This is a genomic window from Burkholderia sp. 9777_1386 (genome assembly GCF_015712265.1).
In the GTDB taxonomy this organism is placed as follows: Bacteria; Pseudomonadota; Gammaproteobacteria; order Burkholderiales; family Burkholderiaceae; genus Burkholderia; species Burkholderia cenocepacia.
In genome coordinates this window covers 286,171-343,539 of record NZ_JACCQB010000002.1, presented here as the reverse complement: position 1 = coordinate 343,539, position 57,369 = coordinate 286,171, and the positions used below count along the sequence as shown (strand labels likewise).

The 57,369-nt window shown below is 68.1% G+C and carries 50 protein-coding genes, 1 pseudogene and 1 riboswitch (2 of these 52 cut by a window edge); of the genes and pseudogenes, 39 read left to right on the top strand and 12 right to left on the bottom strand.

The annotated features are described in order from the left end of the window. Positions 1-1,086, top strand: partial view of an anthranilate 1,2-dioxygenase system ferredoxin--NAD(+) reductase gene (gene andAa, locus H0X91_RS03580; protein ID WP_058902845.1) — the 3' portion only. 135 nt of this gene lie to the left of the window's left edge; only the last 1,086 of its 1,221 coding nucleotides appear in the window; its start codon lies beyond the left edge, outside the window; the stop codon is at positions 1,084-1,086. Between the two features lie 96 nt (positions 1,087-1,182). After that, positions 1,183-2,469, top strand: a complete 1,287-nt coding sequence (locus tag H0X91_RS03575; RefSeq protein ID WP_006490986.1) for a DUF445 domain-containing protein — start codon at positions 1,183-1,185, stop codon at positions 2,467-2,469. A gap of 48 nt (positions 2,470-2,517) precedes the next feature. Here H0X91_RS03575 and H0X91_RS03570 read toward each other — a convergent pair whose 3' ends face one another. After that, positions 2,518-2,817, bottom strand: coding sequence for an addiction module antidote protein (locus H0X91_RS03570; RefSeq protein ID WP_006490972.1), 300 nt, complete (start codon positions 2,815-2,817; stop codon positions 2,518-2,520). A gap of 3 nt (positions 2,818-2,820) precedes the next feature. Continuing rightward, positions 2,821-3,137 (bottom strand): annotated as a pseudogene (locus H0X91_RS03565) (type II toxin-antitoxin system RelE/ParE family toxin). 388 nt (positions 3,138-3,525) lie between these two features. Between H0X91_RS03565 and H0X91_RS03560 the strand changes: the two are divergent. From H0X91_RS03560 to H0X91_RS03505, 12 genes are all read left to right on the top strand, one after another. Beyond that, the gene (locus tag H0X91_RS03560; RefSeq protein WP_006490980.1) at positions 3,526-5,166 is read left to right on the top strand and encodes an acetolactate synthase large subunit; all 1,641 of its coding nucleotides are present in this window, start codon (positions 3,526-3,528) and stop codon (positions 5,164-5,166) included. A 28-nt stretch (positions 5,167-5,194) separates the two neighbouring features. Beyond that, positions 5,195-6,628, top strand: coding sequence for an aldehyde dehydrogenase family protein (locus H0X91_RS03555; RefSeq protein ID WP_006490987.1), 1,434 nt, complete (start codon positions 5,195-5,197; stop codon positions 6,626-6,628). 242 nt (positions 6,629-6,870) lie between these two features. Then, positions 6,871-8,454: a Na+/H+ antiporter gene (locus H0X91_RS03550; RefSeq protein WP_058902848.1), complete on the top strand. Its 1,584-nt coding sequence runs from the start codon at positions 6,871-6,873 to the stop codon at positions 8,452-8,454. Between the two features lie 475 nt (positions 8,455-8,929). Further along, on the top strand, positions 8,930-10,063 hold the full coding sequence (locus H0X91_RS03545) for a hybrid sensor histidine kinase/response regulator (protein ID WP_006490975.1): 1,134 nt from the start codon (positions 8,930-8,932) through the stop codon (positions 10,061-10,063). Between the two features lie 124 nt (positions 10,064-10,187). Continuing rightward, positions 10,188-11,864 (top strand): methyl-accepting chemotaxis protein, encoded by a 1,677-nt coding sequence (locus H0X91_RS03540; protein ID WP_012493173.1) that lies wholly within the window; start codon positions 10,188-10,190, stop codon positions 11,862-11,864. Then, positions 11,861-12,382: a chemotaxis protein CheW gene (locus H0X91_RS03535; protein WP_006490979.1), complete on the top strand. Its 522-nt coding sequence runs from the start codon at positions 11,861-11,863 to the stop codon at positions 12,380-12,382. Before H0X91_RS03540 ends, H0X91_RS03535 begins: the two co-directional genes overlap by 4 nt. Beyond that, positions 12,379-13,800 (top strand): CheR family methyltransferase, encoded by a 1,422-nt coding sequence (locus H0X91_RS03530; protein ID WP_196432806.1) that lies wholly within the window; start codon positions 12,379-12,381, stop codon positions 13,798-13,800. The genes H0X91_RS03535 and H0X91_RS03530 overlap by 4 nt, the downstream gene beginning before the upstream one ends. 46 nt (positions 13,801-13,846) lie before the next feature. After that, a complete protein-coding gene (locus H0X91_RS03525) occupies positions 13,847-14,551 on the top strand; it encodes a chemotaxis protein CheW (protein ID WP_059722549.1) in 705 nt (234 codons plus the stop codon). Then, complete coding sequence (locus H0X91_RS03520; protein ID WP_006497326.1) at positions 14,548-16,857, top strand: hybrid sensor histidine kinase/response regulator; 2,310 nt, start codon at positions 14,548-14,550, stop codon at positions 16,855-16,857. The genes H0X91_RS03525 and H0X91_RS03520 overlap by 4 nt, the downstream gene beginning before the upstream one ends. Then, positions 16,854-17,873, top strand: coding sequence for a chemotaxis response regulator protein-glutamate methylesterase (locus H0X91_RS03515; protein WP_006497325.1), 1,020 nt, complete (start codon positions 16,854-16,856; stop codon positions 17,871-17,873). Before H0X91_RS03520 ends, H0X91_RS03515 begins: the two co-directional genes overlap by 4 nt. Before the next feature lie 79 nt (positions 17,874-17,952). Next, a riboswitch (Fluoride riboswitch) is annotated at positions 17,953-18,056 on the top strand. Between the two features lie 79 nt (positions 18,057-18,135). Beyond that, entirely contained in the window at positions 18,136-19,377 is a 1,242-nt protein-coding gene (locus H0X91_RS03510; protein WP_059722551.1) for a voltage-gated chloride channel family protein, read from the top strand. Positions 19,378-19,465: 88 nt separating this feature from the next. Next, entirely contained in the window at positions 19,466-20,050 is a 585-nt protein-coding gene (locus H0X91_RS03505; protein WP_006497323.1) for a hypothetical protein, read from the top strand. Between the two features lie 18 nt (positions 20,051-20,068). On the opposite strand, the gene H0X91_RS03500 is transcribed toward H0X91_RS03505, so the two are convergent. The 3 genes from H0X91_RS03500 to H0X91_RS03490 all read right to left on the bottom strand — a co-directional run bounded on the left by H0X91_RS03500 (position 20,069) and on the right by H0X91_RS03490 (position 23,437). After that, positions 20,069-20,782, bottom strand: a complete 714-nt coding sequence (locus H0X91_RS03500) for a riboflavin synthase (RefSeq protein ID WP_062909986.1) — start codon at positions 20,780-20,782, stop codon at positions 20,069-20,071. Between the two features lie 124 nt (positions 20,783-20,906). Next, the gene (locus H0X91_RS03495) at positions 20,907-21,479 is read right to left on the bottom strand and encodes a GNAT family N-acetyltransferase (protein ID WP_006487806.1); all 573 of its coding nucleotides are present in this window, start codon (positions 21,477-21,479) and stop codon (positions 20,907-20,909) included. A gap of 95 nt (positions 21,480-21,574) precedes the next feature. Next, positions 21,575-23,437 (bottom strand): ABC transporter ATP-binding protein, encoded by a 1,863-nt coding sequence (locus H0X91_RS03490; RefSeq protein WP_006487793.1) that lies wholly within the window; start codon positions 23,435-23,437, stop codon positions 21,575-21,577. A 482-nt stretch (positions 23,438-23,919) separates the two neighbouring features. Between H0X91_RS03490 and H0X91_RS03485 the strand changes: the two genes are divergently transcribed. Further along, positions 23,920-24,801 carry a Dyp-type peroxidase gene (locus tag H0X91_RS03485; RefSeq protein ID WP_012493176.1) on the top strand — a complete coding sequence of 294 codons (882 nt, stop codon included), beginning with the start codon at positions 23,920-23,922 and terminating at the stop codon, positions 24,799-24,801. Positions 24,802-24,898: 97 nt separating this feature from the next. Here the strand turns inward: H0X91_RS03485 and H0X91_RS03480 are convergent, their stop codons facing one another. After that, positions 24,899-25,300 (bottom strand): OsmC family protein, encoded by a 402-nt coding sequence (locus H0X91_RS03480; protein ID WP_006487795.1) that lies wholly within the window; start codon positions 25,298-25,300, stop codon positions 24,899-24,901. Positions 25,301-25,398: 98 nt separating this feature from the next. Next, the gene (locus tag H0X91_RS03475) at positions 25,399-26,322 is read right to left on the bottom strand and encodes a LysR family transcriptional regulator (RefSeq protein WP_006487817.1); all 924 of its coding nucleotides are present in this window, start codon (positions 26,320-26,322) and stop codon (positions 25,399-25,401) included. A gap of 496 nt (positions 26,323-26,818) precedes the next feature. On the opposite strand from H0X91_RS03475, the gene H0X91_RS03470 reads away from it, so the two are divergent. The 7 genes from H0X91_RS03470 to H0X91_RS03440 all read left to right on the top strand — a co-directional run bounded on the left by H0X91_RS03470 (position 26,819) and on the right by H0X91_RS03440 (position 32,857). Further along, positions 26,819-27,889, top strand: a complete 1,071-nt coding sequence (locus H0X91_RS03470; protein WP_112750708.1) for a helix-turn-helix domain-containing protein — start codon at positions 26,819-26,821, stop codon at positions 27,887-27,889. Continuing rightward, positions 27,838-29,154: an Nramp family divalent metal transporter gene (locus H0X91_RS03465; RefSeq protein ID WP_043205679.1), complete on the top strand. Its 1,317-nt coding sequence runs from the start codon at positions 27,838-27,840 to the stop codon at positions 29,152-29,154. The genes H0X91_RS03470 and H0X91_RS03465 overlap by 52 nt, the downstream gene beginning before the upstream one ends. A gap of 80 nt (positions 29,155-29,234) precedes the next feature. Further along, a complete protein-coding gene (locus H0X91_RS03460) occupies positions 29,235-29,825 on the top strand; it encodes a phosphatase PAP2 family protein (RefSeq protein WP_059722558.1) in 591 nt (196 codons plus the stop codon). 9 nt (positions 29,826-29,834) lie between these two features. Beyond that, on the top strand, positions 29,835-30,071 hold the full coding sequence (locus H0X91_RS03455; protein WP_080331785.1) for a hypothetical protein: 237 nt from the start codon (positions 29,835-29,837) through the stop codon (positions 30,069-30,071). 234 nt (positions 30,072-30,305) lie between these two features. After that, entirely contained in the window at positions 30,306-31,094 is a 789-nt protein-coding gene (locus H0X91_RS03450; RefSeq protein ID WP_006487835.1) for an SDR family oxidoreductase, read from the top strand. A gap of 37 nt (positions 31,095-31,131) precedes the next feature. After that, positions 31,132-32,148 carry an NADP-dependent oxidoreductase gene (locus H0X91_RS03445; protein ID WP_006487809.1) on the top strand — a complete coding sequence of 339 codons (1,017 nt, stop codon included), beginning with the start codon at positions 31,132-31,134 and terminating at the stop codon, positions 32,146-32,148. A gap of 196 nt (positions 32,149-32,344) precedes the next feature. Next, entirely contained in the window at positions 32,345-32,857 is a 513-nt protein-coding gene (locus tag H0X91_RS03440; RefSeq protein WP_058902852.1) for a hypothetical protein, read from the top strand. 46 nt (positions 32,858-32,903) lie between these two features. Here H0X91_RS03440 and H0X91_RS03435 read toward each other — a convergent pair whose 3' ends face one another. The 4 genes from H0X91_RS03435 to H0X91_RS03420 form a co-directional block, all read right to left on the bottom strand. Continuing rightward, positions 32,904-33,956 carry an AI-2E family transporter gene (locus tag H0X91_RS03435; RefSeq protein WP_058902853.1) on the bottom strand — a complete coding sequence of 351 codons (1,053 nt, stop codon included), beginning with the start codon at positions 33,954-33,956 and terminating at the stop codon, positions 32,904-32,906. Positions 33,957-34,191: 235 nt separating this feature from the next. Continuing rightward, entirely contained in the window at positions 34,192-34,776 is a 585-nt protein-coding gene (locus H0X91_RS03430; protein WP_006479499.1) for a BPSL1445 family SYLF domain-containing lipoprotein, read from the bottom strand. Between the two features lie 64 nt (positions 34,777-34,840). Further along, positions 34,841-35,227: a DUF883 family protein gene (locus H0X91_RS03425; RefSeq protein WP_006487804.1), complete on the bottom strand. Its 387-nt coding sequence runs from the start codon at positions 35,225-35,227 to the stop codon at positions 34,841-34,843. Between the two features lie 297 nt (positions 35,228-35,524). Beyond that, positions 35,525-37,381, bottom strand: coding sequence for an ExeM/NucH family extracellular endonuclease (locus H0X91_RS03420; protein ID WP_196432805.1), 1,857 nt, complete (start codon positions 37,379-37,381; stop codon positions 35,525-35,527). 206 nt (positions 37,382-37,587) lie between these two features. Between H0X91_RS03420 and H0X91_RS03415 the strand changes: the two genes are divergently transcribed. The 8 genes from H0X91_RS03415 (at position 37,588) to H0X91_RS03380 (ending at position 44,616) form a co-directional block, all read left to right on the top strand. Continuing rightward, the gene (locus tag H0X91_RS03415; protein WP_006482933.1) at positions 37,588-37,941 is read left to right on the top strand and encodes a YciI family protein; all 354 of its coding nucleotides are present in this window, start codon (positions 37,588-37,590) and stop codon (positions 37,939-37,941) included. 125 nt (positions 37,942-38,066) lie between these two features. Continuing rightward, positions 38,067-38,486 (top strand): YciI family protein, encoded by a 420-nt coding sequence (locus H0X91_RS03410; protein ID WP_006482945.1) that lies wholly within the window; start codon positions 38,067-38,069, stop codon positions 38,484-38,486. A gap of 25 nt (positions 38,487-38,511) precedes the next feature. Next, entirely contained in the window at positions 38,512-38,928 is a 417-nt protein-coding gene (locus H0X91_RS03405; RefSeq protein ID WP_125332125.1) for a VOC family protein, read from the top strand. Continuing rightward, positions 38,925-40,193 carry an RNA polymerase sigma factor gene (locus H0X91_RS03400; protein ID WP_006482940.1) on the top strand — a complete coding sequence of 423 codons (1,269 nt, stop codon included), beginning with the start codon at positions 38,925-38,927 and terminating at the stop codon, positions 40,191-40,193. The genes H0X91_RS03405 and H0X91_RS03400 overlap by 4 nt, the downstream gene beginning before the upstream one ends. A 251-nt stretch (positions 40,194-40,444) precedes the next feature. Then, on the top strand, positions 40,445-40,867 hold the full coding sequence (locus H0X91_RS03395) for a rubrerythrin family protein (protein WP_006497294.1): 423 nt from the start codon (positions 40,445-40,447) through the stop codon (positions 40,865-40,867). A gap of 123 nt (positions 40,868-40,990) precedes the next feature. Continuing rightward, positions 40,991-42,328, top strand: coding sequence for a heterodisulfide reductase-related iron-sulfur binding cluster (locus H0X91_RS03390; RefSeq protein WP_084751378.1), 1,338 nt, complete (start codon positions 40,991-40,993; stop codon positions 42,326-42,328). 29 nt (positions 42,329-42,357) lie between these two features. Continuing rightward, on the top strand, positions 42,358-42,939 hold the full coding sequence (locus H0X91_RS03385) for a DUF3501 family protein (RefSeq protein ID WP_196432804.1): 582 nt from the start codon (positions 42,358-42,360) through the stop codon (positions 42,937-42,939). A 735-nt stretch (positions 42,940-43,674) separates the two neighbouring features. Then, positions 43,675-44,616, top strand: a complete 942-nt coding sequence (locus H0X91_RS03380) for a DUF6566 family protein (protein ID WP_006482942.1) — start codon at positions 43,675-43,677, stop codon at positions 44,614-44,616. A gap of 130 nt (positions 44,617-44,746) precedes the next feature. Here H0X91_RS03380 and H0X91_RS03375 read toward each other — a convergent pair whose 3' ends face one another. Further along, complete coding sequence (locus H0X91_RS03375) at positions 44,747-46,303, bottom strand: mannose-1-phosphate guanylyltransferase/mannose-6-phosphate isomerase (protein WP_077020937.1); 1,557 nt, start codon at positions 46,301-46,303, stop codon at positions 44,747-44,749. 431 nt (positions 46,304-46,734) lie between these two features. Between H0X91_RS03375 and H0X91_RS03370 the strand changes: the two genes are divergently transcribed. The 9 genes from H0X91_RS03370 to H0X91_RS03330 all read left to right on the top strand — a co-directional run. Beyond that, the gene (locus H0X91_RS03370) at positions 46,735-48,108 is read left to right on the top strand and encodes an undecaprenyl-phosphate glucose phosphotransferase (RefSeq protein WP_034203384.1); all 1,374 of its coding nucleotides are present in this window, start codon (positions 46,735-46,737) and stop codon (positions 48,106-48,108) included. Positions 48,109-48,182: 74 nt separating this feature from the next. Then, positions 48,183-49,595 carry a UDP-glucose dehydrogenase family protein gene (locus tag H0X91_RS03365; RefSeq protein ID WP_196432803.1) on the top strand — a complete coding sequence of 471 codons (1,413 nt, stop codon included), beginning with the start codon at positions 48,183-48,185 and terminating at the stop codon, positions 49,593-49,595. A gap of 30 nt (positions 49,596-49,625) precedes the next feature. Further along, positions 49,626-50,069: a low molecular weight protein-tyrosine-phosphatase gene (locus H0X91_RS03360; RefSeq protein ID WP_006482944.1), complete on the top strand. Its 444-nt coding sequence runs from the start codon at positions 49,626-49,628 to the stop codon at positions 50,067-50,069. Then, the gene (locus H0X91_RS03355; RefSeq protein WP_006482941.1) at positions 50,063-51,241 is read left to right on the top strand and encodes a polysaccharide biosynthesis/export family protein; all 1,179 of its coding nucleotides are present in this window, start codon (positions 50,063-50,065) and stop codon (positions 51,239-51,241) included. Before H0X91_RS03360 ends, H0X91_RS03355 begins: the two co-directional genes overlap by 7 nt. 51 nt (positions 51,242-51,292) lie before the next feature. After that, entirely contained in the window at positions 51,293-53,563 is a 2,271-nt protein-coding gene (locus H0X91_RS03350) for a polysaccharide biosynthesis tyrosine autokinase (protein WP_196432802.1), read from the top strand. A gap of 62 nt (positions 53,564-53,625) precedes the next feature. Continuing rightward, the gene (locus H0X91_RS03345; RefSeq protein ID WP_196432801.1) at positions 53,626-54,585 is read left to right on the top strand and encodes a glycosyltransferase family 2 protein; all 960 of its coding nucleotides are present in this window, start codon (positions 53,626-53,628) and stop codon (positions 54,583-54,585) included. A 43-nt stretch (positions 54,586-54,628) separates the two neighbouring features. Then, positions 54,629-55,774, top strand: coding sequence for a glycosyltransferase family 4 protein (locus H0X91_RS03340; protein ID WP_006492002.1), 1,146 nt, complete (start codon positions 54,629-54,631; stop codon positions 55,772-55,774). 10 nt (positions 55,775-55,784) lie between these two features. After that, complete coding sequence (locus H0X91_RS03335) at positions 55,785-57,251, top strand: O-antigen ligase family protein (protein ID WP_006482820.1); 1,467 nt, start codon at positions 55,785-55,787, stop codon at positions 57,249-57,251. Next, a protein-coding gene (locus H0X91_RS03330; RefSeq protein WP_058902862.1) for a glycosyltransferase family 4 protein crosses the window boundary here: on the top strand, positions 57,248-57,369 show its 5' portion. It continues 1,063 nt past the right edge of the window; 122 of the gene's 1,185 nt are visible here — the first part of the coding sequence; the start codon lies at positions 57,248-57,250; its stop codon lies beyond the right edge, outside the window. The genes H0X91_RS03335 and H0X91_RS03330 overlap by 4 nt, the downstream gene beginning before the upstream one ends.

Below are 57,369 nucleotides of genomic sequence, written 5' to 3'. Positions count from 1 at the left end.
GCGCTGTCGAAGGATGCGCTGCTGACGGACGGCGGCGAACAGCGCGCGTTCATCCGTGATGCCGCGTGGTACGACACGCAGCGCATCGCGTTGCGGCTCGGCACCCGCGTCGACGCGATCGAGCGCGATGTGCAGCGCGTGCGGCTCGACGACGGGGCGACGTTGCCGTACGGCAAGCTCGTGCTCGCGACGGGTTCGCGTGTGCGCACGTTCGGCGGGGCGATCGACGAAGGTGTCGCGGTGCATTACGTGCGCACGGTCGACGATGCGCGTGCGTTGCGTGCGCAACTGGCGCCCGGGCGCCGCGTGGCGGTGCTCGGCGGCGGCTTCATCGGCCTCGAGGTCGCGGCGGCCGCGCGCCAGCTCGGCTGCGACGTGACGGTGATCGATCCGGCGCCGCGGTTGCTGCAGCGCGCGCTGCCGGAAGTCGTCGGCGCATATGCGCGGCAATTGCACGATGCGCGCGGCGTGCTGTTCCGGATGGCGACGCTGCCGCGCGCGATCCGGCGCGCGCCGGGCGGCGGCGCGGTCGTCGAGACCGATCAGGGCGACGTGCCGGCCGACGTCGTCGTGGTCGGCATCGGCGTGGTGCCGAATGTCGAGCTGGCGCAGGCGGCCGGGCTCGACGTCGACAACGGGATACGCGTCGACGCGGGCTGCCGCACGGCCGATGCCGCGATCTTCGCGGCGGGCGAGGTGACGATGCACTTCAACCCGCTGCTCGGGCGGCATGTGCGGATCGAATCGTGGCAGGTGGCCGAAAACCAGCCGGCCGTCGCGGCCGCGAACCTGCTCGGTGCCGACGAGACCTATGCCGAGCTGCCGTGGCTGTGGTCGGATCAGTACGACTGCAACCTGCAGATGCTCGGGCTGTTCGGCAGCGAGCGCACGATCGTCGTGCGCGGCGAGCCGGCGAGCGGGCCGTTCACGGTGTTCGCGCTCGGCGACGACGGCAGGATCGTCGCGGTGGCCGCGGCGAACCTCGGACGCGACATCGGCGCGTCGCGCCGGCTGATCGCGGCAGGGGCGGTGCCCGATCCGGTGAAGCTGGCCGATCCGGCCGTCAACCTGAAGACGTTCATGTAGCAGCGGTGCGCGCGGTGCGTGCCCGCGCGGGCCGCGGGTTTGTCGGCTGCGGCGAAATCGGGGATATTAGCGGCATCGCCGATCCGCTCGTCCTCCATGACGCCAGACAAAGCCCTCGAACTGAAACGAAGCAAGCGCCGTGCGCTGTGGCTGCTGCTCGCGGCCGTCGCGGTGTTCGTCACCACCATCGTGCTGCCGCGCGGCCCGTGGGTCGACGGTTTCAAGGCCGTCGCGGAAGCCGCGATGGTCGGCGCGCTCGCCGACTGGTTCGCGGTCGTCGCGCTGTTCCGCCGCGTGCCGATCCCGTTCGTGTCGCGCCACACCGAGATCATCCCGAAGAACAAGGACAAGATCGCCGACAACCTCGCGGTGTTCGTGCGCGAGAAATTCCTCGGCCCCGACGCGCTCGCCGCGCAGATCCGCCAGCACGATCCCGCGCAGAAGCTCGGCGCATGGCTCGGCGAGCCGGCGAACACCGACGCGCTCGGCGGCTACGTGACGAAGCTGATGAGTTTCGCGCTCGACATGACCGACGACGCGCGGATCCAGTCGTTCGTCCACGATGCGTTCCGCGCGGTGATCGACCGGGTCGACCTGTCGCAATCGGCCGGCGCGATCCTCGATACGCTGACGAAGGACGGCCGCCACCAGGCGCTGCTCGACGACGCGATCGAACAGGTGGTCGACGTGCTCGACAAGGAAGAGAACCGCGAGGTGATCGCGGGCTTCATCGTCGAATGGCTGAAGACGCAATACCCGAAGGTCGAGAAGATCATGCCGACGCAATGGTTCGGCGAGAACGGCGCGCGGATGCTCGCCAGCGCGGTGAGCCGCGTGCTCGAAGGCGTCGCGGCCGACCCCGAGCACGAGTTGCGGCAACGCTTCGACCGGACGGTCGTGCGGCTGACCGAGCGGCTGAAGCACGACCCCGCGTTCCTCGCGAAGGGCGACGAGATCAAGCGCTATATTCGCGACGGCGACGCGTTCAACGAGTACGTGCGCGACTTGTGGGACCAGTTGCGTGCGTGGCTGAAGGCCGATCTCGCGCGCCCCGATTCGGCGCTGCACCGGCAGGCCGCGACGCTCGGCGGCTGGCTCGGCGCGCGGCTCGCCGAGAGCCCGGCGCTGCGCGCGTCGCTCAACGAACATGTGGAGCGGGCCGTGCACGAGATGGCGCCCGATTTCGCCGATTTCCTGATGCGTCACATTCGCGACACGGTGCGCAACTGGGACGCGCGCGAGATGTCGCGCCAGATCGAGCTGAACATCGGCAAGGATCTGCAGTACATCCGCATCAACGGCACGCTGGTCGGCGGCCTGATCGGGCTCGGCTTGTATCTCGTGTCGCTGGTGCCGCGCTGGGCGGCCGGGTGGCTGCACTGACACGGGCACGGACGTTGCGCACGTGGCGCGACGCCGTGCGCCGCCGGATCACGCGGCAGCCTTGGCGCCGTGCAATTGCAGGCCGAGCGCTTTGATGACTTTCAGGATCGTGCCGAAGCTCGGATTGCCGTCGTGCGACAGCGCCTTGTACAGCCCTTCGCGCGACAGGCCCGCATCGCGTGCGACCTGCGACATGCCGCGTGCGCGGGCGATCACGCCGAGCGCATGCGCGATGAAGGCCGGATCGTCGCCGGCCTCCTGCAGGCATGCGTCGAAGTAGTCGGCCATGTCGTCTTCGGTTTTCAGGTGTTCGGCCGAATCCCACGGCCGCGTCTTGATCTTGTCCATCGATCACTCCATGTCGAGGTGCGCGAGCATTGCGTGCGCGGCGCGGATGTCGGCCTGTTGCGTCGATTGATCGCCGCCGCACAGCAGGATGACCCATATCGTTCCGCGCCTCACGTCATAGACGCGATAGCCCGGGCCGTGGTCGATACGCATTTCGACGACGGGGAGCCGGCGGATTTCCAGTCGCCCGGATTGCCCATCGGCAGGCGGTCGATGCGCGCCTGGATGCGGCGTTTGGCGAGGCGATCGGGCAGGCCGGCAAACCAGGCGTCGAAGACGTCGGTGGTCCGGATGCTGAATGCAGGAGGACTGTAGGGCATGCATTGCAATGTGTAAACCATGGTTCACATGTCTGTTGAATGGAACATCGTTGCCATGCCAGCCCGCCGGTCGCGTCACCGGGTGTCGACTGGCCGTCAGGCCGATCTTTCCGCTGCCGGAGCCGGCCATCCGGTCGAAGCCGGAGTTGCGCGAATCCGTCTACAATCAAAAACGTCTTTGCCGCCTGCGCGTGCTTGCCGCGTGCGGGCGGGTCCGTCCGTCCTCCGGTGTTCGGGGGCGTCGCCGCGCATCACGCATCGCGTCGTGCGCGGCGGGCAGTGCCGTGGTCAGTGTCCAGTAGGTAAGGCGTCCGCGTGCCGTAGGCCGGCGCGCGTCATGAACGCCGCGTGTCCGTAGGCCGGGCAGGCGGCATAACCGAGAGTCCCCATGAAAGCATCGGATCTGTTCGTGAAGGCGCTGGAAGCCGAAGGCGTCGAGTACGTGTTCGGCATTCCAGGAGAAGAAAACCTCGATCTGCTCGAATCGCTGCGGCGATCGAAGATCAAGCTCGTGCTGACCCGGCACGAGCAGGCGGCCGGGTTCATGGCCGCCACCTACGGCCGTCTCACGGGCCGCACCGGCGTGTGTCTCGCGACGCTCGGGCCGGGCGCGACGAACTTCGTGACGGCCGCCGCGTATGCGCAGCTCGGCGGGATGCCGATGCTGATGATCACCGGGCAGAAGCCGATCAAGTCCAGCAAGCAGGGCCACTTCCAGATCGTCGACGTGGTCGACATGATGCAGCCGCTCACGAAGTTCACGCGGCAGATCGTGTCGATCGGCAACATCCCGTCGGCCGTGCGCGAGGCGTTCCGCCGTGCGGAGGAGGAGCGCCCGGGCGCCGCGCACCTCGAACTGCCCGAAGACATCGCGCACGAGGAGGGCGACGGCAAGCCGATCCCGCGCAGCTACAGCCGGCGGCCGGTGGCCGAGGAGAAGGCGGTCGCGCATGCGGTCGACGCGATCCAGGCCGCGCGCCATCCGCTCTTGATGATCGGCGCGGGCGGCAACCGCAAGACCACCTGCAAGATGCTGCTCGAATTCGTCGACAAGACGGGCATTCCGTTCTTCACGACGCAGATGGGCAAGGGCGTGATCGACGAGACGCACCCGCTGTGGCTCGGCAACGCGACGCTGTCCGACGGCGATTTCGTGCATCGCGCGATCGAGCACGCGGATTGCATCATCAACGTCGGCCACGACGTGATCGAGAAGCCGCCGTTCTTCATGCGCACCGACGACAAGACCGTGATCCACGTGAACTTCCTCGGCGCGCAGGTCGACCCCGTCTATTTCCCGCAGATCGAGGTGGTGGGCGACATCGCGAACGCGGTGTGGCAGATGAAGGAGGCGTTGACGCCGCAATCGCACTGGGATTTCGAGCGCTTCAAGATGATCAAGGCGCATTTCGACGCGCACCTGGAAAAGGGCCAGCACGATCCGCGGTTCCCGATGTACCCGGTGCGGATCGTCAACGACCTGTACAACGCGTTGCCGGTGGACGGCATCGTCTGTCTCGACAACGGGATGTACAAGATCTGGTTCGCACGCTACTGGCGTGCGCACGAGCCGAACTCGCTGCTGCTCGACAACGCGCTCGCGTCGATGGGCGCGGGCCTGCCGTCGGCGATCGCGACCAAGATCGTGCATCCGCAGCGCAAGGTGATCGCCGTGTGCGGCGACGGCGGCTTCATGATGAATTCTCAGGAGCTCGAAACGGCCGTGCGGCTGAAGCTCGACATCGTCGTGATGATCCTGCGCGACGACGCGTTCGGGATGATTCGCTGGAAGCAGGAGAACATGAATTTCCCCGATTTCGCGATGACGCTGCAGAACCCCGATTTCGTGTCGTACGCGCAAAGCTACGGCGCGCACGGGCATCGCGTCGAGTCGGCCGACGATCTCGAGCCGCTGCTGCGCGAGTGCTTCTCGTCGCCGGGCGTGCACGTGATCGACGTGCCGATCGACTACTCGGACAACGAGCGCGTGCTGAACCGCGAGATCAAGCGCCTGTCGGCGCAACTCTGAATACCCGTTCACAGGAAGGAGTCGTTCCATGTTGAAGGAAACCTATCCGTACTACCTCGCCAACGAAGCCGTCTACGCGAACACCGATCTGGAGGTGACCGACAAGTTCAGCGGCAAGGTCGCCACGCGCGTCGCGCTGGCCGACGCGAAGGCGATCGATGCGGCGATCGCCGCGGCCGTCGACGCCACGAAGCCGATGCGCGAGATGCCGGCCTACCGGCGGCAGGCCGTGCTCGATCATTGCGTCGCGCGCTTTCGCGAACGGTTCGACGAGCTGGCCGAGGCGTTGTGCATCGAGGCCGGCAAGCCGATCAACGATTCGAAGGGCGAAGTCACGCGGCTGATCGACACGTTCCGCGTCGCGTCCGAGGAATCGGTGCGCATCGACGGCGAGATCGTCAACCTCGAGATCTCCGCGCGTGCGCAGGGCTATACGGGCTACACGAAGCGCGTGCCGGTCGGCCCGTGCTCGTTCATCTCGCCGTTCAACTTCCCGCTGAACCTCGCCGCGCACAAGGTCGCGCCCGCGCTCGCGGCCGGCTGTCCGTTCGTGCTGAAGCCGGCGAGCCGCACGCCGATCGGCGCGCTGATCATCGGCGAGGTGCTCGCGGAGACCGACCTGCCGAAGGGCGCGTTCTCGGTGCTGCCCGCGCATCGCGACGGCGCCGACCTGTTCACGACCGACGAGCGCTTCAAGCTGCTGTCGTTTACCGGCTCGCCGGCCGTCGGCTGGGCGCTGAAGGAGAAGGCCGGCAAGAAGAAAGTCGTGCTGGAGCTCGGCGGCAACGCGGCCGCGATCGTCGATGCCGACCAGCGCGACCGGCTCGACTACGTGGTCGAGCGGCTCGCGTTCGGCGCGTACTACCAGTCGGGCCAGAGCTGCATCGGCGTGCAGCGGATCCTCGTGCATGCCGATCTTTACGACGCGCTGCGCGAGAAGCTGATCGCGAAGACGCGTTCGCTGAAGATGGGCGATCCGAAGGATCCGTCGACGTTCGTCGGCCCGATGATCTCGGAATCCGAGTCGCGCCGGCTGTCGGGCTGGATGGATGCGGCCGTCGCGGCAGGCGCGAAGATCGTCGCGGGCGGCAAGGTCGACGGCGCGATGTTCGAGGCGACGCTGCTGGAGAACGTCGGGCGCGAGCAGGACCTGTACCGCAAGGAGGCGTTCGGCCCGGTCGCGATCCTCGAGAAGTTCGACCGCTTCGACGACGCGCTCGCGCGCGTGAACGACAGCGACTTCGGGCTGCAGGCCGGTGTGTTCACCGATTCGCTCGCGCATGCGCACCGCGCATGGGACGAACTGGAGGTCGGCGGCGTCGTGATCAACGACGTGCCGTCGTTCCGCGTCGACAACATGCCGTACGGTGGCGTGAAGGATTCGGGCCTCGGCCGGGAAGGGATCCGCTACGCGATCGAGGACATGACCGAGCCGCGGCTGATGGTGGTGCGGCGCCGGTAACGCGCGGCAGGCAGCGCGGCGCCGCGGCGGCACGCGGGCGGGCGATCGGGCCGGCCTGCGTGCCGTTTTGCATGGCGGCGCGTGGAGCGGCACGGCGCCGCGCATGTGCCCTGCATGTGCCGCGCCGCGGGCCGCCTGAAACAGGCTCGACTGCGGGCCTCGCCTCGTGATGTAATCGCGCGAAACTGCCGACCGGGGTACGACGCCGGAACGCGCGAATTCATTCTTCACGAGGTCGATTCATGTCCCCCGTCTCGGCATTCAAGCTGGTTCTGTTGTCATTCCTCGCGATCGTCGCGCTCGAATGCATCGCCAAGCGGCTGCGGCTGCCGCCCGCGGCCGCGCTGCTGATCGGCGGCATCGGCATCGCGTTCATTCCCGGCCTGCCGCCGATCAACCTCGATCCCGAGCTGGTGCTGCTGGTGTTCCTGCCGCCGCTGCTGATGGACGGCGCGTACTTCTCCGTGTGGGAAGAGTTCAAGCGCAACGTCGGCGGCATTCTGATGCTGGCGATCGGCGCGGTCGTGTTCACGACGTTCGCGGTCGGCTTCGCCGTGCACTGGGTGGTGCCGGAGCTGCCGTGGGCCGCGTGTTTCGCGCTCGGCGCGATCGTGTCGCCGCCCGATGCGGTCGCGGCGAAAGCCGTGCTCGAACGCGTTGCGCTGCCGCGCCGGCTGATGGTGCTGCTCGAAGGCGAGAGCCTGCTGAACGACGCGGCCGGCCTCGTGCTGTTCCGCTTCGCGGTCGCGGCCGCGCTCACCGGCGCGTTCAGCCTCGAGCACGCGGTCGTGCGCTTTGCGGAGCTCGGGCTCGGCGGCGTGGTGGTCGGCTTCGTGGTCGGCAAGCTCGTCGTGTGGTTCCTGAAGCTGCTCGACGACGACTATCTCGTGATCACCGTCGCGGTGATCGCCGGCTGGATTTCTTACATCGCGGGCGAAATGGTCGAGGTGTCGGGCGTGATCGCGACCGTCACGACCGGCATGATCGTCGGCTGGCATCAGCACGAGGTGTTCTCGGCGGCCGTGCGCACGCGTGGCACGGCATTCTGGCAGGTCATCGTGTTCCTGCTCGAGGCGATGGTGTTCGTGTTGATCGGGCTGTCGCTGCGCGGTGCGATCCATCGGCTCGGCGGTTTCGAACAGGTGCTGGGCACGATGGTGCCGCCGGTGCTCGCGGTGCTGGCGGCGGTGATCGTGTCGCGCTTCGTGTGGATCTACGCGGTCGAGGCGCTGAAGTGGCCGGTGCGCGGCGTCGTACGGCGCGGCGAGGCGCCCGACTGGAAGGCCGCGACGATCATGAGCTGGGCCGGCATGCGCGGCGTGGTGACGCTGGCGATCGCGCTGTCGCTGCCCGAGGCGTTGCCCGGCCGCGACGTGATCCTGGTCGCGTCGTTCGCGGTGATCCTTGTCACCGTGCTGCTGCAGGGCACGACGATCGGGCCGCTGATCCGGCTGCTGCGCCTGCCGCAGCGCGACGAGCGGGCCGCGCACCATCTGACCGAGCCGCAGACATGGGCGTACGTCGAGGCCGCGCAGCTCGCGGCGATCCAGCCGCTCGTGCGCGACGAGAACGGCGTCGTGATCCATCCGCGCCTGCTCGAGCAATACACGTATCGCGCCGAACTGACCGAACGCTCGAAGAACGAGCCCGCGTATCCGGCGGAAGTGCGCATGGCGCACTACGACGTGGTGCTGGCCGCGATCCGGGCCGGGCGTGCCGAACTGTTGCGCCTGCACCGGTCGGGGCGCATTCACGACGAGATGCTGCACGCGCTCGAACGCGACCTGGATCTGCAGGAAGTATCCGCGCAGCACGCGCGCGGCTAGGGCGCCCGGCTCGCGAATCGCACGGGCCGGCGCCCTGCCGGCCCTGACCCGCGCGCGGGGCGAGCCACCCCGTCGCGCGATTTTTCCCCTCCCGCCTGCCGATTTGGAGTATCTGAATCCGGCCCTCAATATGACCGACTCTGAGCCTTGCAGCGCATGCAAACCTCATGGCGCCGGTCTCGCAAACGTTATCGTCTCTCGAATCCGGAAATGATCTGATTTAACTGTTTCCGTCTCTTTCTGCATATTTGGCAAAACTAAACCGGAAGGAGATAGATGCTGTGTTCTAATTTCATTTAGAATCAGCCGGTTATGTTTATTGAGAGAAAGAATGCGGAGGTAATGCGGTCGTCGACGGGGGAACAAGCGGCGTCCAAAGCCCCGCAAGGCAGTGCCGACAGGCCAAATCGGCGGAATCAGGCGGGTTTTTCAACTGCCAATATAAGATAGCGTCCAAGTCGGATAAACAACTCCTATGAAAGAATCGATTGGAGATTCGGCGTTTGAAACTGTATTTATGAAAGAATCGAGCAGTGATAATGCCTCGGATTACCTCGAATCGGGGTTATCGGTCCTCCTGGTCGACGACCAGCCGTTCGTCGGCGAGGTGATCCGCCGCGCGTTGCGCAGCGAGCACGACATCGACCTGCACGTGTGCACCGACGCACACCGGGCGATGGCGGTCGCGCGCGACGTGAAGCCGACGGTCATCCTGCAGGATCTCGTGATGCCGGAGATCGACGGCCTCGATCTCGTGCGTGCGTGGCGCGCCGACGCCGGCACCGCCCGCGTGCCGATCATCGTGCTGTCCGCGAAGGAGGAGCCGATCGTCAAGCGCGAGGCGTTCATCGCCGGCGCGAACGACTATCTGGTGAAGCTCCCCGACGCGATGGAGCTGACCGCGCGCATCCGCTATCACTCGAATTCTTACCTGATGTCGCGGCAGCGCGACGAGGCGCTCGATTTCCTGTCGCACGACATGCGTTCGCCGCAGACGTCGATCCTCGCGCTGCTCGACGTCTACCGGACCGAACACGGCGACATGCCGGCGATCATGGAGCGCATCGCCGGCCATGCGCGGCGCGCGCTCGCGCTCGCCGACGGTTTCATCCACCTGACCCGCGCGCAGTCGGAGCGCCGCGCGCACGAGGTCGTGAGTCTCAACGAGATCGTGCTCGACGCCGTCGACCAGCTGTGGGAGAAGGCGGCCGGGCTCGGCTGCCGGGTGATCGCGCACGTGCCCGATACCGAGTGCGTGACGATGGGCGACCGCATGATGCTGACGCGCGCGGTCGCGAACCTGGTCGACAACGGGCTGAAATACGGGCCGGCCGGGATGGACGTACATTGCACGCTGGGCGGCGAGGACGGCGCCTGGCTGATCGGCGTCGAGGACGCCGGCGCGGGCATCGCGCCGGAACAGCGCACGGCCGCGACCGAGTCGTTCGTGCAGCTCGAATCCGCGCACGGCGCGGCGCGCGGCGGCTTCGGCCTCGGCCTCGCGTTCGTCCGCGCGACGGCGGCGCGGCATCGCGGCCAGATCCTGATGCGCAATACGGCGCGCGGCTTCATGGTCGCGCTTCGGCTGCCGGCGCAAGCGGAGCGGTGATTTCGCGGCGCGGCCTGCCGGCGCCGCGCCGCTCGCGAGACCCCGATGCGCTCGTGGCGCGCCACCCGGCGCGCATGCGGACGCGGATTTTTTCAACGCTGAATTTAGAAAGCCCATAACGAACATGGCCACCGTGACGCCCCGCGCGACCAATGAAAGCCTGCATCCGACCATCGGCGCTGGCCGGCTGACGCTCGGCAATCGCATCCTGCTCAGCTTCGGCGTGCTGTTCGTGCTGATGCTGGTGACCGCCGGCGTGTCGTACGAGCGACTGCGCGCGATCAACGCCGAAGCCATCAGCATCGAGCGCGACTCGCTGCCCGGCGTCTACCTCGCGTCGACGCTGCGCGGCTCGGTCAACGAATCGTTCACGCTGCTGCAGCAGGCGACCTTCGTCGATACCGAACCCGAAACCGTGCAGCGCGATCTCGCGAAGATCCCCGACGTGCTGAAGGACATCGAGTCGCTGTCGGTGGACTACCAGAACACGACGTTCCGCGACGACGACCGGCAGCGCTTCGTGGCGTTCCGCGGCGCCTACGATCATTACGCGCCGCTGCTGAACGAAGCGGTGCAGAAGGGCCGCGTGTCGCACGAGGAAGCGGTCGCCGCGTACGCGAAAGTGCTGCCCGCGTGGACCGAGGTCGTGCGCAACGCGAACGTGCTGGTGCAGGAGAACCGCAAGTTCGCCGAGCAATCCGCGAAGCTGATCCGCGAATCGGTGCAGGACACCGAGATCGTGCTCGCGACCGCGCTGGCGTTCGTGCTGCTGTCCGCGCTCGGGCTCGGGTACGTGCTGTACCGTTCGGTCACCGTGCCGATGGCGCGGCTCGTCGAGGTGCACGACGTGATGCGTACCGGCAACCTGACGCGTCGCCTCGATCTGCGCCGTCGCGACGAATTCGGCACGCTCGAGACGGGTTTCAACCGGATGGCCGACGAGCTGACCGAGCTGGTCTCGCGCGCGCAGCAGTCGTCGCTGCAGGTGACGACGTCGGTGGCCGAGATCGCCGCGACGTCGCGCGAGCAGCAGGCGACCGCGAACGAGACCGCGGCGACGACGACCGAGATCGGCGCGACCTCGCGCGAGATCTTCGCGACGTCGCGCGACCTGCTGCGCACGATGAACGAGGTGGCCGGCGTGGCCGAGCAGTCGGCGACGCTCGCGGGCGTGAGCCAGAGCGGACTCACGCGGATGGGCGAGACGATGCGCAGCGTGATGGATGCGGCCGGCTCGGTGAACGCGAAGCTCGCGATCCTCAACGAGAAGGCGCTGAACATCAACCAGGTGGTCGCGACCATCACCAAGGTGGCCGACCAGACCAACCTGCTGTCGCTGAACGCGGCGATCGAGGCCGAGAAGGCCGGCGAGTACGGCCGCGGCTTCGCGGTCGTCGCGACCGAGATCCGCCGCCTGGCCGACCAGACGGCCGTCGCGACCTACGACATCGAGCAGACGGTCAAGGAAATCCAGTCGGCCGTGTCGGCGGGCGTGATGGGGATGGACAAGTTCTCCGAGGAAGTGCGCCGCGGGATGCTCGACGTGCAGCAGGTCGGCGGGCAGCTGTCGCAGATCATCGCCGAGGTGCAGACGCTCGCGCCGCGCTTCCAGATGGTCAACGAAGGGATGCAGACGCAGGCGAACGGCGCCGAGCAGATCACGCAGGCGCTGTCGCAACTGTCGGAGGCCGCGCAGCAGACCGCCGAATCGCTGCGCCAGTCGTCGCAGGCGATCGACGACCTGACGCTCGTCGCGAACCAGCTGCGCACCAGCGTGTCGCGCTTCAAGGTCGACGCGTGACGCGCGCCGATCCGCAGAACGGCGCCCACGCGCTGTTCCTGATGTTCGAGCTCGACGGCGAGCGCTATGCGCTCGACGCGGCCGGCATCGACGAGGTGCTGCCGCTCGCCGTCATGAAGGCGGTGCCCGGCGCGCCGGACTGGATCGCCGGGCTGCTGATGCGCGGCGGGCAGCCGGTGCCGGTGATCGACCTGCCGATGCTGGCGCTCGGGCGGCGCGCGCAGGCGCTGCGCTCGACGCGGCTCGTGATGGTCCGCTGTCGCGCGAGTCACGCCGGCCACGCCGACGGCGAACGCACGATCGGCCTGATCGTCGAGCGCGCGACGCAGACGATGCGGATTGACCGCGCGGCGTTCCGCGTGAGCGGCATCGCGACCGCGCGCACGCGCTGGCTCGGGCGGGTCGCGAACACGCCCGACGGCGTCGTGCAGCAGGTGTCGGTGTCCGACCTGATCGACGACGTCGCACGCCTGTCTCTGTTCGACGGCCTGCCGGGCCACGGGGAGGAGTCCGCATGAACGTGTCCGAATCGCGATTTCGCGGCTGGTTGCTGCGCGAGACCGGCATCGACCCCGATTCGCTCGGCAACGATTTCCTGATGCGCGCGCTGACCGATCGCATCCATGCGTGGCAGGCGGACGGCGAGCGCGTGCCGTCGGCCGCGCGGCCGCCCGTGACGCCGGAAGCGCTCGACGCGTACTGGCAGCAGCTCAACGCGTCGGCCGACGAACGGCGCGCGCTGATCGAGCTGTTCGTCGTCCCGGAAACGTGGTTCTTTCGCGACCGCGAGGCGTTCGCGACGCTTGCGCGGCTGGCCGCCGAACGGCTCGCCGCGATGCCTGGCCGCGTGATCCGCGTGCTGAGCGCGCCGTGCTCGACGGGCGAGGAGCCGTATTCGGCGGCGATGGCGCTGCTGGATGCGGGGCTCGAACCGGCCAGCTTCGCGATCGACGCGATCGACCTCAGCCCGCGCGCGATCGAGCAGGCGCGGCTCGGCTGTTACGGGCGCAATGCGTTCCGCGGGACGGCGACGGAGTTTCGTACGCGCTACTTCACGCCGACCCGCGACGGCTGGCTGCTCGACGAGCGCGTGCGGGCGTGCGTGCAGTTCAGTCACGCGAACCTCGTCGAACCGCTGGCCGATACCGGCATTCGCTACGACTTCGTGTTCTGTCGCAACGTGCTGATCTATTTCGACCGCGACGCGCAGGATCGCGTGATCCGCTCGCTCGACGAGCGTCTTGCCGACGACGGCGTGCTGTTCGTCGGGCCGGCGGAGACGGGTGTCGCGATGCGGCACGGAATGCGCTCGGCGCGGGTGCCGCTGGCGTTCGCGTTTCATCGCGAGCCGGCCGGCGCGGCGGCCGAGGCTGGCGCGGCGCGACCGGTCGCGCCGCTGTCCGCGGCGGCGCCGTATCGGGGCGCGGAGCGCTTCACGATCGAACCGCTCGCCGCGCCGCGCCCGGTGGTGGCCGTCGCGCCGCCCGCCTGGCTCGGCGACGTGCGTCAGCCGTTCGCGGCGGTGCCGCCGCCGGTCGTGCCGGCGGCCGCGATCGACGCCCGGGCCGACCTCGCGCTGGCAACCGCCGGGACGGCCGCCCCGGCCAACGACGGCATCGCGGCGGCGCTCGACGATGCTCCGACGCTGGAGGATGCGCAGGCGCTGGCGAACGCGGGCGCGTTCGACGAGGCCGAGCGTGTGCTCGCGCAGTTCTCGGCGCGCGTCGGCCCGCATGCCGATGCGTTTTATCTGAACGGACTGATCGCGGATGCGCGCGGGCGCGCCGCGGAAGCCGGCGACTTCTACCGCAAGGCGCTGTACCTGCGCCCCACGCATCACGAGGCGCTGACGCATCTCGCGACGCTGCTCGACGTCGGCGGCGATCGTGCGGGCGCGCAATGGCTGCTCGAACGCGCCCGGCGTTCGGCCGGCTGACACGATGACGGAAACGGGATCGACACCGCGATGACCAGAGGAATTCATGAACCGCGACGCCGCTGCCACTGACGACGCGACGCTCGACGTCGACGATTGCTGGAACCGGATCGGCACGCGCGGCGACCGCTCGTGCGAGCGGCTGAACGACTGCCTGCGCTGCCTGAACTGCCCGGTCTACGCGTCGCACGCGGCGAAGCTGCTCGAGCGTCCGCTCGACGTGGCCGAGATGACCGACGTCACGCGCCGGATGAGCGCGTTCGGCACCGCGCAAGCGGGCGACGACGGCGATACGCGCCATGCGGCGCTCGCGTTCCGGGTGGCCGACGAATGGCTCGCGCTGCCGATCGGCGTGCTGCGCGAGATCGCCGGCACGCGTCCGATCCATTCCTTGCCGCATCGCCGCAATTCGGCCGTGCGCGGGGTGGTCAACATCCGCGGCACGCTGCGCATCGCGATCTCGATCGGCGCGCTGCTCGGCCTCGATGCCGGCAAGGCGGGCAGCGGCAGCGACGACGGCCGGTTCACGCGGCTGCTGGTGGCCGCGCACCAGGGCGAACCGGTCGTGTTTCCGGTCGACGAAGTCGAGGGCGTGCTGCGCTTCGGCGCGTCCGACTGGGTGCCGGTGCCCGCGACGGTCGGGCGCGCGAGCGCCGGCCTGTCGCGCGGCGTGCTGGCGTGGCGCGGCAAGTCGGTGGGGCTGCTCGACGACGATCGTCTGTTCGACGCCGTGACACGGAGCATGCGATGAGCGGCGATGACGACCTGAGCCACCTGTCGCTGCTCGAGCTGTATCGCGAGGAGACGCGCACGCAGACCCAGGCGCTGTCGGAGCGGCTGCTCGCGCTCGAATCGGGCGAGCCCGATTCCGTCGCGCTGGAAGCATGCATGCGCGCCGCGCATTCGCTGAAGGGCGCCGCGCGGATCGTCGGCGTGCCGCTCGGCGTCGACATCGCCGGGCGGATGGAAGAATGCTTCGTCGCCGCGCAGGCCGGCACGATCGCGCTGACGGCCACGCACGTCGACGTGCTGCTGGCCGGCGTCGACTTGCTGGTGCGCGTCGGCGATCCGCAAGGGCCGCCCGTATCGCAGACCGAGATCGACGTGTTCGCGGCGGCACTGACGGGCGCCGACGGCGCGCAGACGATGCAGGCGCCGGCCGCCGTGCCGCCGCCGATACCGCCGTCGGTCGTGCCGTATCGCGATCACGACGGCGCCGCCAACGAGCCGGTCGGCGCGAGTGCCGCGGTGCCGCCGCTCGCCGTGTCGGGCACGGTGCCCGATCCGGCCCAGGCCGGCCGCGTGGCGGGTGCCGGCGCGATGCGCCGCGTGCGCGCCGATACGCTGAACCGGCTGCTGAGCCTGTCCGGCGAATCGCTGGTCGAATCGCGGTGGCTGAAGCCCTTCGCCGAATCGATGCTGCGCGTGAAGCGTGCGCAGCGCGACGCGGCCCGTTCGCTCGACCTGATGTACGAGCAGTTCGCCGACGATCTCGACGCCGGCATGCTCGCGTCGATGAACGAAGTGCGGCACATGCTCAACGACCTGCAGCGCTCGCTCGCCGAGCGCATGGACGAATTCGACCGCTTCGAGCGGCGCAGCACGCATATCGCCGAGCAGCTGTACGACGAGGCGCTGCAGTGCCGGATGCGCCCGTTCGGCGACGCGACCCGCGCGTATCCGCGCATCGTGCGCGATCTCGCGCGCTCGCTCGGCAAGCAGGTGCGTTTCTCGATCGTCGGCGAAGGCACGCAGGTCGATCGCGACATCCTCGACCTGCTCGACGCGCCGCTCGGCCATCTGCTGCGCAACGCGATCGACCACGGCGTCGATTCGCCCGACGCGCGCCACGCGCGCGGCAAGCCGGCCGAGGCGAGCGTCACGCTCGAGGCGCGTCACAGCGCCGGCTCGCTGCTCGTCAGCGTGATCGACGACGGGCCGGGCGTCGACATGGACGCGCTGCGCGCGGCCGTCGTGCGCCAGCGCCTGACCGACGACGAGACGGCCGCGCGGCTGTCCGATCCCGAATTGCTCGAATTCCTGCTGCTGCCCGGATTCTCGATGCGCGATGCGGTGACCGACGTGTCGGGGCGCGGCGTCGGCCTCGACGCGGTGCAGGAGATGGTGCGCGGCGTGCGCGGCGCGGTGCGGATCTTCAACGAGCCGGGCGCCGGCATGCGCTTCGTGCTGCAGTTGCCGCTCACGCTGTCGGTGATCCGCAGCCTGCTCGTCGAGGTCGGCGGCGAGCCGTATGCGTTTCCGCTCGCGCACGTGCGCCGCACGCTCGAACTCGCGCATGACGACATCGACGTGCTCGAAGGGCAGCCGCATTTTCCGTTCGACGGCCGGCGCGCGGGCCTCGTCGCCGCGCACCAGCTGCTCGACGCGGGCGAGCCCGACGTGGCGCGCGCCAGCACGGCGGTCGTGGTCGTCGGCGGCGAACCCGAGCTGTACGGCGTCGCGGTCGACCGCTTCCTCGGCGAGCGGATGCTCGTCGTGCAGCCGCTCGACAGCCGCCTGCACAAGATCCAGAACATCGCGGCCGGCGCGCTGCTCGAGAACGGCGACCCGGTGCTGATCGTCGACGTCGAGGACCTGATCCGCTCGGTCGACAAGCTCGTGCGCGGCGGCCAGCTCGCGCGGCTCACGCGCGATCCGCAACTCGCGCTCGCCGACCGGCGCCGTCGCGTGCTCGTCGTCGACGATTCGCTGACGGTGCGCGAGCTCGAACGCAAGCTGCTGGAAAAGCGCGGCTACGACGTGACGGTCGCGGTCGACGGGATGGAAGGGTGGAACGCGGTGCGCAGCGATGCGTTCGATCTCGTCGTGACCGACGTCGACATGCCGCGCATGGACGGCATCGAACTCGTCACGCTGATCAAGAGCGACCCGATGCTCAAGCGCGTGCCGGTGATGATCGTGTCGTACAAGGATCGCGACGAGGATCGCCGGCGCGGGCTCGATGCCGGCGCCGATTACTACCTCGCGAAGAGCAGCTTCCACGACGAGGCGCTGCTCGATGCCGTGCACGACCTGATCGGAGATGCGCGCGGATGAACATCGGCATCGTCAACGACCTGCCGCTGGCCGTGGAGGCGCTGCGCCGCGTGATCGCGCTGCGTGCGGACCATCGCGTGCTGTGGGTCGCGACCGATGGCGACGAGGCGGTGGATTTCTGCGTCGCGCATCCGCCCGACGTCGTGCTGATGGATCTCGTGATGCCGAAAGTCGACGGCGTCGCCGCGACGCGCCGGATCATGGCGCGCGCGCCGTGCGCGATCCTGATCGTGACGGCGAGCGTCAGCGCGAACACGTCGTCGGTGTACGAGGCGATGGGCGCCGGCGCGCTCGATGCGGTCGACACGCCGACGCTCGCGCTCGGGCTGTCGACCGACGCATCGCCGCAGGCGCTGCTTGCGAAGATCGACCAGATCGGCCGGCTGCTCGAAAGCCGCTCCGTGGCGCTCGTGCCGCCGGGGCCGGCGCCCACGCGCGGACAGCCGACGCTCGTCGCGATCGGTGCGTCGGCGGGCGGGCCGACCGCGCTCACCGCGCTGCTGCGCGCGTTGCCGGCCGATTTCCCGGCCGCGATCGTGATCGTCCAGCACGTCGATCAGGCATTCGCGTACGGCATGGCCGAATGGCTCGACGGCTATACGCGGCTGCCGGTGCGCGTCGCGCGGCAGGGCAGCGTGCCCGAGGCCGGCGCGGTGCTGCTCGCGGCGACCAACGACCATCTGACGCTATCGCCGCGCGGCGTGCTCGGCTATACGCGGCATCCGGCCGAAACGCCGTACCGGCCGTCGATCGACGTGTTCTTCAACAGCGTCGCGGACGGCTGGCAGAGCGAGGCGCTCGGCGTGCTGCTGACCGGCATGGGGCGCGACGGCGCGCTCGGCCTGAAGGCGATGCGGGCGAAGGGCTGCTACACGATCGCGCAGGACGAAGCGACCAGCGCCGTGTACGGGATGCCGAAGGCGGCGGCGGCGATCGGCGCGGCGTCGGCGATCCTGCCGCTCGAACAGATCGCGCCCCAGTTGATCGCGCGGATCGCGCTCGCGCCGCGCGACTGACCGCGCGCCGGGCACGCGCTGTCGCTGCGTGGCGGCGCGGCGCCTGCATTGCGTGCGTGGCGCGGCGTCGCGTACAATGGCGGCCTGCGGAGATGGCATGCCTCCCTGCGGTCGTTGCCGGCGCGTAGCGTGCGGTGCGGCCCTCAACCGCCGGTTTGCCCGGCTGATGATGCCTGCGTGTTCCTGGGTCGTCAGGAGGTCGCAGGCCGTCCACGCGGTATTCTGCCGCCCAGGTTTTGATGTTCCGTCGAATCTGGAAATCATGTTTTTCACGACTTCTGCCGATCTGTTCGCGACCGCGCGCTACGTGTGCCGCTGGCTCGCGCTTTCAGCCCTGCTCGGCGCGCTGGCCGGCACGGCTTCCGCGCTGTTCCTGATCGCGCTCGACTGGGCGACCGGTACGCGTGTCGCGCATCCGTGGCTGCTGTGGGGGCTGCCGGCCGCCGGTTTCGCCACCGGCTGGATCTACCATCGATTCGGCCAGTCGGTCGCGCGCGGCAACAACCTGCTGATCGACGAGATTCACGACCCGAAGGCGCTCGTGCCGAAGCGGATGGCGCCGCTCGTGCTGGTCGCGACCGTCGTCACGCACCTGTTCGGCGGCTCGGCCGGCCGCGAGGGCACGGCCGTGCAGATGGGCGGCGCGCTCGCCGATCGCGTCACGCACGTGTTCCGTCTCGATCGCGAACATCGCCGCGTGCTGCTGATGGGCGGCATCGCGGCCGGCTTCGCGTCGGTGTTCGGCACGCCGCTCGCGGGCGCGGTATTCGGGCTCGAGGTGCTCGCGATCGGGCGCGTGCGGTACGACGCGCTGCTGACCTGCGTCGCGTCGGCGATCGTCGCGGACGTCGTGTGCCGCGCGTGGGGCGTCCATCACACGGCCTATGCGATTCCGTTCGTGCCGGCCGTATCGGCGACCGGGCTGGCCGTGACGGTCGTCGCGGGCATCGCGTTCGGCGTGGTCGGGCGGCTGTTCGCGTTTGCGACGCATGCGCTGACCGCGTGGTTTCGCCGCGTGATCCGCTATGCGCCGCTGCAGCCCGTGCTCGGCGGCCTGATGGTCGCCGTGGCCGCGACCGTGTTGAACGTGCCGCAGTATCTCGGTCTCGGCATCCCGACGATCGAGGCCGCGTTCCACGGCCCGCTGCCGCTTTACGATTTCGCGGGCAAGTTCGCGTTCACCGTCGTCACGCTCGCGTCGGGGTTCAAGGGCGGCGAGGTGACGCCGCTGTTCTACATCGGCGCGACGCTCGGCAATGCGCTCGGCCAGGTGTTGGCGCTGCCGGCGCCCGTGCTCGCGGGGCTCGGCTTCGTCGCGGTGTTCGCGGGCGCGGCGAACACGCCGATCGCGTCGACGATCATGGCGATCGAACTGTTCGGCGCGGATATCGGCGTGTATGCGATCGTCGCCTGTGTCGTCGCGTATCTGTTTTCGGGACACGCGGGGATTTATCGCGCACAGCGTGTGGCGGTAGGGAAGGGCGCGCAGGTGGAGGCGGAGTGACGCAGGGTGGCAGCCGTGGTGCGAAGTCGTTCGAGCGCGGCGGCCCCGTGCGATATCCGGAGTACAAGAATCGACTGACGGACGCTCAATGACACTGGAAGACTTTCTGACCGAAGCGAAGCGCCTCGCCAGGCCGTGCCACGCGTACCGCTTCGCGGCCGGCGGCGAACCCGTCACCGGCTACTGGCATGGGATCGACGCCGGCGCGTCGTGCATCTCTGTGGAGCGCGACGGCGCCTGGCTGAACGTGTATCTCGACGAAAGCGGTACGGGCGGCCGCGTGGAGACTTCCACGCAACCTGTCCGCTCGGATCACCCGCTGTGCCGATCCGGTGCAACGTCGCTTCCGCCCGTCGATGCGGTGTTCCGCTTCGGCTCGGCCGCGATCGGCGCGTACCTCGACGCACACGGCTGGCAGCGCGACTGGGGATTCAACGACAACTTCAAGGGCGCGGCCGCGCACGACTACGCGCGCGAATGGATGGCGCAATGCCCGCTCTACACGGGCGGGGTGGTGGCCGTCACGGGCGGATGGAACATGCCGTGGCCCGACGACGACTGGCATGAACTGACGGACCTCGACCTCGTCCTCTGGACATTCGAGGAGTCGGAGCCGTGGATCGAGGTGTTTTCCGACGGCACCCGGTTCTCGGTGATCCAGCGGATCACCTAGCACGGTGGAAATTCGCCGTTACTGCTTCGGCAGCCGCGCGACGTTGCGCGCCAGCAATTCCTCGATATCGATGCCTTTTTCCGCCAGCAGCGCGGTGACGACGCCGTTCAATTCGCCGAGCGTCTCCTTGACCGATTCCCGGATCGTATCCACGACGACCTGGGTGCTGCGTTCGATCTCGATGTTGACCTTGTCGTTGACGCCCTTCGCATCGAACGTGGTCGCGCGGCGCGTTTCGGGAATCAGCCAGACCTCGAACCAGCCTTCGTCGCGATTGACGTCCGACACGGTGAGGCTGCAGCCGTTGATCGCGATGTAGCCCTTCGCGAACACATAGCGCTTGAACTCGGCCGGCACGCCGATGCGGATCATCCGGTTGTGCTCGGACGATGCGATGTGCATGATGGTCCCCGTGAAATCGACGTGACCGGACAGCGGATGCCCGCCGATCTCCGCGCCGTCCTTCGCGGCCCGCTCGACGTTGACGCGCGCGCCGGTCGTGAGGTCGGCCAGCGTGGTGATCCGCAGGCTCGGCAGCATCACGTCGAAGTCGATCAGCACCGGCGAATGGATGGTCGTCACCGTCAGGCACACGCCGTCGACCGACACGCTCGCACCGATCTCGATATCGTCGGTGAACCGCTCGGGGAATGCGATGCTGAACGTCCTCAGCTCGCCGTGATCCTTGATGGCGTTGATGGTGCCAACACCCTGAACAATGCCTGTAAACATGGTCTGCCTTTCGTCGCGAATTGCCTGGCCGACATGATAAGTGATCCACGGGAGGGGCGCGTGTCCGCGGCGGTCTGACGGCGGCAGGCCGCTTTCATGGAAGTCCCCGCCATGGGCCGGATCACTACGAACAAGGTCGATCGTCGCGAGTTTGCCGCCTATGCCTGCCCGGGCTTTCGCAGGTCACCGGTGCCGGTATCTGATAAACGACCGACACGAATTTCGGGGTCTCGCCACGGCCCGTTACAGTGCCGCCGAGGGACTCAGCGATACGTCGGCTCGGATGGTTCTCCTCGGCAACGGGATAGTTGAAGCGCCGGACGTTGAGCGTCACGCACGCCCATTCCACGACGAGCCTGACCGCCTCTCGTCCGATCCCTTCGCGATGCCGATCTTCGCGGATCCAGACGCCCAGTTCCGGGATGGCCTGCTTGACGTGATGAATCCCCACCAGGCCGAGGAAGGTTCCACCGTCGCGTTGTCGAATCACGAACACGTAGTCTGTGCCGTCGGTTTGTGCATGCAGCCACGTCTGCCAGACGCGATCGAAACTTTCCCTGTTCGCCGGAGGGTCCCAGCCCATATAGCGAGTCAGCGACGGCGTAATGCATGCAAGCGTCGCATCCGCGTCGTTCGCCGAAAACGGTGCGAGCGAAAGGCGATTCGATTCGATACGGGTTTCGTCCGGTTGAAACATCATTTCCTCGTCGTGCGTCGATCACGCCAATCGGATCGCCGGCATGGCCCGGCGATTGAAGCCATGTCGCCGGGTCATGTGACGACCTGCCTGCATCAAACCTCCGCCGGCTCTCCCAACGGCCCGGCATCGCGATCGGCCACGCGCCGCGGCGAATCGGCGAGCCCTTTCGCCAGCTCCAGCGCCTGCCGCTCGAACAGCCGGCGGTAGATGCCGCCGTCGATGCGGATCAGCGCGTCGTGATTGCCTTCCTCGATCACCTTGCCGCGATCGAGCACCAGCAGCCGGTCGAGCGAGCGCACCGTCGACAGCCGGTGCGCGACGACGAGCGTCGTGCGGCCGACCATCAGCCGCTCCATCGCCTGCTGGATCAGCAGCTCGCTTTCGCTGTCGAGGCTCGACGTCGCTTCATCGAGGATCAGGATCGGCGCATCGGCGAGGAACGCACGCGCGATCGCGACGCGCTGGCGTTCGCCGCCCGACAGCTTGATCCCGCGTTCGCCGACCAGCGTGTCATAGCCGTCCGGCAGTGCGACGATGAAGTCGTGCGCGCTGGCCAGGCGCGCGGCGCGCTCGATGTCCGCGCGGCTCGCATCGGGGCGTGCATACGCGATGTTCTCCGCGAGCGTGCGGTGAAACAGCACGGGCTCCTGCTGGACGATCGCGATCTGGCTGCGCAGCGAATCCTGCCGCACCTGCGCGATGTCCTGGCCGTCGATCGTGATGCGGCCGCCCGACACGTCGTACAGGCGCTGGATCAGCTTGATGAACGTCGTCTTGCCCGACCCCGAATGGCCGACGAGGCCCACGCGTTCGCCGGGCGCGATCCGCATCGAGAAATCGTCGTACAGCGGCACCGGATGGTTGCCGTAGCGGAACGTCACGTGCTCGAAGCGGATCTCGCCTTGGCCGATCCGGATCGCCGGCGCGCCGGGGCGATCGTCGATGCCGAGCGGCTGGCGTTCGAGCGCGACGAGTTCTTCCATGTCGTTTACCGAGCGCTGCAGGTTGCGGATGTGCATGCCGACGTCGCGCAAATAGCCCTGCAGCATGAAGAACATCGTCAGCGCGAATGCAATGTCGCCGACGCTCGCTTCGTTGTTCACCCACAGCCGCAGCGCGACGCCGATCATCGCGGCCTGCATCGCGACGAGCATCGCACCCTGCAGCCCGCCGTTGAACGTGCCGCGCACCCACGTGCGGCGCGTGCGCTGCCGCCACTTGCCGATCACGCGCGCGAGCCGCGCTTCCTCGCGCGTTTCCGCGCCGAACGCCTTGACGACCGCGTTGCAGCTCACCGCGTCGGCGAGCGCGCCGCCCATCCGCGTATCCCACAGGTTGCCGAGCCGCGCGGCCGGCGCGACGATGCCGAGCGACACCGCGACCGTCACCGCGATGTACAGCAGCGAACCGGCGCCGACGACGAGCCCCATCACGGGCCAGTGCGTGCCAAGCAGCACGGTCGCGCCGACCAGCATCGTGACCGACGGCAGCAGCGCGATCAGCACGGTGTCGTTGAGCAGGTCGAGCGCCCAGATCCCGCGGGTGATCTTGCGCACGGTCGAGCCCGCGAAGCTGTTCGCGTGCCAGTCGGTCGAGAAGCGCTGCACGCGGTGGAACGACGCGGCGGCGATCTCGCTCATCATCTTCAGCGTGAGCGTGATGATGTTCAGGTAGACGCCCTGGCGCAGCACGGTCGCGCCGATGCCGAGCGCGGCGAGCGTGCCGAACGCGGCGAGGGCCGAATGCCACGCGGCGGCGCGGTCGGTCAGGCCGGTCGACAGCGCGTCGACGAGGCGGCCGGCGAACAACGGCGTCAGGACGTCGGCGAGCGCGGCGAGCAACGCGAGGCTCGCGACCGCGGCGATGCGCGCCGGCTGCTTGCGCCAGTAACGAATGGTGAAGCCGAAGACGGCCTGGAATGCATGGCCGCCCAGATGGGAGGTTTTTCTGGTCATGTATCGTTGCCCGGCGCATCGCGCGACGGGGCTTTCCGGTTCGGAGAACGTCGAAAACGCAACAGCCGGGCCGCGCGAAACACGCGGGCGGAACGAAACGGGCTGTCGGGAAAAGCGCGGCTGACGGGTCAGCGGAAAACTCGGGAGCCGGCGCGGACGGCGGGCTGGATCAGCTGCGCCGTGGGACCACGTTCGGGAAGGTGGCTGGCATTCGGAACATCTGCACCTCCCTGAAGTGAACGGTTGAAAGGACGCCGAAAAGACGTGCAAGGATTCTATCAGGACAGCCGCGCACGCTGCAACGTCTGACGAATGCGGCGTTGCAGCGTCGATACGGTTAGTATTCGGGGTTTTGGCCCCTTTTCGCGGACGTTGTGCGCTGGCAGACCGGGGCCGGCGCGCGCATCGATTACACTTGCGCGTCCGCGGCGCGCGACGAGGCGGCCCGTACAGATTCACTTCGAACCATTCCCGAGGAAACGATGAGCGACGTTCAGCAAGGCATCCTGGCTCCGATCGATACGGCAGCGCGATACCTCACTTTCACGATGTCGAACGACGGCAATGTCGCGGCGGCGCTGGCCGCGCTGCGCGAGATCGTCGACGGACGCGACACGGTCGTCGGTTTCGGGCACGCGCTGGCTGCATACCTCGGCCATCCGGTGCCGGGCCTGACCGACTACCCGGCGTTCGCGGTGAACGACCGCACGCTGCCGATGACGCCGGCCGACGTATGGGTCTGGCTGCGCTCGGACGATCGCGGCGAGATCGTGCTGCGCGCGCGGGCGATCGAGCGCGCATTGGCGCCGGCGTTCGTGCTGCAGGAGGCCGTCGACGGCTTCCGCTATTCGAACGATCGCGACCTGTCCGGCTACGAGGACGGTACCGAGAACCCGGAAGGCGACGACGCGGTGGCCGCGGCGATCGTGACGGGGCAGGGCGCGGGGCTCGACGGCGCGAGCTTCGTCGCGGTGCAGCAGTGGCTGCACGACTTCGACCAGATGGAGCGCATTGCGTCGGGCGACATGGACCACATCATCGGGCGCCGCCGGTCGGACAACGAGGAACTCGACGACGCACCCGAATTCGCGCACGTGAAGCGCACCGCGCAGGAAAGCTTCGAGCCCGAGGCGTTCATGCTGCGCCGTTCGTCGCCGTGGTCGGACGCGCGTCGCGCGGGCCTCTACTTCGTCGCGTTCGGCTGCTCGTTCCGCGCGTTCGACGTGCAGATGCGCCGGATGAGCGGCGCGGAAGACGGGATCGTCGACGGCCTGTTCCGCTTCACGCGGCCGCTGACCGGCGCGTATTTCTGGTGCCCGCCGATGAAGGACGGCAAGCTGGACCTGTCCGCGCTCGGACTGTAAGCGCAGGGCGGGATCGATGAACGGGCGGGGCGCGCACGGATGCGCGCCCCGCCCGTTTCGTTTGTCAGGCGGCAGACCGGACGGCCCGCCGCGTGCGTCAGTTCAGCGTCGTTTCGATCCGCGTGCCGCGCTTGATGAACTGCGTCACCGGGGTTTTCTCGCAGATTTCCGCGAGACGCTGGCGTTGCGCATCGTCGAGCGGGCCGTCGAGCGTGACGACGCGGCGCACGTATTGCACACCTTCGCGATCGGCATGCAGCTCGGTGCGCACGGCGATGCGCGCGGCCGGCCACGTCTTGCGCTGCATGTACATGCGCAGCGTCGCGGCCGTGCATTGCGCGAGCCCGGCCAGCACGAATTCGTATGGCGCCGGCCCGCGATCCTGGCCGCCTTCGCGCGGCGCTTCGTCACCGGTCAGCGCATGCGTGCCGGCCTGCAGCTGGACGACGTAGTCGGGCGCGTCGGCATCGAGGACGGCGGCGGCGTGGATGAGCGACATGGCAAGTCTCCGGTAAGCGGATCAAGGAAAGCGGGCGCCGCATGGCGGCGTGCAGCCGTCAGCATACCGTCCCGTTCGCGCGGGCGCCTGCTGCGCTGCTACGCGTCGGCGATGCCGGCGCTGCTGCGCACGAGCGCGGCGATGCGTTCGCGCACCCACTGATGCGCGCGATCGGTGTCGCGCGATTCGTGCCAGTACGCGAGCAGCGGAAACGGCTTGAGCCGCAGCGGCAGCGGTCGCACGACGATCGGCAGCAGCGCGGCCATGCGCAGCGCATAGGTGTGCGGCAGCGTGACGAGCAGGTCGCCGGCCGCGGCGATCTGGCAGGCGGCGAAATAGTGCTGGCACGTGAGCCGGATGTCGCGGAAGCGTCCGTCGTTGCCGAGCAGGACGTCGAGTGATTGCGGCTCGCCGAGCGACGACACGGCGATATGCTGCGCCGCGAAATAGTCGCTGCGTCGCAGCGCGTCGCGCGCGAGCGGATGATCGCGGCGCAGCGCGACGACGAGCGAATCGTCGAGCAGGTGTTCGGTGGCGATGCGCGGGCCGGTCTGTACGCGCCGGTCGACGACGAGGTCGAGATTGCCCGAAGCGAGCTCGCGCTCGATGTCGGACACCGCGATGCGCCGGCTGACGAGCCGCAGGCCCGGCGCTTCGTCGGCGAACGCGGCGACGATGCGCGGCAATGCGATGGATTCGAGCACGTCGCGAATGCCGACCGCGATGCTCAGGTCGAGCGTCGCGGGATCGAAGGCGGCCGGATCGCGCGCGGTGCCTTGCAGACCCTTCAGGTGCAGCTGCACGTCCGCGATGATCGACCGCGTACGCTCCGTCGGCACGACGCGGTTGCCCTGGCGCACGAACAGCGGATCGTCGAAATGCGCGCGCAGCCGGTTGAGCGCATGCGTGACGGCCGGCTGCGTGAGATGCAGCGCGCGGGCGGCCGCGCCGATGCCGCCGTGCACGTAGACGGCGTCGAGCACGCGAAACAGGTTCAGGTCGAGACGGTGAGCGGCGGGCACGGAGCGCGGGCGGCGTGGTGAAGGACGATCGATTCTAAAGGATGTGCAGGCAACGGATGCGCCGGTTGACATGCGCGGCGATCGCGCGCGTTCGATGCGTGTCGATGCCGTTCGGGCCGATACGCGAACGTCTGTTTTGCCGATGGACATCGCTCTCGAATACGCCTGTCATTACACCCGTCATTGCGCATGACGGCCGCAATAATCGACCGCATCGCATACGCGATTCTGTGCCGGCATACCAGCGGCGGGCAGCAGCCTGTAGTAATCCGCCATCATGCTGTCCCCGTCGGCCATTTCGCGCCAAAGGCGCTACCCGTTCGGCTAAGATGCCGTCGCTTCATATTTCGGGATAGCCGTCCTGTCGCACGCATTCAAACCAAATATAAGCCTGACAGTTCGACGGTATTAGAAGAAGTCGAACAAGTCGGGGGCTTGGCCAGTGAATGCAGCAGATCAGCGGTGGGTCGTTATCTATTTGAGTACGGGGTTTTCGTTGGCCCAGGCCGCGCGCCTCGGCGAAGCTTTCAATCTGGCGAATCGCCTGCATGCGTACAGCGCGGATTACCAGCTGAAGTACGTCTCCGAAAGCGGGGGACTGTTGCAGTCGTCGTCCGGCGTGCGCATCGCGGCCGATCCGCTCGGCGACGAACACAGCCGCCGGGCGCTCGCGTTCTTTCATCTTCATGGCGAGCGCGCGGCCGTCAACTGGGACGACGCCTTGCAGCGGCGCCTGACCGACATTCGCCGGCATGCGCGCTGGATCGTCGACGCGATGGATCTGCCCGCGCTCGCCGCCACGCGACGGCCCTCGTCGGCGATCGACGTGCGGCCGGGCAGGGCCGCGCGCCGCGCCACCACGACGATCGAATTGCAGGCCGGCGAGACCGACGTGTTCGCCGCCGCGCTCGACATGTTCCGCGTCGACCTCGGCGACAGCGCCGCGCAGGAGATCGCCAGCAACATGATGCGGCCGGTCGAGCAGCGCTATGCGCAGTCGATGTGGGCGTTCCGCGAACTGAGTGCGAGCCCGTCGATCCGGATGTCCGCGCAACGGCTGCGCGCGCAGAGCGTGAACCGCATCTCGATTGCGAGCGCCGCGCAGGCGGCCGCGATGAGCGAGCGCAATTTCCTGCGGCGCTTCAAGAAGGAAATCGGCGTGACGCCGACCGAGTTCGTCCAGCACGTGCGGCTCGAACGGGCGTGCCACATGCTGATCCATACGACGCTGCCGGCCGACAAGGTCGCGCGGCGCACCGGCTTCGGCAGCGGCGAGCGGCTCGCGAAGCTGTTTCGGCAGCGGCTGCTGATGTCGCCGACCGAGTTTCGCGTCGCCGAGCGGGAAAAGATCCTCGCGCAGGGCGCGGCGTCGCCCGTTCCGGACGAAGGGCGAGCCGCCGCATGTTGCGACGGCGACGTTGACGGAGCGGGGTGCGACGCGTGCGTGGTCGCGCACGATAAAACGGGACGGATACCCGTAAAATCGACGGATCGCGATCTCGATTCCCGGTTTCCATGCCCTTCCTCCCCACTACCGCCACCGCCCCTTTCTGCCCGTCGGAAGTAAAGGGCAGCATCACGATCGACGCCGCCGCGCCGCGCTGGCAGAAGCTCAGGCGTTTCTTCGGCCCCGGCCTGCTGGTCGCGATCGGCTACATGGACCCCGGCAACTGGGCGACCGATATCCAGGCCGGCTCGCAGTTCGGCTATTCGCTGCTGTGGGTCGTCGCGTTCTCGAGCCTCGCGGCGATCTTCCTGCAGATGCTCGCGGCGCGGCTCGGTCTCGTCGCGGGCAAGGATCTCGCGCAGGCCAGCTACGACCGCTACGGCCGGTTCGGCCGCGTGGTGCAGTGGATCACGGCCGAAGTGTCGATCATCGCGTGCGACATCGCGGAAGTGCTCGGCTGCGCGCTCGCGTTCAAGCTGCTGCTCGGCGTGCCGCTCGCGTGGGGCGTCGTGCTCACCGCGCTCGACACGGTGATCGTGCTCGGCCTGCAGGGCAAGGGGTTCCGGCAGATCGAGGCGATCGTGCTCGGGCTGATCGCGACGATGGCGTTCTGCTTCGTCGCGCAGGTGGCGATCACGCCGCCCGACTGGCATGCGGTGGTCGGCGGGCTCGTGCCCGGCGATCCCGGTCACGACCGCAAGGACGCGATCGTGCTCGCGCTCGGCATCGTCGGCGCGACGATCATGCCGCACAACCTGTATCTGCATTCGTCGGTCGTGCAGACGCGGCACGTCGTCGGCGGTGCGCGCGGCGTGATCCGCGACACGCTGGCGCTGGTGCGCATCGATACCTGCGTGTCGCTGTTCGTCGCGATGCTCGTCAACGCGGCGATCCTCGTCGTCGCGGGCGCGGCATTCCATGCGACGGGCCAGCACAACGTGACCGACATCGAGCAGGCGTACCGGCTGATCACGCCGATCGCGGGCGGTGCGGCCGCGCTGTTGTTCGGCATCGCGCTGCTCGCGTCGGGTCAAAGCTCGACGCTGACCGGCACGATCGCCGGCCAGGTCATCATGGACGGTTTCCTGCATACGAAGATCCCGTGTTACCAGCGCCGGCTGATCACGCGCGGGCTCGCGCTCGTGCCGGCGCTGATCGGCGTGCTGTGGCTCGGCGACGGCTCGGTCGGGCAACTGCTCGTGTGGAGCCAGGTGCTGCTGAGCCTGCAATTGCCGTTCGCGATGTGGCCGCTGATCCGCTCGGTCAGCGATCGCCGCACGATGGGCGAGCACGCGATCGGGCGCGGGATGCAGGTGGCCGCGTGGGCGCTGTTCGCCGTGATCACCGGCACGAACCTGCTGTTGATTACCGGTGTCGCCGGTTGATACAGCCTGTCACAGGCTGACACAGGCACGTTGCGTGCCTGCGGTAAACTGCGGTCTTTCGATCGTCTCCGAAGTCCATCATGTGGAGTGAAATCAGCAACATCGGCGATGCCGCGCTGACCCTGCCGATCGCGTTGACCTGCGCGGCGTGGCTCGCGCTGACCGACTGGCGCCTCGCCGCCCGCTGGGGCGTGCTGCTGGCCGCCGGGATGGGCGTCGTCGGCGCCACGAAGATCCTGTATGCCGGCTGCGGCATCGAGCTTGCGCAGTTCGATTTCCGCGTGATCAGCGGCCATACGATGCTGTCGACGTCCGTGTGGACGGTCGCGCTGTCGATGCTGTGGCAGGCGTTCCGGCACGGCAAGGCGCCCGGCATCGCGGCCGGGCTGGCCATCGGCGCGATCACGGCCGTTGCCCGCGTATTCGATCACTCGCACACCGTGCCGGAAGTCGTCGTCGGCTGGGTGCTCGGCGCGCTGGTCGCGCTGGTGTTTCTGCGCGGCTACGACGGCGTGCGGCAGCGCGCGTTCTCGCCGCGCGTCGCGGCGGTCTGCCTGTTGCTCGTGTCGGGTATCGCGTACGGGCACCGTGCGCCGTTCCAGCAGATGATCGACACGCATTCGCCGCAACTCTGCGCGTTCGTGCGCGCGCCGTCGGGCGACGGCTTCTGACGGTTGCCGATGGCGGGCGCTGCGGCCCGCTTTCCTGCCGCCGGCGTTCGTCCGGCGCTTTCCGGCGAGGTGCAGGATTCGACGCCGGATCATCTTCTCGATGGCTTCCTCGCCCACGCGGAACGCACCACCCGTTATCCCGATAATCGACGAGCCGACGCAGCCCATCCGACCGGTCGCGCCGTGGTGTTCGCGCATGGGCGCCGGTACGTTCAGCTCATGAACGGTGCCTATGACCGGGCATAACGAATATTCATTTCATCGATCGGCGGCATTCGCGTACGCTGGCTGTCGTTCGAGCGCGGGCGCGCCGCCCGGCCGGTCCGGCGCGCGCCGCGTTCATCTCGATATACTCCCGGAATCCGTGCGGCGCGCCGTCATGTCGGCGCAGCGGCGACCGGCGCACGTCGGTTGGCAGCGACACGGAAACCCCGTCGCGGCAGCGTTCCGCGACGACGATTCACGACAGGAGCAGGTCACATGACAATCGTTTCTCCGCGCCTCGCTGGCAAGTGCGCATACATCACGGGCGCCGCCGGCGGCCTCGGCCGCGCGATCGCGCGCCGGATGGTCGAGCAGGGCGCGCGCGTGTTCCTGACCGACATCGCGGAAGCGGCGGTCCTCGACGCGTTCGCGCAGGAACTCAACGCGGGCCACGCGACGCCGGTCGCGTTCGCCGCGACCCAGGACGTGCGCGACGAAGCGCGCTGGCAGGCGCTGCTCGCGCAGGCGACCGATGCGATGGGCGCTCTGTCGGTGCTCGTCAACAATGCGGGCGTCGGCTCGATCGGCTCGCCCGCGCAAATCGAGCTGGACGAATGGCGCCGCGTGATGGCGATCAACGTCGAGAGCATCGTGCTCGGCTGCAAGCACGCGCTGTCGTATCTGGCCGAGAGCCATCCCGCGTCGATCATCAACATCTCGTCGGTCGCCGCGTTCAAGGTCGAGCCGGATTTCACCGCGTACAACGCATCGAAGGCGGCGGTCGCGTCGCTGACGAAGTCGATCGCGATCGACTGCGCGCGGCGCGAGATCGACGTGCGCTGCAATTCGATTCACCCGGCGTTCATTCGCACGGGAATCGTCGAGCCGCTGTTCCAGTCGCTCGGCGAACGCGACGCGACGCGCAAGCTCGCGCGCGGCATTCCGCTGCGCCGGCTCGGCGAGCCGGACGACGTCGCGCATGCGGCCGTGTATCTCGCGTCCGACGAGAGCCGTTTCGTGACGGCCGCCGAACTCGTGATCGACGGCGGCATGTGCGCGGTCTGACGCGCATCCCGAATTACAACGATTGGAGGAGTACATCATGTCGACACCCGTGAACCGCCAGCTGCTGCTGAAGACGCGCCCGGAAGGGCGGGTCGGCCGCGACCATTTTTCGCTCGTCGAGACACCGGTGCCGGCGCTCGCCGACGGCGAGGTGCTCGTGCGCGTGCTGTACCTGTCGATGGACCCGACCAACCGCGTGTGGATGAGCGACGTGCCGCAGTACCTGCCGCCCGTCGCGATCGGCGAGGTGATGCGCGCGCTCGGGATCGGCCGCGTGGTCGCGTCGCGCCATGCGGGTTTCGCGGAAGGCGATCTCGTGCAGGGGCTGGTCGGCTGGCAGGACTACGCGGTCGTGCCGGCCGAGCAGGCCGCGCAGCTCGTGAAGCTGCCCGCGCAGTCGGGCCTGCCGCTGCCGACCCTGCTCGGCGCGTGCGGGATGAGCGGGCTGACCGCGTACTACGGGCTGACCGACATCGCGCCGGTGCAACCGGGCGAAACGCTCGTCGTGTCGGCGGCGGCCGGCTCGGTCGGCTCGATCGCCGGGCAGATCGGCAAGATCCACGGCGCGCGGGTGGTCGGCATCGCGGGCGGCGCGGACAAGTGCCGTTACCTGACCGACACGCTCGGCTTCGATGCGGCCGTCGACTACAAGGCCGACGATTTCCGCCAGCAACTGAAGGCGGCGACGCCGGACGGCGTGCACGTGAACTTCGAGAACGTCGGCGGCGAGGTGATGCGGGCGGTGCTGTCGCGGATGGTGATCGGCGGGCGCGTCGCGCTGTGCGGCGTGATCTCGAACTACAACAGCGGCCGCGCGGCGGACGACGTCGGCGTGCTGATCTCGAAGCGATTGACGATGCGCGGCTTTCTGATCCTCGACTACCGCAAGAGCCGCGAAGCCGTGCAGACGCTCGCGGGCTGGCTGCGCGACGGCCGGCTCAAGGCCGAGGAAACCGTGGCCGACGGTCTCGAAAACGCCCCTGACGTGCTGAACCGCCTGTTCGACGGCGACCATCGCGGCAAGCTCGTGCTGCGCGTCGATCCGCACGCGTGACGGGCGTGCGACCTCGGTCGCACCGCGCAGCGGGGCGGTGCCGGCCGCGCTGAGTTCGATCAATTCGGCTGCAGTTTAGGACTTGTCCCATATATTGTCCGGGCCGCTCTCCCTACAGTGATTGCCAGCACACAGGCGGCGTGACCGACACGTCACGCCGCCTGTTTTTCTGGTGACGCGGTAGAGGGGAGGAACCATGCGGAACAACGCGAAGCGGTCGGCAACGGCAACGGCAGGAGGCGCCGGCGTCGTGCGGAAGATGCTGTTCGGGCTCGGTGTCGTACTCGCGATGTCGGCTGCCACGTCGAACGCGATGGCGGCTGGGCAGCCCGCGTCGGATGGCGTCGTCCGGTTCACCGGCTCGCTCGTCGATCTCTACGACGTGACGCTCGATGCCCCGGCGGGTGTGCCCGTCGACGCGGAGCAGGCGGTCGACGGCAGAGCAACGGCCACGGTCCGGTTCGATGCGCATGGCCGGCGTTTGGCCGGTGCGCAGGTGGCGCTGGTCGGGCCCGACGGCGCGCCGTTCGCGCCCGAGAGCGGCACGGCGGTGCGTGCCACGTGGCGCGATGCGCATACCGGGCAAAGCGTGCTGCTGGCGCCGGGCCGGGTGCAGCGCGTCGGCCCGTATGGCGGCGTGATGACGGTCGCGGCGGATGAAGCAACGGGCGCCGTGGCGCCCGTCGTGATCCATATCCGTCATCCTTGACCGCCGCTCTCCGCACGCGTGCGGAGCGCCGGCGGCCGGACGGGCGTCATTCGCCCTGTTCGGAGCGTGCGTAGATGTCCCAACTGGCCATGAACAGCGCGGCGACGAGCGGCCCGATCACGAAGCCGTTGATGCCGAACAGCGCCATCCCGCCGAGCGTCGAGATCAGCACGACCCAGTCGGGCATCTTCGTGTCCTTGCCGACGAGGATCGGGCGCAGCAGGTTGTCGACGAGGCCGATCACGCCGACGCAGAACGCGACGAGGATCACGCACTTCCAGACCGCGCCGATCATCAGGAAGTAGAGCGCGGCCGGCACCCAGACGAGGCTCGCGCCGATCGCGGGCAGCAGCGACAGGAACGCCATCAGCGCGCCCCACAGCACGACGCCCTCGATCCCGAGGATCCAGAAGATCAGCCCGCCGAGCGCGCCCTGGACGAGCGCGACCGCGATGTTGCCCTTCACCGTTGCGCGCACGACCGTCGTGAATTTCGCGAGCAGCAGGTTCTTGTGCTCTTCGTCGAGCGGCAGCGCACGGCGCACGCGGCGGCCGATCTCGCCGCCGTCGCGCAGCAGGAAGAACACCATGTACAGCATCACGCCGAAGCTCACAACGAACTGGAACGTGTTCTGGCCGATGCTGAGCGCCTGGGTGGCCGCGAACTGGCTGATCTGCGCGGCGCCGTCGGTCAGTTTCTTCTGGATGCCCGGGATGTTGGTCAACCCGTATTTCTGCAGCAGGTTCTGGATCGACGTCGGCAGCGCGTGAATGATGTCGTGGAAGTACTGCGAATAATTCGGCTGCGCGTCCTTGAGCTCCTGGTACACGTACGCGATTTCCTGCACGAGCGTCGCCGTGACGAACACGAGCGGCAGGATCACGATCAGGATGATGAGCGACATCGTGACGAGCGCGGCGAGGTTGCGCCGCTTGCCGAAGCGCGCGGCGAGCCAGCGTTGCACGGGCTGGAACAGGATCGCGAGAATGGTGCCCCAGAACACGGCGCCGGAGAACGGCGCGAGGATCCAGCACAGTCCGACGGTGACCGCGAACAGCAGGAAGTAGAAGAATTTTTGGTGGTCGTGTCCGCTATCCATGGGTGACATTCGCGCAGATTGATGCGTGGTTTGATTGAATCTCGTTGTCCCGTGCGCGATCGGTTCGCGAACGTCACGGGTTCGCGGCGCAATGCGCCGCCGGGCGGCCCATGCGGAGTATGCCCGCAAAGGTGCCGCCATCATAGCCGCTGCGTGAGACACATGCGAAAACGCCGCGGCCGGGGCCGCGGCGCTGCCGGGAAGCGAACGCGGCGCGAGGCCGCGTACCGCGTCGTCAGATGTTGAGCTTGGTGACCTTCGTGCCGTTCACCGACAGGTCGCCCATCAGGCCCGCGTTGGTCAGGACCAGCACTTCCACCGGTGCGGTAGCCGTGTTGGAGTCGACCGCGCCGTTCGCGCCGACCTTCACGACCGCGACCGATGCGTCGGCGCCGGCCGACCAGCCGTCCGACTTGCGGAACGAGTCGAGCGCATCCTGCGTCATGAACAGGAACACGACCGCCTTCGACTGCGCGCCGGCCTGCAGGCCGACCGACAGCGACGACGTGTTGTAGTAGCCGACGGTGCTGCCGCCGACCCGCAGCGCGCCGTTGCCGGACTGGGCGCCGACGATGAAGCCGGCCTGCAGCACGTTCGGGAACACGAGGACGCCGCGTGCTTTCGAGACCAGGTCGCGCGAACCCGGCACCGTCGAATACAGGCGCGACAACGTGGCGTTCACGCTGGCGTCGATCGACTGACGCTTCGACGCGCTGGCCGCGGCGCTATCGGGTTTGCCGGACGTGGTCGTGCAGCCGGCGAGGGCGAGGCTGCCCAGCATCACGGCGGCGGCGGCTTTCATGGCGAGGGACTTCTGCATGGCGGTTCTCCTTCGTTGTCTGATGGATGACGGGCGGGGCGGGCGGCGTTGCACGCGGCCCCGTTCAACGGCGGGAAAGGAGCAGGCCCGCAACGAACGCGAGGCCCGCGACGACGCCGGCGGTTTGCCAGGGGTTGTCGTGCACGGCCTGCGATACGCGTTCGGCCGAATCGCGCAGCCGGGCGGCCGCGCTGCCCGACGCGTAGTCGAGCGCGCTGCGCGCTTCATCGAGCCGCGATTGCACGCGTTTGCGCAGGGCGGCGATATCGCCATCGCCATCGTTCTTCAGCAGATCTTCCAGTTCGTCGACTAGCCCGCGCAGATCGTCGGTCACGTCGGCATGCAGGTCGCGGGCCGCCGAGCGCGTCGTGCGGCCCACGCGCCGGCCGGTGCGACGGATGTCGGACAGGCCGCGGTCCAGCTTGTGTTCGATCGAGTCGGTAAGCGCCATGGTGTTTATCCTCCTTTGATTCCAGGCAATTTGAAGATAAGACGAATCGCAGCAACTGATGTGATTCACTTGATCCGATTGAGTTTCGAGACAAATTTTCAATGCGTCGGCAGGATCGCCGGGGAGCCCCGTCGCGCGGGGCCGCGCAGCGGTTGAAAAAATTTCGCGTGTCGGGGCGGTACAGCGTGTCGAGCAGCGGGGCGCAGTGAAGGTCCGGTAAATATGGCGTCGCCAGGGGCATCAGGTAAATAGTGCCGTTGCAGGTTGGTTGTTGATGCAAATGCACTACTCGACGCGTCATCGATGCGCACGATTTGTGCCCGGTGCCGGTTGCGCGGCGGCGTCGTCCAGCGCGACGTCGATGACGACGGGATCGTGGTCCGACGAGCGGTAGGCGTCGGGTGCGTAATAAGTCGACCGGCGCGCGGACGTTTTGTAATCGGGCACGGGTTGCAGAACGAGCGGTTCGTCGGCGTTGATGTGCCAGAACCGCACGGCTTTCACGCGCGCGGCGAGCGGTGGCGTGGCCAGCGCATGGTCGAGATTGCCGGCTTCGCCGCGAAATACGTAGCTGTACGCAGCATCGCCAACGAAGCGCGCCACCAGGTTCGCATAGCCGCGCGCCTCGAGCGCGCGAACCGGGTCTTCCTTCGCATAACTGTTCAGATCGCCGATCAGCAGCACGCCGCCGGCGGCGACGCCCGTCGGCGAGGTGGCGAGCCAGTCGGCGACGCGCGCGGCGGCCCGCGTGCGCGCCGCATTCCAGCAGCCCTGGCCGTCGGACTGGTCGAGATTGGCGCCGCTCGCGTGCGGGCAATTCTTCGACTTCAGGTGATTGACCGCGACGGTGAAAGCGTGCGTGCCGCCGATGCGCCGGAACGTCTGCGCGAGCGGCGGGCGATGGCGGCCGCCGAGGGCGACGGTGGCGGCGCGCCCGACCGGCTCGACCGTGCGGCTGTCGTACAGCAGTGCGACCGCGATCGCGTCGCGACCCAGCCGCGCGGTGCCGGGGTCGACCGTGCGCCAGCCGTCGCCGAGCTGCGCGGCGAGCCGCCGGATGGCGCTCGCGTCGCCGTGGCCGTTGTTCGCGATTTCCATCAGCCCGATCACGTCGGCGCGCAGCGCGCGCAACGCCGCGACGATCTTCGCTTCCTGCCGCGCGAACGCGGCGGGCGTTTTCGCGCCGCGGTTGCCCGGCGCGTCGAATCCGCCGCCATGGCCGTCGCCGTTGAAATAATTGAAGACATTGAACGACACGACGCGCACGTCGGCATCGGGATGCCGGGCCGGTGCCGCGCGACGCGGGTTCGTGGCGGGATCGAAGACGGGCGCCGCGCCGGCCACCGGCTGCAGCCGCCAGGTGCCGTAGCGCCATTCGAGCACGCCTTCGACGCCGCGTATCGTATAGCCCGCGCGCAGCGTGTTGGCGGCGCTCAGCGCGGGCGGCGGATAGCGGACGGTCGCCGGGTCGCGCCGGTTCGACCCATCGTCGAGCACGATGCGGTTCAGTGCGTTGGCCGCGGCGTGCGCGGCGGCGTCGGCCGGCGGCCCGACCTGGGTCGGCGTGCGCAGCCGGCCGTTGCTCAGCACGATGCTGCCGTAGCGGCCGAGTTCGTGGGTATCGCTGACCGTCAGCGTTTGCGGCAGGCGTACGCGCATCGCTTCGTGCGCGGCCAGGACGGCCGGCGACGCGACCGGCAGCGTGAGCGTCGCCGGCGTGACCGTCTGCCCGCGCGCGCAGACGGCCATGCCGCCCGTCAGCGTGAATTGCGTGCGGCCGTATTGCTCGTCGACCTTGCCCGTCAGATGCACGAGATCGCCGGGCGCCGCGCGCGCGTTCGGTGCGTAGACGAACAGGCCTTCCAGGATACCCGGCCGGCGCCGCCGCTGCGCGTCGGCCTGCTGGACGAAGAAGCCGCCCAGGCCGTCGGCGCCACCGAACGCCGCGGTGACGACCGCTTCGATCGACGTCGTTTGCCCGGCGAGCGGCGACGGGCCGCCGGCGCGACGGATCTCGGCGATCGCCGTGGCCGCGCCGCCGCAGCCGCTGCTGACCGGCAGCGCGGCGGCGGGCCGGGCACAGAGGGCCACGGACAGCCCGACGGACGACGCCACGAACGGCGCAACGGCAAACAGGGGAAGCGGGCGTGACATGAGACGGTCCACAGGATCAAAATCCGACAGTTCGGGACCGCATCTTGAAGGCAAAATGTCAGGCTGCGGCCGAAATGGCCGTCCGGCCAGTACCGATTGGCCAACGATGCGGCAAGCCGCCTCGCGGCTGTTACGCTTTCGCACCGGGCGCCCCGTGCCGCTCGCCCGGCGCATGCCGCCGCGCCCCGTCCCCACAGGAGAAATCCATGTCTTACATGCTGTTGATTGTCGAACCGACCGAACAGCGCGCCGAGCGCACCCTCGACGAAGGTCAGGCGCTCTATGCGCGGATGGTCGATTTCGCCGAGTCGCTGAAGGCCCGCGGCGTGCTGCGCGGCGTCGAGTCGCTCGAGCGGTCCGAGCGCGGCACGCGCGTGCAGGTGCGCGACGGCGAGACGCGCCTGCTCGACGGCCCGTTCGCCGAGGCGAAGGAGATGGTCGGCGGCTTCTTCCTCGTCGACGTCGACACGCGCGAGGAAGCGATCGAAATCGCGCGCCAGTGCCCGGCCGCGCAATGGTGCACGGTCGAGGTGCGCGCGGTCGGCCCGTGCTTCCTGTGAACGTCGCGACTCGGTATTTACCCTGATTTGTCGTGGCGCATGTCGATCGGGCCATCTTCCGCCCGTCGTCCGGATAAGGCGCCGCGGAACGGGCGCCGCCTTCCACCGACGACAAGGAGTAAACGATGCGATTCATGATCATGATCCGGGCGAACGCCGTCAGCGAATCCGACGCGTTGCCGGACAACCGGCTGGTCGAGGCCATGACGGTCTATCACGAGGAGCTGGCGAAAGCCGGCGTGCTGCTCGACGCCAACGGCCTGCGGTCGAGCGCCCACGGCTGGCGCGTGCGCTACACGGGCGGCAAGGGCACGGTGATCGACGGCCCGTTCGCCGAAACGAAGGAACTGATCGCCGGCTATACGCTGATCCAGGTGCGCTCGCGCGACGAGGCGCTCGAATGGACGCGCCGGTTCCCCGCGCCGTTCGGCGCCGAACTCGACTGCGAGATCGAGGTGCGGCCGCTGTTCGAGCTCGACGACCTCACGCCGAGCGACGCGGTCGAGCGGTTCCGCGATCTCCACGTCGGCCGCAGCCACGCCTGAATCTCACCTCACCGGAGTATCCGTCATGCACAAGATGGTTTTCATCAACCTGCCGGTAGCCGACCTGCCGCGCGCGAAGACGTTCTACCAGGCGCTCGGCTTCGAGGTCGTGCCGGCCTATACCAACGAGCAGGCCGCCTGCATCAAGATCAGCGACACGATCTTCGCGATGCTGCTGGTGCGGTCGTTTTTCCAGACCTTCACCGACAAGACGATCATCGATCCGGCCACGCATATCCAGGTGTTGTCGTGCCTGTCGTGCGACAGCCGTGCCGAAGTCGACGGGCTCGTCGCGAAGGCGCTGGCGGCCGGCGGGGCCGCGCCGCAGGCGCCGCGCGAGTATCCGAACATGTACGGCCACGGGTTCACCGATCCGGACGGTCATACGTGGGAGCTGATGGCCATGCCGCTGGATGCGTCCGCCCAGGGGCAGGCGTCGTGACGCATGAGGCCACGCATCGTGCGATCGAGGCAGTCTGGCGAATCGAGGCGCCGAAGATCATCGCGCGCGCCGCGCGCGTGGTGCGCGACGTCGGCGTGGCCGAGGAACTGGCGCAGGACACGCTCGTCGCGGCGCTCGAGCACTGGCCCGTCGACGGCGTGCCCGACAACCCGGCCGCCTGGCTGATGACGGCCGTGAAGCGCCGCGCGCTCGACCGGGTCCGGCAGGAGTCGCTTCATGCGGCGAAGCGCGACCAGCTCGGTCACGAGATGGACGCGCTCGAAGCGCACGTCGTCCCCGACATCGCGGACGCGCTCGCCGACGCGAGCGACGACGACATCGGCGACGACCTGCTGCGGCTGATCTTCACGTCGTGCCACCCGGTGCTGTCGACCGACGCGCGCGTCGCGCTGACGCTGCGGCTGCTCGGCGGGCTGACGACGGGCGAGATCGCCCGGGCGTTCCTGACGCCCGAGCCGACGATCGCGCAGCGGATCGTGCGCGCGAAGCGCACGCTCGCGGCGGCGCACGTGCCGTTCGAGGTGCCGGCCGCCGATGCGCGGCCGGCGCGGCTCGCGTCGGTGCTCGAAGTGATCTACCTCGTGTTCAACGAGGGCCATGCGGCGACGGCGGGCGACGACTGGATGCGTCCGGCGCTCTGCGACGAGGCGTTGCGGCTCGGCCGCGTGCTGGCCGGGCTCGCGCCGGATGAAAGCGAAGTGCTCGGGCTCGTCGCGCTGATGGAGCTACAGGCGTCGCGCATGCATGCACGCGTCGATGCACAGGGCCGGCCCGTGCTGCTGCTCGACCAGGACCGCAGCCGCTGGGATCCGTTGCTGATCCGGCGCGGCCTCGCGGCGCTGGAGCGGGCGACGAAGCTCGGCGGCGTGCGCGGGCCGTATGCGCTGCAGGCCGCGCTCGCGGCTTGCCACGCGCGGGCGCGGCAGGCGGCGGACACCGACTGGGCGCAGATCGTCGCGCTGTATGACGCGCTCGCCGAAGTCGCGCCGTCGCCGGTCGTCGAACTGAATCGCGCGGTGGCCGTGGGCATGGCGTTCGGTCCGGCCGCGGCGCTCGAACTCGTCGACGTGCTGCGTGACGATCCGGCGCTCGCGCGCTATCACTGGCTGCCGAGTGTGCGCGGCGATCTGCTCGCGAAGCTCGGCCGCGCCGACGAGGCCAAGCTGGAGTTCCGCCGCGCGGCGGATTTGACGCGCAACGAGCGTGAGCGCGAATTGCTGCTCAAGCGCGCGATGGATGCGTGACGCGCTGCCGTATGACGCGTGACGCATGATGCGTGACGCATGACGCATGACGCGCGCGCTCCGTCTTCCCGACCGTCCGCCTCGCACCCCGCACCCGACACTATCGTCCGCATTGAAAAAGCCTATTGGGTGATGCGAACGCGAGCGCCTAGATTGAAGAGCACGATGCGCGCCCGGCGCACGCATCGTTCCCCACATATCTGATCGGCCCGGCGTCGCACGTGGCCGCGCCGACTCGAACGGAGGCGCAAATGGCTCAACTCAAGGGCAGCAAAACCGAAGAGAACCTGAAGGCCGCATTCGCGGGCGAATCGCAGGCGAATCGACGCTATCTGTATTTCGCTTCGAAGGCCGACGTCGAGGGGCAGAACGACGTCGCCGCGCTGTTCCGCTCGACCGCCGAAGGCGAAACCGGCCATGCGCACGGCCATCTCGAATACCTGGAAGCCGTCGGCGATCCGGCCACGGGCTTGCCGTTCGGTTCGTCGCGCCTGAATCTCGAATCGGCGATCGCCGGCGAAACGCACGAATACACCGACATGTATCCGGGCATGGCGAAGACCGCGCGCGACGAAGGTTTCGACGAAATCGCGAACTGGTTCGAGACGCTCGCGAAAGCCGAACGCAGCCACGCGAACCGCTACACGAAGGCGCTGGACAGTCTCGTCGACTGACGAGCCGCCGCGGGCCGCACGGCATCGCCGTGCGACCGGCCCGCAGCCGGCCGTTCGTTCCGTCGCCGCCCGCAGCGCGCGGGCGGTGCGCTTGCGCACATGCGCGCCACGCGGGAGCGTCCCATGCCCCACAAGGAAGGCAGTCTCGAAGCGCCGACCCGGCATCCGCTCGACTGGCAGTCCGAAGCGTTCTACGACCAGGCCGCGATCGATGCGGAAATGACGCGTGTATTCGACATCTGCGCCGGCTGCCGGCGCTGCGTGTCGCTGTGCGGCGCGTTTCCGGCGCTGTTCGACCTGGTCGACGACACGCCGACGGGCGACATCGAGGAAGTGCCGAAGGCCGCGTTCGGCAAGATCGTCGACCAGTGCTATCTGTGCGACCTCTGCTACATGACGAAATGCCCGTACGTGCCGCCGCACGCGTGGAACGTCGATTTCCCGCACCTGATGCTGCGCGGCAAGGCCGCGCGTTACAAACGCGGCGAAGCGACGTTGCGCGACAAGGTGCTGTCGAATACCGATGCGCTCGGCCATTTCGCGGGCATTCCGGTCGTCACGCAGGCGGTCAACGCGGTGAACCGCACGCCGCCCGCGCGCCACGCGCTCGAAGCGGCGCTCGGCGTCGATCGTCATGCGTGGCTGCCGGAATTCGCGCCGCGCAAGTTCCGGCGCGCCGCCAGACGTTCGGACAACCCGCCCGTGCGCGACGGCGAACGCACGCCCGGCAAGGTCGCGATCTATGCGACCTGCTACGTGAACTTCAACGAGCCGGGAATCGGCCACGACCTGCTCGCGATCCTCGCGCACAACGAGATCCCGTACGAACTCGTCGCGCGCGAAGCGTGCTGCGGGATGCCGCTGCTCGAGCAGGGCAATCTCGACGGCGTCGCCGCGAAGCAGGCCGTCAACATCCCGGTGCTCGAACGCTACGCGCGCGACGGCTATGCGCTGATCGGCGCGATTCCGAGCTGCGTGCTGATGTACAAGAGCGAGCTGCCGCTGATGTTCCCTGATGACGCAGCCGTGCGCGCGGTGGCCGACGCGTTCTGGGACCCGTTCGAATACGTGATCGCGCGGCATCGCGACGGACTGCTGAAGACCGATTTCAAGACCGGCCTCGGCACCGTGTCGTATCACGTGCCGTGCCATGCGCGCGTGCAGAACATCGGCCGCAAGACGGCCGATGCGCTGTCGCTCGTGCCCGATACGCGCGTGAACGTGGTCGAGCGTTGCTCGGGCCACGCGGGCACGTTCGGCGTGAAGAAGGCATTTCATGCGGATGCGATGCGGATCGGCGCGCCGGTGTTCAAGGCGATGGCCGAGCCGCAGCCGGACGTCGTGTCGTCAGACTGCGCGCTCGCCGGCCATCACATCGTGCAGGGCATCGACGAAAAGGGGCTGCCGCACGCGCCGCTCGCGCATCCGCTGACGCTGCTGCGCCGCGCGTACGGCATCTGAGCCGCTGCCGGCCATCCACGAGGACATCCATGACGCTGACCCGCGACTCCCTGCTGACGCTCGAAGCGTACGCGAAGATCCGCAAGGCCGAACACGCGCGGCTCGTCGCGTACAAGCGCCGTCGCGCGGTGGCGCTTGGCAACCACCTGCGTTTCCTGTTCGAGGACGAGACGACGATCCGCTATCAGATCCAGGAGATGCTGCACATCGAGAAGATCTTCGACGAGGCCGGCATCGAAGGGGAGCTCGACGCGTATCTGCCGCTGGTGCCCGACGGCACCAACCTGAAGGCGACGATGCAGATCGAGTACGAGCATGAAATCGAACGGCGCGCGGCGCTCGCGCGGCTGATCGGCGTGGAGGATCGCGTGTACCTGCGGGTCGACGGGCACGCGAGCGTCTACGCGATCGCCGACGAGGATCTCGAGCGCGACAACGCGGAGAAGACGTCGGCCGTGCACTTCGTGCGCTTCGAGTTCGATGCGCCGATGCGCGCGGCGCTCAAGGGCGGCGCGGCGCTGTCGATCGGCTGCGATCACCCGGCCTACACGATGCCGACGCAGCGGGTGGACGCGGACGTGACCGCGTCGCTGGCCGGCGATCTGCGCTAGCGCCAGGGCCTCCCCGCGCCGCGTGCCGCGCACGCGGGCTTGCGCTTTTCCGTTCCGACCCGAGGAAACCCGCGCCCCGCGCCGTCCGGCGCGGCCGTGCGGCGCTCGCCGCGAAAATGTAACAAGCGTGACGGATTTGCATGCGGGGACACATTGGGCGCGCGGCGTCAGCGTGTTTTCATCACTCGCAGAGAAACAATAAAGAGATTGTGCATGAAGATAATTTGATTCAGCGAAATTTGAATGATTTACCGATTCGTGAATATCTTGTTACGAATTTTCCCCTGATTTACCGATTTTCTGAGGCTATTCCGGGCGGTGTTGCCGGCAGGGGTCGGAGCAGCCCGAAACCGCCTGTTTCAGCGCATTCTTCAGACGCTGCGGAGCCCCGCCGGACGGGCCTTTGCAGCCATCGGCATAAAGATCTCGCAAAAAAATTCAAGCGTAAATGGATTGCCCGCCCATGGCAGGTTGTTTCAGTGCGTAACATTAAGTCATTGTCATATTGAGATAAACCCTAGGGATGGTATGCTTCGTGCACAAAAATTCCCACATTGGAGTGAGACCGCGATTTGTGCGCCATTGCCGGGAATCGCGGCACCGTGAAAGTGCGGTGTCGCCCGGTATGCACAACGCCGGATAACCATAATGTGCAACCTGGCCGCCCCGCGACGCGATGTGTCGCGACGGCGCCGCCAATCGCAGCCCCGGCCTGGCTGCGTGGAGAGATCGACTATGTTCTTCGATGAGCTTAACGATGAAGAGTGGTTTCGCCTTTCAGCGCTGATCGCCGATGAACCCATCCGGCTGAACCGTCGCGGGCGTCCACGCGCCGAACCGCGTGTCGTCGCCAACGCGGTGCTGTGGATCCTGACGACCGGGGAAGCCTGGTCCAAGCTGCCCGGTCGCTATCCGTCCGGGCCGACGTGCCGTCGTCGCTACGAGGAGTGGCTCGCGAACGGCACGCTGCTGCAGATGATCGACGTGCTGACCCAGTTCAGCGGGCGCACGTTCGCGTATATTCCGCCGCCGCCGGAGGCCGTCGTGCCGGCTCGCCGCGCGGAGCCCGTGCCCGACAACGATCGTCTGCGTGGCGTGTTCTGGCAAAACCCCGAGTCGTGGCAATTGCCGGTTGCGCAGGCAAACGTTTGGGAGGGCGAGGGTGCGTCGTTGAGCACGATGTCGGCCGACCAGGTGGACGGCCGCGCCGACGTGTCGTTCTCGGTGCCCGGCGCGCCGGCCACGGAACTGCGCCATGCGCGGGCGTCGTCCGCGAGCTTCTCGTCGGCCGAGCCGCAGATCGACGAGTATCGCGGCTATACGATCAGCGGCACCGCGCAGCCCGTGCAGAACCTGATGTATCGCGCGTGGGCCGAGATCTCGCAGGACGACCGGCGCGTCGAACGCTCGGGCCTGATCGGCCCGCGATTCACCGATGCCGAGGAAGCCGAGCAGTATGCGCTCGACTGGGCGCGTCAGTGGATCGATCGCCACGGTGCGAGCGACGCGCCGGCGCGCGAGCCGCAAGGCGAAGTGCTGGCCGGTTTGTCGGCGCTGGCGCGTGCGGAATCGGACATCAAGCGCTTCATCGCCGAGCGTCGCGCGGGTGCGTTGTCGGAAAGCCGCAACGATCCCGTGCAGTCGGAGCGTCGCGAATACGCGTATCGCGTCGGTTGATCGTCGTCCCCGCGCGACGCGCGGGCCGTCGTGTGCCACGATGCTCGCGCCGCGCGCCCGTCCGGTTTTTCCATCATGTCCGTATTGCCCGGGCGCCGCCGTCGAAGCGGCGCCCGGGGTGCATGGCGCGTTACTGCCGGCCGTAGGTATCGTCGAAGCGGACGATGTCGTCCTCGCCGAGATACGCACCCGACTGCACTTCGATCAGTTCGAGCGGCATCTTGCCCGGGTTCTCCAGGCGGTGCGATACGCCGAGCGGAATGTACGTCGATTCGTTTTCGGACAGCAGGAACGTTTCGTCGCCGCGCGTGATGCGCGCGGTGCCGCGCACGACGATCCAGTGCTCGGCGCGGTGGTGGTGCATCTGCAGCGACAGTTGCGCGCCCGGCTTCACGACGATGCGTTTCACCTGGAACCGCTCGCCCGTGTCGACCGAGTCGTAGTGGCCCCACGGACGATGGACCTTGCGGTGATCGGTCGCTTCGGTGCCTTGTCGCGCCTTGATGTGCCCGACGATCTTCTTCACGTCCTGCACGCGCGATTTGTCCGCGACGAGCACGGCGTCGGGCGTTTCGACGACGACCAGGTTCTGCGTGCCGACGCACGCGACGAGGCGGCTTTCCGAATGCGCGAACGTCGATTCGGCGCCTTCGAACAGCACGTGGCCGCGGCCGACGTTGCCGGTCTCGTCCTTCGCCGAGATCTGCCAGATCGCGTCCCACGAACCGACGTCCGACCAGCCCGCGTCGAGCGGCACGACCACGCTCTCGCACAGTTGCGGCTGGCTCGCGAGCGGCTCCATCACCGCATAGTCGATCGAGTTCGACGGCGACGCGGCGAACGCGTCGCGATCGACGCGGAAGAAATCGCCATCGTCCCGGCCCTGGGCGACGGCCTGTTCGCAGGCTGCGTAGATCGCGGGTTCCAGCTGCCGGATCGCCTTCAGCCAGACCGACGCGCGCACGATGAAGATGCCGCTGTTCCACCAGTATTCGCCCGACGCGACGTACTGCTGCGCGAGTTCGAGGTGCGGCTTCTCGACGAAACGGTCGAGGCGGCGCACGTCGAGGGTGCCGGTCCCGGCGTCGCCGAGCGGCGCGCCGACGCGGATGTAGCCGTAGCCGGTCTCCGCGTGCTTGGGCACGATGCCCATGGTCGCAATCTTGCCTTGCGCGGCGCAGTGCACGCCGGCCGCGACGGCCGCGTGAAAGCGCGGCAGGTCGGCGACCGCATGGTCGGCCGGCATCACGGTCATCACCGCATCGTTGCCGTCGGCGACGAGCCGCAGCGCGGCGAGCGTCAGCGCGGGCGCGGTGTCGCGGCCGAGCGGCTCGAGCATGATGGTCGCGCGCTTGGCCGTCAGGCGCAGCTGTTCGGCGGTCGTGAAGCGATGATCCTCGCCGCATACGATCAGCACGTCGTCGTTCAGCGGGTGATCGGCCGTCAGGCCGTCGAGGCGCAGCGCGGTCGACTGCAGCAGCGAATGATCGCCGAGCAGGCCGATCAGCTGTTTCGGGAAACGCTCGCGCGACATCGGCCACAGGCGCGTGCCGGAACCGCCGGCAAGAATCACGGGCTGCACGGCGAGACGCATACCGGCTGCGGGCATACCGGCGCCGGGCGTGCCGACGGCGGTTGCGGCGGAAGAAGAATGGCGCGTTTCGGCGGCCACTGCCGGAGCATTCATGATGACACTCTCCACGGTTGAAGTCAGTGCCTGTCGTTGTAGCATGAAGTAAATCGACAATAAAACCGGACCCAATGCCGAATATCCGCCACGCATTCATCCGGAAGAATTTTCCTCGATGGCATCGGCTGGAAATAAAAAAATAAAAAATAATTCCGGTCGCCGGCCGGATGTGCCCGCCCGCAAAGGGTGCACGGCAAGCGTAACGAGTCTGAAAAAATCCCCGTTTCCGCCCGATTCGGGAAAACCTGCCGATTTAATTAAAAAAGATCGCGGCAAGAATTTCCGATTATTTTTCGAAATACTTGTGCGCTTGAGGGGGAATTTTCTTGTCGCTTCAATAGCATCATGCAACGTTTGAATCGAAGGTGCGGCACGGGTCGCACGAGGAGCTGTTCGGCAAACGCCTGTTCAAAGAAGAGGAAACGGACATGTTGAGCGTGCTGGCGAGAGTCATCGATATCGCGATGGTCGTGACGGGCGCGCTGATCGCGGCCGCGCTGCACGACGGCAGCATCGGGCTCAGCGACCTGCAGCGCACGACGGTGCTGTTCGACTGCCTGCTGGTCGTCGTGTTCTTTCCGGCCGTCGGCATCTACCAGTCGTGGCGCGGCAAACGTCTCGTCGGGCTGATGGGGCGTGTCGCGTTCGCGTGGCTCGCGGTCGAGCTCGCGGGCATCCTGATGAGCTTCAGCTTTCACCAGTCGGGCGACCTGTCGAGGCTGTGGCTGGGTTACTGGGCGCTGGTGACGATGGCGCTGCTCGCCGGCTCGAAGGCCTGCGTGCACGTCGTGCTGCGGCAGTTGCGCCGCGGCGGCTACAACCTGAAGGCGGTCGCGATCGTCGGCGGCACGCCGGCGGCGCGGCGGCTGATCGCGCAGATGCGGGCGCGGCCGGAAGCCGGCTTCAACCCGGTGTGCGTGTACGACGAAAGCGAGGCGCCGGGCGAAGTCGCGCTCGACGACGTGCGCATCGAGCGGCAGTTCGAATCGCTGGTGTGGCTGGTGCGCAGCCGCGCGATCAGCGAGCTGTGGCTCACGCTGCCGATCACGGAGGAGCGCCGGATTCACCAGATCGTGACGGTGTTTCGCCACGACTTCGTGAACATCCGCTTCATTCCGGACGTGCGCACGCTGTCGTTCTTCAATCAGGAAGTGGTCGAGGTGCTCGGCGTGCCGGCGATCAACCTCGCGGCGTCGCCGATCACCGACGTGCGGATCCTGCCGAAGTTCGTGTTCGACCGGCTGTTCGCGCTGGCGGCGCTCACGGCGCTCGCGCCGGTGATGGTGCTGATCGCGGCGCTGATCAAGCTGACCTCGCGCGGGCCGGTGTTCTTTCGGCAGAAGCGCAAGGGCATCGACGGGCACGAGTTCGAGATCTACAAGTTTCGCTCGATGAAGGTGCATCAGGAAGTGGCCGGGCAGGTCACGCAGGCAACCAAGAACGACTCGCGCGTGACGCCGGTCGGCCGGTTCCTGCGCCGCACGAGCCTCGACGAGCTGCCGCAGTTCATCAACGTGCTGAAGGGCGAGATGTCGGTGGTGGGGCCGCGCCCGCATGCGCTCGCGCACGACGACATCTACAAGGATCTGGTCAAGGGCTACATGTTCCGCTACCGGATCAAGCCCGGCATCACCGGGTGGGCGCAGATCAACGGCTTTCGCGGCGAAACCGACCAGATCGAGAAGATGATGGGCCGCGTGAAGCTCGACCTGTACTACATGCAGAACTGGTCGTTCTGGCTCGACATCAAGATCGTCGTGCTGACGCTGTGGAAAGGGTTCACCGGCAGCAACGCGTACTGACACCGACGCGCTGCGTCACGCAGGCATTCCGGTTTTACGAATTTCGAATCATTGGTCAAGGGGTCCGACACATCATGAATCTGACTATCATCGGCAGCGGTTACGTAGGGCTTGTCACCGGCGCCTGTCTCGCCGACATCGGGCACGACGTGTTCTGTCTCGACGTCGACCAGGCGAAGATCGACATCCTGAACGACGGCGGCGTGCCGATCCACGAGCCGGGCCTGAAGGAAGTGATCGCGCGCAACCGTTCGGCCGGCCGCCTGCGCTTCTCGACCGACATCGAGGCCGCGGTCGCGCACGGTGACGTGCAGTTCATCGCGGTCGGCACGCCGCCCGACGAGGACGGCTCGGCCGACCTGCAGTACGTGCTCGCGGCGGCGCGCAACATCGGCCGCTACATGACCGGCTTCAAGGTGATCGTCGACAAGTCGACGGTGCCGGTCGGCACGGCCGAGCGCGTGCGCGCGGCGGTCGCCGAGGAGCTCGCGAAGCGCGGCGGCGACCAGATGTTCTCGGTCGTGTCGAATCCGGAATTCCTGAAGGAAGGCGCGGCCGTCGACGATTTCACGCGGCCGGACCGCATCGTGATCGGCTGCGACGACGACGTGCCGGGCGAGCGCGCCCGCGAGCTGATGAAGAAGCTCTACGCGCCGTTCAACCGCAATCACGAGCGCACGCTGTACATGGACGTGCGCTCGGCCGAGTTCACGAAGTACGCGGCGAATGCGATGCTCGCGACGCGCATCTCGTTCATGAACGAGCTGGCGAACCTCGCCGACCGTTTCGGCGCGGACATCGAGGCCGTGCGCCGCGGGATCGGCTCCGATCCGCGCATCGGCTACCACTTCCTGTACGCCGGCTGCGGCTACGGCGGCTCGTGCTTCCCGAAGGACGTCGAGGCGCTGATCCGCACGGCCGACGAGCACGGCCAGTCGCTGCAGATCCTGAAGGCCGTGTCGTCGGTCAACGCGACGCAAAAGCGCGTGCTCGCCGACAAGATCGTCGCGCGCTTCGGCGAGGACCTGAGCGGCCGCACGTTCGCGCTGTGGGGCCTCGCGTTCAAGCCGAACACCGACGACATGCGCGAGGCGCCGAGCCGCGAGCTGATCGCCGAGCTGCTGTCGCGCGGCGCGCGCGTCGCCGCGTACGACCCGGTCGCGCAGCAGGAAGCGCGCCGCGTGATCGCGCTCGATCTGGCCGATCACCCGAGCTGGCTCGAACGCCTCACCTTCGTCGACGACGAGGCGCAGGCCGCGCGCGACGCCGACGCGCTCGTGATCGTCACCGAATGGAAGGCGTTCAAGAGCCCCGACTTCGTCGCGCTTGGCTGCCTGTGGAAGACGCCGGTGATCTTCGACGGCCGCAACCTGTACGAGCCGGAGACGATGAGCGAGCAGGGCATCGAGTATCACCCGATCGGGCGGCCGGGCTCGCGCCAGGCGGTCGCCGCCCGCGTGCCGGGCGCCGCGCGCGCCAGCGCGTAACCCGTTTTCCGTCACTCGTTACGAGACGCCATGTTCCGGAACATCCTGATCGTCTGCCACGCGAACGTCTGCCGCAGTCCGGCGGCGGAAATGCTGTTCAAGTCGCACGCCGCGTCGCGCGGCGGCCCGCGTCCGACGTTCCATTCGGCCGGCGTGCACGCGAACGACGGCGACGGCATCGATCCGGTGATGCGGCAACTGCTGGCCGAGCGCGGCGTCGATGCGACGACCCACCGCTCGCGGCGGCTGTCGCGCCGGATCGTGCGCGACGCCGACCTGATTCTCGTCAGCGAGCGCCGACAGATCGCGGCCGTCGAAGCGGTCGATCCGTTCGCGCGCGGCAAGGTTCACCTGCTCGGCAAGTGGGAAGGGGCCGAGATTGCGGACCCGCACGGCGGCCCGGAGGCCGACTACCGCGAGAGCTACTCACTGATCGAACGTCTGGTTCAAGGATGGCTACAGAAACTATGCTGAAACGCCCGATGCGCCCGGTGGCGCTTGCCGTCGCGCTGACGACTTTCCTGTCAGCCTGTGCAACCGCGCCCGGCAACTACCTCGACTCGTCGAACCTGAAGGACGAAGGCCGGCAGGAAGCGGCCGAAACCTATCCGGTTCATTACATCGATGCCAAAGTGGTGATGGACCAGCTGCAGAAAGCGCAGGTCGATCACCCGCTGCCGCCGGGACGTTACACCGATCCGTCGCAGTACACGTATCGCGTCGGCCCGCAGGACATCCTCGGCGTCACCGTGTGGGATCACCCGGAGCTGACGACGCCGCAGGGCCAGTCGTTCTCGAGCGGCGGCAACACGACGCAATCGGTCGCGGGCGCGCTGCAGCAGCCGTATACGACCGCGCTGCCGGGCCAGGCCGATCCGTACGGCCAGACGGTCGCCGCCGACGGCACGATCTTCTTCCCGTTCGTCGGCCGCATCCGCGTGGCGGGCAAGACGGTCGCGCAGATCCGCGACGAGATGGCGTCTAGCCTCGCGCGCTACGTGAAGAATCCGCAGCTCGACGTGCGCGTGCTGTCGTTCCGCAGCCAGAAGGTGCAGGTGACGGGCGAGGTCAAGCAGCCGGGTCCGCTCGCGGTGAGCGACGTGCCGCTCACGCTCGTCGACGCGATCTCGCGCTCGGGCGGCTCGACCGCCGAGGCCGACCTGCAGCGCGTGCGCCTGACGCGCGACGGCAAGCTGTACACGCTCGACGCGAACGGCGTGCTCGATCGCGGCGAAGTGAAGCAGAACGTGATGCTGCAGCCGGGCGACATCGTCAACGTGCCGGACCGCAGCGACAGCCGCGTGTTCATCATGGGCGAGGTCAAGACGCCGGTCACGGTGCCGATGCTCAAGGGCCGGCTGACCATCGCCGATGCGCTGACCGCGGGCGGCGGGATTCTCGACACCGATGCGAACCCGCGCAAGATCTACGTGATGCGCGGGATGCGCGACAACCCGACGAAGCCTGAAGTGTTCCGTCTCGACATGACGCAGCCCGACGCGCTGATGCTGTCGAGTCGCTTCCCGCTTCAACCGCTCGACGTCGTCTACGTCAGCACGGCCAGCTCGGTGCAGTTCAACCGCGTGCTGCAGCAGGTGCTGCCGACGATCCAGACGATCTTCTACATGCGGCAAATCACGCGCTGATAGCCCGCCGGGGTGGCGTCCGCCCCCTCGGCACCACTCAAGCGGGAACGAATGGTGAACACGCAAGCGAAACACTCCTACGCGGACCTGACCGCGAAGACCGAGGAAGAGGACGTCGTCCTCGGCCAGTTGCTCCAGGTCATCATGGACGACATCTGGCTGCTGCTCGGCATCGCGGTGACGGTCGTCGCGCTCGCCGGCCTCTACTGCTTCATCGCGAAGCCGGTCTACCAGGCGGACGTGCACGTGCGGGTCGAGGGCAACGACAACACGTCGCAGGCGCTCACGCAGACGCAGACGGGCGCGTCGATCAACAGCGGCCCGCAGCAGGCGCCGACCGACGCGGAAATCGAGATCATCAAGAGCCGCGGCGTCGTCGCGCCGGTCGTCGACCAGTTCAAGCTGAACTTCACGGTCGCGCCGAAGACGCTGCCGGTGATCGGCAGCCTCGCCGCGCGCCTCGCGACGCCGGGCACGCCGTCGCGGCCGTGGCTCGGCCTGAAATCGTATGCGTGGGGCGGCGAAGTCGCCGACATCGACACGATCAACGTCGTGCCCGCGCTCGAAGGCAAGAAGCTGACGCTGACGGCCGGCCCGAACGGCACCTATTCGCTGGTCGACGAGAACGGCACGCGGCTGCTGGCGGGCCGCGTCGGCGAATCGGCGCAGGGCGGCGGCGTGACGCTGCTCGTGCAGAAGCTCGTCGCGCGCCCCGGCACGCAGTTCACGGTGGTCCGCTACAACGATCTCGACGCGATCAGCGGGTTCCAGGCCGGCATCCAGGTGAGCGAGCAGGGCAAGCAGACCGGCGTCGTGCAGATTTCGCTCGAAGGCAAGGACCCGGACCAGACCGCGGCGATCGCGAACGCGCTCGCGCAGTCGTACCTGAACCAGCACGTGGTCGCGAAGCAGGCCGAAGCGACCAAGATGCTCGACTTCCTGAAGGGCGAGGAGCCGCGCCTGAAGGCCGACCTCGAACGCGCGGAGGCCGCGCTCACGCAATACCAGCGCACGTCGGGCTCGATCAACGCGAGCGACGAGGCGAAGGTCTACCTCGAAGGCAGCGTGCAGTACGAGCAGCAGATCGCCGCGCAACGCCTGCAGCTCGCGTCGCTCGCGCAGCGCTTCACCGATTCGCACCCGATGGTGATCGCCGCGAAGCAGCAGCTCGCGGAGCTGCAGGGCGAAAAGGACAAGTTCAGCAACCGCTTCCGCAGCCTGCCGGCGACCGAAGTGAAGGCCGTCCAGCTCCAGCGCGACGCGAAGGTCGCCGAGGACATCTACGTGCTGCTGCTGAACCGCGTGCAGGAACTGTCGGTGCAGAAGGCCGGCACGGGCGGCAACATCCACCTGATCGATTCGGCGCTGCGTCCGGGCGCGCCGGTCAAGCCGAAGAAGGTGCTGATCCTGTCGGCCGCCGTGTTCCTCGGGCTGATCCTCGGTACCGGCGTCGTGTTCCTGCGTCGCAACCTGTTCCAGGGCATCGAGGACCCGGACCGCATCGAGCGCGCGTTCAACCTGCCGCTGTACGGGCTGGTGCCGCAAAGCGCCGAGCAGGTGAAGCTCGACGCGGCGGCGGAGAAGGGCGGCAGCCGTGCGCGGCCGATTCTCGCGAGCCTGCGGCCGAAGGACCTGAGCGTCGAGAGCATGCGCATCGCGAGCCTGCGGCCGAAGGACCTGAGCGTCGAGAGCATGCGCAGCCTGCGCACCGCGATGCAGTTCGCGATGATGGACGCGAAGAACCGCGTGATCGTGCTGACCGGCCCGACGCCGGGCATCGGCAAGAGCTTCCTGACGGTCAACCTCGCGGTGCTGCTCGCGCATTCGGGCAAGCGCGTGCTGCTGATCGACGCCGACATGCGGCGCGGGATGCTCGACCGCTACTTCGGCCTCACCGTGCAGCCGGGCCTGTCGGAGCTGCTGAGCGATCAATCGGCGCTTGAGGATGCCGTGCGCGAGACGCCGGTGCAGGGCCTGTCGTTCATCTCGGCCGGCACGCGTCCGCCGAACCCGTCGGAGCTGCTGATGTCGACGCGCCTGCCGCAATACCTCGAAGGGCTCGGCAAGCGCTACGACGTCGTGCTGATCGATTCGCCGCCGGTGCTGGCGGTGACCGACGCGACCATCATCGGCCGCATGGCCGGCTCGACCTTCCTTGTGCTGCGCTCGGGCATGCATACCGAAGGCGAGATCGCTGATGCGATCAAGCGCCTGCGCACCGCGGGCGTCGATCTGGAAGGCGGGATCTTCAATGGCGTGCCGCCGAAGGCGCGCGGCTACGGCCGCGGCTATGCGGCCGTGCACGAATACCTGAGCGCGTGACCGGGTCGCGCGAAACCGGGCCGGCGCCACGCGCGCCGACCCGGCCGACTGGAGAACCTCGAATGAAAATTTCCGTGCTCGTTCCGACCTATCGGCGTCCCGCCGACCTCGCGCGCTGCCTGCTGGCGCTGCAGCGGCAGCAGCGGCTGCCCGACGAGGTGATCGTCGTCGCGCGCCCGGAGGACGACGCCACGCACGAACGGCTCGCCGATCCGGCGGTCGGCGGCGCGCTGCCGCTGCGCCTCGTGCCGGTCGACGTGCCGGGGCAGGTCGCCGCGCTGAACAAGGGGCTCGACTCGGCGAACGGCGACATCGTCGCGATCACCGACGACGATGCGGCGCCGCGTCCCGACTGGCTCGCGCGCATCGAAGCCGCGTTCCTGTCCGATCCGTGCGTGGGCGCGGTCGGTGGACGCGACTGGGTGCACGAGAAAGGCCGCGTGCTCGACGAATCGAGAGAGCTCGTCGGCCAGCTCACGCTGTCCGGCAAGATCGTCGGCAATCATCACCTCGGCGTCGGCGGCGCGCGCGAAGTCGACATGCTCAAGGGCGCCAACATGAGCTACCGGCGCGCGGCGATCGAACGGCTGCGCTTCGACACGCGGCTGCGCGGCGCCGGCGCGCAGGTGCACAACGACATGGGCTTCAGCATGCACGTGCAGCGCGAAGGCTGGAAGCTCGTCTACGACCCGTCGATCGCGGTCGATCACTTCCCGGCCGAGCGCTTCGACGACGACCGGCGCGATGCCGCGTCGCTGAACGCGATCAGCAACGGCGCGTACAACCTGCATCTGATCCTGCGCGAGCATCTGCCGCCGCTGCGGCGCGAGATCGCGTGGTGGTGGTGGACGCTGGTCGGTACGCGCGTCTATCCCGGCTTCGCGCACGTGCTGCTGTCGCTGCCTGGCGCCCGGCGCGAGCGTGTGCTCGCGCACTGGCGCGCGGTGCGCCGCGGCGCGCGCGATGCGCGCCGCACGAATCTCGCCCCCCACCGTGCGGCGATGCCGCCGGTGACGTCTTGAACGGCCCGCGCGCACCGCGCGCGGCCCCCTCCGGAGGGCTCGCATGACCACGAAGGCTGCAACGAAAGTCCACGTCCATCTGTTCCACGGCGCCGATCCGCGTACCTACCGGAAAGGCGACGACATCGGCTGCCTGTACGGCTATCACCACGCCGAATCCGACGAATTCCGGCTGACCTATTCGCAGGACGGCGCCGAAAACCGCGTCGTGAGCGTCGCGCGCCGCGCGCTGAAGGCGGCGCTCGGCTTCGACGTCGTGCATGCGTGGCGCAATCGCGCGGCGTTGCTCGATACCGACGTGATCTGGACGCATACCGAGCAGGAGCATCTGGCTGCCGCGTTGATCCTGAAGCTCGCCGGTGAGCAGGGCAAGCGCCCGCTGCTGCTCGCGCAGAGCGTGTGGCTGTTCGACAAGTGGGGCAGCTTCGGCGGCCCGCGCCGCTGGCTCTACCGCAAGCTGATCGCGCGCGCCGACGCGCTGACCACGCTCGCCCGCGACAACGCCGACCTGTGCCGCCGCTATCTCGGACGCGACGCCGAGTTCGTCTACTACGGGCTGAACACGCAGGATTTCCCGCCGGTCGAGCCGCAGCAATGGACGCCGAACCGGCCGTTGCGGATCGCGGCGATCGGTAACGACCGCGACCGCGACTGGCGCACGTTCCTCGCCGCGTTCGGCGGCGACGCGCGCTACGACGTGCGGCTCGCGACGCGCCGCCGCGTGCCGCGCGAATGGCACGCGCCGAACGTGAAGATCGGCCCCGCGTCGGGGCTCGCGAAGCAGCATGAACTGTACGCGTGGGCCGACGTGATCGTCGTGCCGCTGCGGCCGAATTTCCACGCGTCCGGCATCACGGTGATGCTCGAGGCGGCAGCCGTCGGCAAGCCGATGATCGTGTCCGACGTGGGCGGCCTGAGCGACTACTTCCCGCACGATACGGCCGCCTACGTGCCGGCGTTCGACGCGCAGGCGATGCGCCAGGCCGCCGATCGCTTCGTCGCCGATCCGGTGGCGGCGCTCGACTGCGCGCGGGCGGCCGCCGCGTGCCTGCGCGAGCGCGACCTGACCACGCAGGCGTTCGCCGAGCAGCACGTGCGGATCACGCGCGACATGCTGCGCCGGCGCCGCACGCCCGCGGCGGCCGGCGTCGCGATGCCGCTCGCGGATTCGCGTCCGTCGTCGCGCTGAGAGCGGATCGATGAGTACGATTGCCGCCGAACGTGCGCCGTCGCGCGCCCGCAGCTGGTTCGCCGAGCCGAAGCACTGGGCCGGCCAGGCTGGGCTGTGGACGTTTACCGCCGCGCTGATCGCCATCCACCAGGGCAAGGTGCTGACGCTCGCGTTCCCGGTGCTGGCCATCGCGGTCGGCATCTGGCTGTATTTCAAGAGCCCGGCGCGCTATGTCGGCTTCATGTGGTGGGTGTGGTTCCTGAGCCCGGAAGTGCGTCGCCTGGCCGACTGGTCGAAGGGCGCGTTCACGCCGACGAGCCTGATCCAGGTGGCGCCGCTCGCGGTGACGATGATCGCCGGCCTGGGGCTGCTCAGGCATTACCGCGTGCTCGCGCAGCGGCGCGGCATCCCGGTGCTGCTGATGCTGTTCGGGCTCGCGTATGCGTACCTCGTCGGGATCGTGTCGAGCGGCGTGATGGCCGCGACCTACGATCTCGCGAACTGGGTGTACCCGGTGCTGATCGGCTTCCACATCATGGTCAACGCGCGCGACTATCCCGAGTATCGCGACGTGCTGCTGTCCACGTTCATGTGGGGCATGCTCGTGATGGGCCTGTACGGCATCGTGCAGTACTTCGTGATGCCGCAGTGGGACGTGCTGTGGATGATCGGCTCGGACATGGGCTCGCAGGGCGAGCCGGTGCCGTACGGCGTGCGCGTGTTCAGCACGATGAACTCGTCCGGCCCGTTCGCGTTCGCGATCATGGGCGCGCTGGTGTTCGTGTTCGCGGCGCCGCAGAAGATCCGCTGGTTCGCCGGGGCGGCCGGCTTCGTGTCGTTCGCGCTGTGTCTCGTGCGCTCGACGTGGGGCGGCTGGGTGATCGCGCTCGCGATCCAGCTCGTGCAATCGAGCAACCGCGTGCGGATGCGGATCCTGATCAGCGGCGTCGTGCTGGTCGGGCTGTGCGTGCCGCTGCTGACCGTCGGGCCGGTGGCGGACCGGCTCGGCGCGCGCTTGCAGTCGATCACGAACCTGAAGGACGACCGCAGCTACGACGACCGCAACAAGTTCTACGCGACCTTCGCGCAGACGGCGTTCACCGACGTCGCCGGCGAAGGGATGGGCGCGACCGGCGCGTCCACGAAGCTGTCGAGCGACAGCGGCGAACTCGGCAAATACGGCAGCTTCGACAGCGGCGTGATGAACGTGCCGTTCGTGCTCGGCTGGCCCGGCACGCTGCTGTATCTCGCCGGCGTCGTGATGCTGTTCGGCCGCACGCTGCGCGCGGCGTTCAAGTTGCGCCAGGACAAATTCGTCGCGGCATGCCTGAGCCTGTGCCTGTCGACCTTCGCGATGCTCGTGTTCACGAACTCGCTGATCGGCACCGGCGGCCTGCTGATGTTCACAGCCATTTTTTCGATACTTGCCGCGGCGCACTGGCAGAAGGCGCAACGCCTGCTGGCCGCCGCGCGTTCACGGGGAGGCGACCATTGAGAATCGCGATCGTCACGCACGTCGTGCGACATAACGACGGGCAGGGCCGCGTCAATTACGAAATCGCGCGCGCGGCGCTGGCCGAAAACTACGAGGTCACGCTGGTCGCGTCGCACGT

Coding starts and splice junctions, on each gene's coding strand:
- H0X91_RS03480 (WP_006487795.1), bottom strand. CDS start 25,300: ATGTCGCTCATCCACGCCGCCGCCGTCCTCGATGCCGACGCGCCCGAC.
- H0X91_RS03445 (WP_006487809.1), top strand. CDS start 31,132: ATGTCGACACCCGTGAACCGCCAGCTGCTGCTGAAGACGCGCCCGGAA.
- H0X91_RS03360 (WP_006482944.1), top strand. CDS start 49,626: ATGTTCCGGAACATCCTGATCGTCTGCCACGCGAACGTCTGCCGCAGT.
- H0X91_RS03485 (WP_012493176.1), top strand. CDS start 23,920: ATGAGCGACGTTCAGCAAGGCATCCTGGCTCCGATCGATACGGCAGCG.
- H0X91_RS03380 (WP_006482942.1), top strand. CDS start 43,675: ATGTTCTTCGATGAGCTTAACGATGAAGAGTGGTTTCGCCTTTCAGCG.
- H0X91_RS03530 (WP_196432806.1), top strand. CDS start 12,379: ATGAACGTGTCCGAATCGCGATTTCGCGGCTGGTTGCTGCGCGAGACC.
- H0X91_RS03385 (WP_196432804.1), top strand. CDS start 42,358: ATGACGCTGACCCGCGACTCCCTGCTGACGCTCGAAGCGTACGCGAAG.
- H0X91_RS03545 (WP_006490975.1), top strand. CDS start 8,930: ATGAAAGAATCGATTGGAGATTCGGCGTTTGAAACTGTATTTATGAAA.
- H0X91_RS03555 (WP_006490987.1), top strand. CDS start 5,195: ATGTTGAAGGAAACCTATCCGTACTACCTCGCCAACGAAGCCGTCTAC.
- H0X91_RS03570 (WP_006490972.1), bottom strand. CDS start 2,817: ATGGACAAGATCAAGACGCGGCCGTGGGATTCGGCCGAACACCTGAAA.
- H0X91_RS03405 (WP_125332125.1), top strand. CDS start 38,512: ATGCACAAGATGGTTTTCATCAACCTGCCGGTAGCCGACCTGCCGCGC.
- H0X91_RS03430 (WP_006479499.1), bottom strand. CDS start 34,776: ATGCAGAAGTCCCTCGCCATGAAAGCCGCCGCCGCCGTGATGCTGGGC.
- H0X91_RS03370 (WP_034203384.1), top strand. CDS start 46,735: ATGTTGAGCGTGCTGGCGAGAGTCATCGATATCGCGATGGTCGTGACG.
- H0X91_RS03435 (WP_058902853.1), bottom strand. CDS start 33,956: ATGGATAGCGGACACGACCACCAAAAATTCTTCTACTTCCTGCTGTTC.
- H0X91_RS03410 (WP_006482945.1), top strand. CDS start 38,067: ATGCGATTCATGATCATGATCCGGGCGAACGCCGTCAGCGAATCCGAC.
- H0X91_RS03500 (WP_062909986.1), bottom strand. CDS start 20,782: ATGTTTACAGGCATTGTTCAGGGTGTTGGCACCATCAACGCCATCAAG.
- H0X91_RS03525 (WP_059722549.1), top strand. CDS start 13,847: ATGAACCGCGACGCCGCTGCCACTGACGACGCGACGCTCGACGTCGAC.
- H0X91_RS03375 (WP_077020937.1), bottom strand. CDS start 46,303: ATGAATGCTCCGGCAGTGGCCGCCGAAACGCGCCATTCTTCTTCCGCC.
- H0X91_RS03510 (WP_059722551.1), top strand. CDS start 18,136: ATGTTTTTCACGACTTCTGCCGATCTGTTCGCGACCGCGCGCTACGTG.
- H0X91_RS03440 (WP_058902852.1), top strand. CDS start 32,345: ATGCGGAACAACGCGAAGCGGTCGGCAACGGCAACGGCAGGAGGCGCC.
- H0X91_RS03550 (WP_058902848.1), top strand. CDS start 6,871: ATGTCCCCCGTCTCGGCATTCAAGCTGGTTCTGTTGTCATTCCTCGCG.
- H0X91_RS03495 (WP_006487806.1), bottom strand. CDS start 21,479: ATGTTTCAACCGGACGAAACCCGTATCGAATCGAATCGCCTTTCGCTC.
- H0X91_RS03425 (WP_006487804.1), bottom strand. CDS start 35,227: ATGGCGCTTACCGACTCGATCGAACACAAGCTGGACCGCGGCCTGTCC.
- H0X91_RS03420 (WP_196432805.1), bottom strand. CDS start 37,381: ATGTCACGCCCGCTTCCCCTGTTTGCCGTTGCGCCGTTCGTGGCGTCG.
- H0X91_RS03465 (WP_043205679.1), top strand. CDS start 27,838: ATGCCCTTCCTCCCCACTACCGCCACCGCCCCTTTCTGCCCGTCGGAA.
- H0X91_RS03335 (WP_006482820.1), top strand. CDS start 55,785: ATGAGTACGATTGCCGCCGAACGTGCGCCGTCGCGCGCCCGCAGCTGG.
- H0X91_RS03575 (WP_006490986.1), top strand. CDS start 1,183: ATGACGCCAGACAAAGCCCTCGAACTGAAACGAAGCAAGCGCCGTGCG.
- H0X91_RS03455 (WP_080331785.1), top strand. CDS start 29,835: ATGGCGGGCGCTGCGGCCCGCTTTCCTGCCGCCGGCGTTCGTCCGGCG.
- H0X91_RS03355 (WP_006482941.1), top strand. CDS start 50,063: ATGCTGAAACGCCCGATGCGCCCGGTGGCGCTTGCCGTCGCGCTGACG.
- H0X91_RS03520 (WP_006497326.1), top strand. CDS start 14,548: ATGAGCGGCGATGACGACCTGAGCCACCTGTCGCTGCTCGAGCTGTAT.
- H0X91_RS03395 (WP_006497294.1), top strand. CDS start 40,445: ATGGCTCAACTCAAGGGCAGCAAAACCGAAGAGAACCTGAAGGCCGCA.
- H0X91_RS03560 (WP_006490980.1), top strand. CDS start 3,526: ATGAAAGCATCGGATCTGTTCGTGAAGGCGCTGGAAGCCGAAGGCGTC.
- H0X91_RS03490 (WP_006487793.1), bottom strand. CDS start 23,437: ATGACCAGAAAAACCTCCCATCTGGGCGGCCATGCATTCCAGGCCGTC.
- H0X91_RS03390 (WP_084751378.1), top strand. CDS start 40,991: ATGCCCCACAAGGAAGGCAGTCTCGAAGCGCCGACCCGGCATCCGCTC.
- H0X91_RS03340 (WP_006492002.1), top strand. CDS start 54,629: ATGACCACGAAGGCTGCAACGAAAGTCCACGTCCATCTGTTCCACGGC.
- H0X91_RS03345 (WP_196432801.1), top strand. CDS start 53,626: ATGAAAATTTCCGTGCTCGTTCCGACCTATCGGCGTCCCGCCGACCTC.
- H0X91_RS03540 (WP_012493173.1), top strand. CDS start 10,188: ATGGCCACCGTGACGCCCCGCGCGACCAATGAAAGCCTGCATCCGACC.
- H0X91_RS03450 (WP_006487835.1), top strand. CDS start 30,306: ATGACAATCGTTTCTCCGCGCCTCGCTGGCAAGTGCGCATACATCACG.
- H0X91_RS03415 (WP_006482933.1), top strand. CDS start 37,588: ATGTCTTACATGCTGTTGATTGTCGAACCGACCGAACAGCGCGCCGAG.
- H0X91_RS03515 (WP_006497325.1), top strand. CDS start 16,854: ATGAACATCGGCATCGTCAACGACCTGCCGCTGGCCGTGGAGGCGCTG.
- H0X91_RS03505 (WP_006497323.1), top strand. CDS start 19,466: ATGACACTGGAAGACTTTCTGACCGAAGCGAAGCGCCTCGCCAGGCCG.
- H0X91_RS03365 (WP_196432803.1), top strand. CDS start 48,183: ATGAATCTGACTATCATCGGCAGCGGTTACGTAGGGCTTGTCACCGGC.
- H0X91_RS03460 (WP_059722558.1), top strand. CDS start 29,235: ATGTGGAGTGAAATCAGCAACATCGGCGATGCCGCGCTGACCCTGCCG.
- H0X91_RS03350 (WP_196432802.1), top strand. CDS start 51,293: ATGGTGAACACGCAAGCGAAACACTCCTACGCGGACCTGACCGCGAAG.